Source organism: Rhizobium sp. BK591, assembly GCF_014195045.1.
Lineage (GTDB): Bacteria > Pseudomonadota > Alphaproteobacteria > Rhizobiales > Rhizobiaceae > Rhizobium > Rhizobium anhuiense.
The window spans coordinates 1-57671 of the sequence record NZ_JACIAZ010000012.1; the positions used below are offsets into that span (position 1 = coordinate 1).

Annotated in this window: 48 protein-coding genes and 2 pseudogenes (1 of these 50 running past the window's edge); 26 read left to right on the forward strand and 24 right to left on the reverse strand. The window is 61.5% G+C overall.

Annotated features, from left to right (window positions below):
• The 13 genes and pseudogenes from FHX10_RS33540 to FHX10_RS33600 all read left to right on the forward strand — a co-directional run.
• Window positions 1–131: pseudogene (locus tag FHX10_RS33540) on the forward strand (S-(hydroxymethyl)glutathione dehydrogenase); the annotation flags it as partial.
• Window positions 132–134: 3 nt separating this feature from the next.
• Window positions 135–971, forward strand: a complete 837-nt coding sequence (gene fghA / locus FHX10_RS33545; protein ID WP_048338724.1) for an S-formylglutathione hydrolase — start codon at window positions 135–137, stop codon at window positions 969–971.
• A 54-nt stretch (window positions 972–1025) separates the two neighbouring features.
• The gene (gene gfa / locus FHX10_RS33550) at window positions 1026–1598 is read left to right on the forward strand and encodes an S-(hydroxymethyl)glutathione synthase (protein WP_047619564.1); all 573 of its coding nucleotides are present in this window, start codon (window positions 1026–1028) and stop codon (window positions 1596–1598) included.
• A 385-nt stretch (window positions 1599–1983) separates the two neighbouring features.
• Window positions 1984–2700, forward strand: coding sequence for a GntR family transcriptional regulator (locus tag FHX10_RS33555; RefSeq protein WP_047619566.1), 717 nt, complete (start codon window positions 1984–1986; stop codon window positions 2698–2700).
• Window positions 2697–3608 (forward strand): dihydrodipicolinate synthase family protein, encoded by a 912-nt coding sequence (locus FHX10_RS33560; RefSeq protein ID WP_063473463.1) that lies wholly within the window; start codon window positions 2697–2699, stop codon window positions 3606–3608. Before FHX10_RS33555 ends, FHX10_RS33560 begins: the two co-directional genes overlap by 4 nt.
• Window positions 3601–5118, forward strand: coding sequence for an aldehyde dehydrogenase (locus FHX10_RS33565; RefSeq protein WP_063473464.1), 1518 nt, complete (start codon window positions 3601–3603; stop codon window positions 5116–5118). Before FHX10_RS33560 ends, FHX10_RS33565 begins: the two co-directional genes overlap by 8 nt.
• The gene (locus FHX10_RS33570; RefSeq protein WP_063473465.1) at window positions 5115–6461 is read left to right on the forward strand and encodes an NAD(P)/FAD-dependent oxidoreductase; all 1347 of its coding nucleotides are present in this window, start codon (window positions 5115–5117) and stop codon (window positions 6459–6461) included. Before FHX10_RS33565 ends, FHX10_RS33570 begins: the two co-directional genes overlap by 4 nt.
• 78 nt (window positions 6462–6539) lie before the next feature.
• Complete coding sequence (locus FHX10_RS33575) at window positions 6540–7391, forward strand: glycine betaine ABC transporter substrate-binding protein (RefSeq protein WP_063473466.1); 852 nt, start codon at window positions 6540–6542, stop codon at window positions 7389–7391.
• A gap of 125 nt (window positions 7392–7516) precedes the next feature.
• A complete protein-coding gene (locus tag FHX10_RS33580) occupies window positions 7517–8623 on the forward strand; it encodes a glycine betaine/L-proline ABC transporter ATP-binding protein (protein ID WP_063473467.1) in 1107 nt (368 codons plus the stop codon).
• Between the two features lie 5 nt (window positions 8624–8628).
• Window positions 8629–9477 (forward strand): ABC transporter permease, encoded by an 849-nt coding sequence (locus FHX10_RS33585; protein WP_048338730.1) that lies wholly within the window; start codon window positions 8629–8631, stop codon window positions 9475–9477.
• Window positions 9474–10325 carry an ABC transporter permease gene (locus tag FHX10_RS33590; protein WP_047619578.1) on the forward strand — a complete coding sequence of 284 codons (852 nt, stop codon included), beginning with the start codon at window positions 9474–9476 and terminating at the stop codon, window positions 10323–10325. Before FHX10_RS33585 ends, FHX10_RS33590 begins: the two co-directional genes overlap by 4 nt.
• 16 nt (window positions 10326–10341) lie before the next feature.
• The gene (locus FHX10_RS33595) at window positions 10342–11340 is read left to right on the forward strand and encodes a 4-hydroxyproline epimerase (protein ID WP_047619580.1); all 999 of its coding nucleotides are present in this window, start codon (window positions 10342–10344) and stop codon (window positions 11338–11340) included.
• A 25-nt stretch (window positions 11341–11365) separates the two neighbouring features.
• Window positions 11366–12379: a GlxA family transcriptional regulator gene (locus FHX10_RS33600; RefSeq protein ID WP_047619668.1), complete on the forward strand. Its 1014-nt coding sequence runs from the start codon at window positions 11366–11368 to the stop codon at window positions 12377–12379.
• A gap of 6 nt (window positions 12380–12385) precedes the next feature.
• On the opposite strand, the gene FHX10_RS33605 is transcribed toward FHX10_RS33600, so the two are convergent.
• The 3 genes from FHX10_RS33605 to FHX10_RS33615 are packed head-to-tail and all read right to left on the reverse strand — an operon-like array spanning window position 12386 to window position 16048.
• Window positions 12386–13666 carry a M24 family metallopeptidase gene (locus FHX10_RS33605; protein WP_063473468.1) on the reverse strand — a complete coding sequence of 427 codons (1281 nt, stop codon included), beginning with the start codon at window positions 13664–13666 and terminating at the stop codon, window positions 12386–12388.
• Between the two features lie 47 nt (window positions 13667–13713).
• Window positions 13714–14805 carry an FAD-binding oxidoreductase gene (locus FHX10_RS33610; RefSeq protein WP_048338732.1) on the reverse strand — a complete coding sequence of 364 codons (1092 nt, stop codon included), beginning with the start codon at window positions 14803–14805 and terminating at the stop codon, window positions 13714–13716.
• On the reverse strand, window positions 14795–16048 hold the full coding sequence (locus FHX10_RS33615; protein WP_184390750.1) for an aromatic ring-hydroxylating dioxygenase subunit alpha: 1254 nt from the start codon (window positions 16046–16048) through the stop codon (window positions 14795–14797). The genes FHX10_RS33610 and FHX10_RS33615 overlap by 11 nt, the downstream gene beginning before the upstream one ends.
• Before the next feature lie 110 nt (window positions 16049–16158).
• On the opposite strand from FHX10_RS33615, the gene FHX10_RS33620 reads away from it, so the two are divergent.
• Window positions 16159–17046, forward strand: a complete 888-nt coding sequence (locus FHX10_RS33620; RefSeq protein WP_097596129.1) for a LysR substrate-binding domain-containing protein — start codon at window positions 16159–16161, stop codon at window positions 17044–17046.
• Between the two features lie 13 nt (window positions 17047–17059).
• Here FHX10_RS33620 and FHX10_RS33625 read toward each other — a convergent pair whose 3' ends face one another.
• On the reverse strand, window positions 17060–18712 hold the full coding sequence (locus FHX10_RS33625; protein ID WP_063473472.1) for an acyltransferase: 1653 nt from the start codon (window positions 18710–18712) through the stop codon (window positions 17060–17062).
• Window positions 18713–18870: 158 nt separating this feature from the next.
• Window positions 18871–20868 carry a putative bifunctional diguanylate cyclase/phosphodiesterase gene (locus tag FHX10_RS33630; RefSeq protein ID WP_063473473.1) on the reverse strand — a complete coding sequence of 666 codons (1998 nt, stop codon included), beginning with the start codon at window positions 20866–20868 and terminating at the stop codon, window positions 18871–18873.
• 180 nt (window positions 20869–21048) lie between these two features.
• On the opposite strand from FHX10_RS33630, the gene FHX10_RS33635 reads away from it, so the two are divergent.
• Window positions 21049–22086 (forward strand): class I SAM-dependent methyltransferase, encoded by a 1038-nt coding sequence (locus FHX10_RS33635; protein ID WP_028756995.1) that lies wholly within the window; start codon window positions 21049–21051, stop codon window positions 22084–22086.
• Window positions 22087–22209: 123 nt separating this feature from the next.
• On the opposite strand, the gene FHX10_RS33640 is transcribed toward FHX10_RS33635, so the two are convergent.
• Both FHX10_RS33640 and FHX10_RS33645 read right to left on the reverse strand, forming a co-directional pair.
• Window positions 22210–22956: an SDR family NAD(P)-dependent oxidoreductase gene (locus FHX10_RS33640; protein WP_063473474.1), complete on the reverse strand. Its 747-nt coding sequence runs from the start codon at window positions 22954–22956 to the stop codon at window positions 22210–22212.
• Between the two features lie 36 nt (window positions 22957–22992).
• The gene (locus FHX10_RS33645) at window positions 22993–23385 is read right to left on the reverse strand and encodes a DoxX family protein (RefSeq protein WP_063473500.1); all 393 of its coding nucleotides are present in this window, start codon (window positions 23383–23385) and stop codon (window positions 22993–22995) included.
• Window positions 23386–23539: 154 nt separating this feature from the next.
• Between FHX10_RS33645 and FHX10_RS33650 the strand changes: the two genes are divergently transcribed.
• Window positions 23540–23917 carry a winged helix-turn-helix transcriptional regulator gene (locus FHX10_RS33650; protein WP_028756998.1) on the forward strand — a complete coding sequence of 126 codons (378 nt, stop codon included), beginning with the start codon at window positions 23540–23542 and terminating at the stop codon, window positions 23915–23917.
• Window positions 23918–23972: 55 nt separating this feature from the next.
• Here FHX10_RS33650 and FHX10_RS33655 read toward each other — a convergent pair whose 3' ends face one another.
• Entirely contained in the window at window positions 23973–24467 is a 495-nt protein-coding gene (locus FHX10_RS33655; RefSeq protein WP_063473475.1) for an Lrp/AsnC family transcriptional regulator, read from the reverse strand.
• A 173-nt stretch (window positions 24468–24640) separates the two neighbouring features.
• On the opposite strand from FHX10_RS33655, the gene FHX10_RS33660 reads away from it, so the two are divergent.
• Both FHX10_RS33660 and putA read left to right on the forward strand, forming a co-directional pair.
• Window positions 24641–24847 carry a hypothetical protein gene (locus FHX10_RS33660; RefSeq protein ID WP_047619595.1) on the forward strand — a complete coding sequence of 69 codons (207 nt, stop codon included), beginning with the start codon at window positions 24641–24643 and terminating at the stop codon, window positions 24845–24847.
• 28 nt (window positions 24848–24875) lie between these two features.
• A complete protein-coding gene (gene putA, locus FHX10_RS33665; RefSeq protein ID WP_063473476.1) occupies window positions 24876–28583 on the forward strand; it encodes a trifunctional transcriptional regulator/proline dehydrogenase/L-glutamate gamma-semialdehyde dehydrogenase in 3708 nt (1235 codons plus the stop codon).
• A 421-nt stretch (window positions 28584–29004) separates the two neighbouring features.
• Here putA and FHX10_RS33670 read toward each other — a convergent pair whose 3' ends face one another.
• From FHX10_RS33670 to FHX10_RS33685, 4 genes are read right to left on the reverse strand one after another with little or no spacing between them, the layout of a single operon-like run.
• Window positions 29005–30204, reverse strand: a complete 1200-nt coding sequence (locus FHX10_RS33670) for a mandelate racemase/muconate lactonizing enzyme family protein (protein WP_063473477.1) — start codon at window positions 30202–30204, stop codon at window positions 29005–29007.
• A 17-nt stretch (window positions 30205–30221) separates the two neighbouring features.
• Complete coding sequence (locus FHX10_RS33675) at window positions 30222–31583, reverse strand: mandelate racemase/muconate lactonizing enzyme family protein (RefSeq protein WP_048338738.1); 1362 nt, start codon at window positions 31581–31583, stop codon at window positions 30222–30224.
• Between the two features lie 59 nt (window positions 31584–31642).
• On the reverse strand, window positions 31643–32809 hold the full coding sequence (locus tag FHX10_RS33680) for a mandelate racemase/muconate lactonizing enzyme family protein (RefSeq protein WP_184390752.1): 1167 nt from the start codon (window positions 32807–32809) through the stop codon (window positions 31643–31645).
• Between the two features lie 55 nt (window positions 32810–32864).
• Complete coding sequence (locus FHX10_RS33685; protein WP_028757005.1) at window positions 32865–33575, reverse strand: GntR family transcriptional regulator; 711 nt, start codon at window positions 33573–33575, stop codon at window positions 32865–32867.
• Window positions 33576–33784: 209 nt separating this feature from the next.
• Between FHX10_RS33685 and FHX10_RS33690 the strand changes: the two genes are divergently transcribed.
• The 7 genes from FHX10_RS33690 (at window position 33785) to FHX10_RS33720 (ending at window position 43066) form a co-directional block, all read left to right on the forward strand.
• The gene (locus FHX10_RS33690) at window positions 33785–35263 is read left to right on the forward strand and encodes an ABC transporter substrate-binding protein (protein WP_028757006.1); all 1479 of its coding nucleotides are present in this window, start codon (window positions 33785–33787) and stop codon (window positions 35261–35263) included.
• Between the two features lie 75 nt (window positions 35264–35338).
• Window positions 35339–36298, forward strand: coding sequence for a carbohydrate ABC transporter permease (locus FHX10_RS33695; RefSeq protein WP_080759980.1), 960 nt, complete (start codon window positions 35339–35341; stop codon window positions 36296–36298).
• Window positions 36295–37185, forward strand: coding sequence for a carbohydrate ABC transporter permease (locus FHX10_RS33700; RefSeq protein WP_047619606.1), 891 nt, complete (start codon window positions 36295–36297; stop codon window positions 37183–37185). The genes FHX10_RS33695 and FHX10_RS33700 overlap by 4 nt, the downstream gene beginning before the upstream one ends.
• Window positions 37186–37195: 10 nt before the next feature.
• The gene (locus FHX10_RS33705; protein ID WP_047619671.1) at window positions 37196–38293 is read left to right on the forward strand and encodes an ABC transporter ATP-binding protein; all 1098 of its coding nucleotides are present in this window, start codon (window positions 37196–37198) and stop codon (window positions 38291–38293) included.
• A 33-nt stretch (window positions 38294–38326) separates the two neighbouring features.
• Window positions 38327–39490, forward strand: a complete 1164-nt coding sequence (locus FHX10_RS33710; protein ID WP_063473480.1) for a mandelate racemase/muconate lactonizing enzyme family protein — start codon at window positions 38327–38329, stop codon at window positions 39488–39490.
• Window positions 39491–39511: 21 nt separating this feature from the next.
• Window positions 39512–40261, forward strand: coding sequence for a ribonuclease activity regulator RraA (locus FHX10_RS33715; protein WP_047619610.1), 750 nt, complete (start codon window positions 39512–39514; stop codon window positions 40259–40261).
• Window positions 40262–40525: 264 nt separating this feature from the next.
• On the forward strand, window positions 40526–43066 hold the full coding sequence (locus FHX10_RS33720) for a methyl-accepting chemotaxis protein (RefSeq protein ID WP_063473481.1): 2541 nt from the start codon (window positions 40526–40528) through the stop codon (window positions 43064–43066).
• A 160-nt stretch (window positions 43067–43226) separates the two neighbouring features.
• Here FHX10_RS33720 and FHX10_RS33725 read toward each other — a convergent pair whose 3' ends face one another.
• Window positions 43227–44552 carry an NAD(P)/FAD-dependent oxidoreductase gene (locus FHX10_RS33725; RefSeq protein WP_063473482.1) on the reverse strand — a complete coding sequence of 442 codons (1326 nt, stop codon included), beginning with the start codon at window positions 44550–44552 and terminating at the stop codon, window positions 43227–43229.
• A gap of 332 nt (window positions 44553–44884) precedes the next feature.
• On the opposite strand from FHX10_RS33725, the gene FHX10_RS33730 reads away from it, so the two are divergent.
• Window positions 44885–45361 carry an Lrp/AsnC family transcriptional regulator gene (locus tag FHX10_RS33730; RefSeq protein ID WP_047619615.1) on the forward strand — a complete coding sequence of 159 codons (477 nt, stop codon included), beginning with the start codon at window positions 44885–44887 and terminating at the stop codon, window positions 45359–45361.
• A gap of 372 nt (window positions 45362–45733) precedes the next feature.
• Here FHX10_RS33730 and FHX10_RS33735 read toward each other — a convergent pair whose 3' ends face one another.
• The 11 genes and pseudogenes from FHX10_RS33735 to FHX10_RS33785 all read right to left on the reverse strand — a co-directional run.
• Window positions 45734–47389: an ABC transporter ATP-binding protein gene (locus FHX10_RS33735; protein WP_047619617.1), complete on the reverse strand. Its 1656-nt coding sequence runs from the start codon at window positions 47387–47389 to the stop codon at window positions 45734–45736.
• Window positions 47386–48252, reverse strand: a complete 867-nt coding sequence (locus tag FHX10_RS33740; RefSeq protein WP_048338745.1) for an ABC transporter permease — start codon at window positions 48250–48252, stop codon at window positions 47386–47388. The genes FHX10_RS33735 and FHX10_RS33740 overlap by 4 nt, the downstream gene beginning before the upstream one ends.
• Window positions 48249–49199 (reverse strand): ABC transporter permease, encoded by a 951-nt coding sequence (locus tag FHX10_RS33745; RefSeq protein ID WP_047619621.1) that lies wholly within the window; start codon window positions 49197–49199, stop codon window positions 48249–48251. The genes FHX10_RS33740 and FHX10_RS33745 overlap by 4 nt, the downstream gene beginning before the upstream one ends.
• Before the next feature lie 78 nt (window positions 49200–49277).
• Window positions 49278–50888 carry an ABC transporter substrate-binding protein gene (locus tag FHX10_RS33750; protein WP_047619623.1) on the reverse strand — a complete coding sequence of 537 codons (1611 nt, stop codon included), beginning with the start codon at window positions 50886–50888 and terminating at the stop codon, window positions 49278–49280.
• A 63-nt stretch (window positions 50889–50951) separates the two neighbouring features.
• Window positions 50952–51665, reverse strand: a complete 714-nt coding sequence (locus tag FHX10_RS33755) for an HAD-IA family hydrolase (RefSeq protein WP_063473483.1) — start codon at window positions 51663–51665, stop codon at window positions 50952–50954.
• Window positions 51666–51887: 222 nt separating this feature from the next.
• Entirely contained in the window at window positions 51888–53264 is a 1377-nt protein-coding gene (locus FHX10_RS33760) for an aspartate aminotransferase family protein (protein ID WP_063473484.1), read from the reverse strand.
• Window positions 53265–53277: 13 nt separating this feature from the next.
• A complete protein-coding gene (locus FHX10_RS33765) occupies window positions 53278–54114 on the reverse strand; it encodes a GNAT family N-acetyltransferase (protein WP_063473501.1) in 837 nt (278 codons plus the stop codon).
• A gap of 155 nt (window positions 54115–54269) precedes the next feature.
• A complete protein-coding gene (gene otnK, locus FHX10_RS33770; RefSeq protein WP_063473485.1) occupies window positions 54270–55550 on the reverse strand; it encodes a 3-oxo-tetronate kinase in 1281 nt (426 codons plus the stop codon).
• Between the two features lie 3 nt (window positions 55551–55553).
• A complete protein-coding gene (gene otnI / locus FHX10_RS33775; RefSeq protein ID WP_063473486.1) occupies window positions 55554–56330 on the reverse strand; it encodes a 2-oxo-tetronate isomerase in 777 nt (258 codons plus the stop codon).
• A 14-nt stretch (window positions 56331–56344) separates the two neighbouring features.
• The gene (gene ltnD, locus FHX10_RS33780) at window positions 56345–57289 is read right to left on the reverse strand and encodes an L-threonate dehydrogenase (protein ID WP_063473487.1); all 945 of its coding nucleotides are present in this window, start codon (window positions 57287–57289) and stop codon (window positions 56345–56347) included.
• A 168-nt stretch (window positions 57290–57457) separates the two neighbouring features.
• Window positions 57458–57671: pseudogene (locus FHX10_RS33785) on the reverse strand (MFS transporter) (it continues 1033 nt past the right edge of the window).

Here is a 57671-nt window from a genome sequence, read left to right on the forward strand (position 1 = left end):
TCGACTGGTACATGCAGGGCAAGATCCAGATCGATCCGATGATCACCCACACCATGCCGCTCGAAGACATCAACAAGGGCTTCGAGCTGATGCATACGGGCAAGTCCATCCGCGGCGTGGTCGTGTACTGAGCCATGAAAACCATCTCAACCGAAAATTCTCATGGCGGCACCCAGGGCGTTTACATCAATCGCTCGGATGTCTGCGACTGCGACATGACCTTTGCGGTATTCCTACCGCCGCAGGCCAAAGTACGGAAGTTGCCGGTTCTATGGTACCTATCCGGTCTGACCTGCACCCATGCGAACGTCATGGAAAAGGGAGAGTATCGGCGTCTTGCCGCAGAACTCGGTATTATCATCGTCTGCCCCGACACCAGTCCGCGGGGCGATACCGTCCCGGACGAGCCGGATAATTGGCAGTTCGGCAAGGGTGCCGGCTTCTACGTCGACGCCACCGAGCCGCCGTTCGCACAGAATTATCGGATGTACAGCTACATCGTCGATGAATTGCCGAAGCTTATCGCGGCCGAGTTTCCGGTCGACATGACGCGGCAGGGAATCTTCGGCCACTCGATGGGGGGACATGGCGCGATCACGATCGCGCTCAAGCACCCCGAACGCTTCGGCAGCTGCTCGGCCTTCGCGCCGATCAGCCATCCCTCGGTCTCCGGCTGGTCAAAGCCGGCATTCCAGAAATACCTCGGATCGGATGAAAGGAACTGGCGGGCCTATGATGCCTGCTCGCTGATCGAAGACGGGCACCGGTTCCCGGAATTCCTCGTCGACCAAGGCACGGCGGATAGCTTCCTGCAGGACGGATTGCGCCCCGAAGAGCTCCGGCAGGCCTGCGAGACGGCCGGCATCAGCCTGCGGCTTCGCATGCAGGACGGGTACGGCCACTCCTACTTCTTCATTTCGACATTCATGGAAGACCATCTGCGCTGGCACGCGCGGAGATTGGGAGACTGATTGCAGAGCTTGGCCGGGCATATCGCAAACGGCCCAGAAGGGGAGGAGAAACCCATGACCAGCATAGCCATACATCCGGCAGTGGATTCAGGCTTTCGGGCGACTGACGCTGCTTTCGCAGGCGGGACGCTCGTCTGCAAATGCGCAAGCAATCCGGTCAAGGTGAAGATCAAGGGCGATATCGCCCATAATCACGCCTGTGGCTGCACCAAGTGCTGGAAGCCCGAGGGCGCCGTCTTCTCGGTCGTGGCGGTCGCTCCGACCGAAAGCGTCGAAGTGCTGGAGAACGGCGATAAGCTCGCCGTCGTCGATTCCGCCGCCTTGATCCAGCGCCACGCCTGCAAGGAATGCGGCGTGCATATGTATGGGCCGGTTGTGCGCGAACATCCGTTCCAGGGATTGTCCTTCGTCCATCCGGAACGCTTCCAGGAAAGCGGCTGGGCGAAGCCGGGCTTTGCGGCCTTCGTGTCGTCGATCATCGAGAGCGGCTTCGACCCCGCGAAGATGGACGCCGTCAGGGCGCAGTTGAGGGCGTCCGGCCTCGAGCCTTACGATTGCCTAAACCCTGGCCTTATGGACTACATGGCCACGTGGACCGCCAAGAAGAGCGGCGTTCTGGCTTCTTAATCGACCCCGGGGAGCGCCGGGCCGGCGCTCCCCGACAAAACCGCCGCCACCGGAAACGAGATATTCCGCAATGGCCGCTCGCCGGGTCGCCGGCGTCCAGGCTTCGAGGCCTGATGACCGACGTCGTATCGACGTCAACTCCAGAGACATTCTCACCGACCTGCCACATGATCCGCTGGCAAGAACGCCGCGACGGTCGCCGCCGCGGAATGTCGATCATTGTCAGCACGTTAAGCGGTGCCTGACAGGCATCGCGACCATAGCGCTCGGCATCATTGTGTATTCTATAAATACTAATTGTGTACGCAAAGTACACAATTATTGACTCCTTCCGACAAGCGTGCCATTTTCACGGCGTAGAGCAACGACTGGCCGGAGAGCGACGATGGCGAAGACACCCAAGAGCAATCTCTACGAAGACCTGAAACGGCAGATCCTGACGATGGAACTGGACCCGGACGCCGATCTGGACGAAGCCAGTTTGAGTGAAAGATACGGGCTCTCGCGGACGCCGGTTCGCGACATATTTCGGCGCCTTGCCGGCGAGGGTTATATCGACATCCGCGAGAACAGGGGTGCGCGGGTCATCCCGATGAACCATTCCACCCTGCGGAATTTCTTTCTCGTCGCACCGATGATCTACGCGGCGATCGGCCGTCTCGCCGTGCAGAATTTCAAACCCGCCCAGCTTTCAGACCTGAAGCAGACCCAGGAGCGGTTCCGCGCCGCCAGCGAGAACATGGACCCTTTGGCGATGGTCCTCGAGAACAATCGTTTTCACGAAATTTTCGGCGAGATGTCGGGCAACGTCTATCTGCAGCCGAGCCTCGGCCGGCTGCTGATCGACCACGCGCGCATCGGCCACACCTTCTTCCGACCGAGGAACGAGGACATGAAGCGGCGGCTTCAAGTGGCCGTCGACCATCATGACAGCTTCATCGATGCGCTCGGCGCCCACGATGAGAATGCCGTCGTCGACCTCGTCTTCGAACACTGGGAATTGTCCCGCGAGAACATGGAGATGTTCATCGCCCCGCAAGGCCTCAAGGCGGACGCCTTCCTCGGCGGTCCCGCCACGCAAATATTGGAGAAGTCATCGTGAAGTTTGAGGGGATCTATACGCCGGCGGTGACGCCGCTCGATCAAAATGGCCAGATCGACAAAGCCGGATTTGCCGCCGTGCTCGAGTCGCTGATCGAGGCCGGCGTCCACGGCATCATCGTCGGCGGCTCGACGGGCGAGTATTACGCCCAGAGCAGCCAGGAGCGCTTCGACCTCGCAGCCTATGCGAGGGACGTCATCGGCACGCGGCTGCCCCTTATTATCGGGACCGGCGCCACGCGCACCGAAGATTCGGTCGAATACGCAAAGGCGGCGAAGGACATCGGCGCGGATGCAATCCTGGTGTCGTCACCGCCCTACGCGCTGCCGACCGAACGCGAGAATGCGGTCCACGCTCTGACCGTCGACCGCGCGGCCAACCTGCCGATCATGCTCTACAACTATCCCGCCCGCATGGGTGTCGTGATGGGCGAAGAATATTTCTCCCGCGTCGGCAAGTCGAAGAACGTGATCGCCATCAAGGAAAGCTCCGGCGACATGGGCAACCTTCACCTGCTCGCCCGTAAGTTTCCGCATATTGCACTGTCCTGCGGCTGGGACGATCAGGCGCTCGAATTCTTCGCCTGGGGCGCGAAGAGCTGGGTCTGCGCCGGCTCCAATTTCCTGCCGCGCGAACATGTGGCCCTCTATGAGGCCTGCGTCGTCGAAAAGAACTTCGACAAAGGCCGGGCGATCATGACCGCGATGCTGCCGCTGATGGATTTCCTCGAATGCGGCAAATTCGTCCAGTCGATCAAGCACGGATGCGAATTGATCGGGCTGAACGTCGGCTCGGTCCGCGCGCCGCTGCGCCCGCTCAACTCCGAGGAAAAACGAACACTTCAGACCGTCGTCGCCACGTTGAAGCGCACGGTCAGCCAGATCACGTCGGGAGCAAACCATGCATGAACCCTTGACCGCAGCCGAATACAAGGCGATCGCCGCCGGTCTTCAACTTCCGACGAATGCCTTCGTCGACGGGGCATTCCGTCCGGCGAACTCCGGCAAGACGTTCACCTCCACGAACCCTGCGACGGGTGAGGCTCTCGCCGAAATCGCAGCCTGCGACGCCACCGACGTCGACGCCGCCGTCGCCAAGGCGAAGCAAGCTTTCGACGACGGCCGCTGGCGGCTGCGTTCGCCGGCCGAACGCAAAGCAGTGCTCCTCAAGCTCGCCAAACTTTTGGAGGACCATCGTCACGAACTCGCCGTCATGGAGAGCCTCGACAGCGGCAAGCCGGTCGGCGAATGCCAGACGGTCGATGTTGCCGATACCATTCATACGCTGCGCTGGCACGCCGAGCTGATCGACAAGCTCTATGACAACACCGCTCCGGTCGGCGCCAACGCGCTGACGATGATCGTGCGCGAGCCTATCGGTGTTGTCGGATGCGTGCTGCCGTGGAATTTCCCGCTGCTGATGCTGGCCTGGAAGATCGGCCCGGCGCTTGCCGCCGGCTGCTCGGTGATCGTCAAGCCGGCACAGGAAACGACGCTCACCACGCTGCGCGTCGCCGAGCTTGCTCATGAAGCAGGTATCCCGGCTGGCGTCTTCAACGTCGTGACCGGCGGCGGCAAGGAGGTCGGCGAACCGATCGGCCTGCATATGGATGTCGATATGGTCGCTTTCACCGGATCGACGCCCACCGGCCGCCGCTTCCTGCGCTACGCCGCCGACTCGAACCTCAAGAAGGTGGTGCTCGAATGCGGCGGCAAGAACCCCGCGGTGGTTCTCGACGATGCCGAAGACCTGGACCTCGTTGCCGAGCAGGTCGTTAACGGCGCCTTCTGGAACATGGGCGAGAACTGCTCGGCCACCTCGCGTCTGATCGTTCATGCCAAGATCAAGGACGAACTGCTGAAACGCATCGGCGCCTACATGCGCGAATGGAAGACCGGCGATCCGCTCGACCCGGCAAACCGCATCGGCGCGCTCGTCAGCAAGGCGCATTTCGAAAAGGTGAAGTCTTTCCTCGACGACGCCAAGACGGAGAAGCTCTCGATCGCCCATGGCGGTGAAACCTATAACGGCATCTTCATCGAACCGACGGTGGTCGAGGGCGTGACGCCGGCCAGCCGCCTCTTCCAGGAAGAAATTTTCGGCCCGGTGCTTTCGGTGACGACCTTCAATTCGCTGGCCGAGGCGATCGCCCTTGCCAACGACACGAACTACGGCCTGACGGCGTCCGTCTATACCGGTAGCCTGCGGAACGCCATCAGGCTCTCGCGGGAGATCCGCGCCGGCGTCGTCACCGTCAACTGCTTCGGAGAAGGCGACGCCAGCACGCCGTTCGGCGGCTACAAGGAGTCCGGCTTCGGCGGCCGCGACAAGTCGGTCTTCGCTCACGACAATTACTGCGAACTCAAGACCATCTGGATCGACGTATCCGAACGGTCGGTCGACGAGACGATCCGATGACCCGCCATGTGATCAAGCGCCTGCCGATCGATACCGGCGTTTCGGGATGGGAGGCGATCAGCGAACGCGCCTTTCCCGCAATGGCGCTTGAACACGACATTACCGCGGACTGGCTGATTGTCGGCGCCGGATTTGCCGGCCTGTCGGCGGCCCGCCGCCTCTCGCAGTTGCGCCCTCAGGACAAGATCGTCGTCCTGGAGGCGCGTGAAGTCGCCAAGGGTCCGGCCGGGAGAAATTCCGGCTTCATGATCGACGTGCCGCACAATCTCTCTTCCGGCGAGTATTCGGTGGCCGACGAAGAGGCGACCAAGGACGAGATTCGACAGAACCGTCTGGCGATTTCCTTCGCAGCCGATGTCGCGGCCGAATACGGCCTGTCCAAGGAAACCTTCGATCCGGCGGGCAAGGTGAATGCCGCGGCCTCCGACCGGGGGCTCGGGCTCAACGACAACTACAGGAAGTCGCTCGAAAAGATCGGTGAGCAGCATCGCGTTCTCGATGCCGATCAGATGCGGGAGATGACGGGCTCGCGCTATTATCGCGGTGGGCTCTATACGCCGGGCGCGGTGATGATCCAGCCCGCCGACTATATCCGCGGCCTGGCGCGCGGACTTAGCGCAAAGATCGCCATTCACGAGCACTCGCCGGTGCTGGAGCTTTCCCGCGAGGGAAAGTCCTGGAAGGCGAAGACGGCTCGCGGATCGGTCTCCGCGCCGAAGGTCATTCTGGGCGTGAACGGCCATATTCAAAGCTTCGGCCATTTCCGCGGGCGGCTGATGCACATATTCACCTACGCGTCGATGACATCGGCCTTTTCCCAGAACGAATTCGGCGGCGATATCACCGGCGCGGACCGTTGGGCGCTGCTGCCGGCCGATCCGATGGGCGCGACGGTGCGCAAGATCACCACAGATGGCCGTTCGAGGATCGTCATCAGGACGCGGTTCACTTACGACCCGAGCCTCCAGGTGTCGGAGAAGCGGGTCGCCGGCGTGGCGGCCGAGCAGCGCCGCTCGTTCGACGCTCGCTTCCCCGGAATGCAAAGCCTGCCGATGGAGTTTAGCTGGGCGGGTGCGCTCTGCCTGAGCCGAAACCATGTGCCGGCATTCGGCGAGGTCGAGGAAGGGCTTTTTTCCGCCTGCTGCGAGAATGGTCTCGGCACCGTCAAGAGCACGCTTGCGGGAATGATGGCGGCCGATCTGGCGACAGGCGCCGCAAGCCCCGAACTCGACAAATACAAGAACCAGCCGGAACCGGTGAGATTGCCGCCCGAGCCCATCGCGTGGCTCGGCGTCAACTCGGTCATCCGCCTGCAGGAATTGCGTGCTGGCCGCGAGGGATGATCCCTCGGCCCGCGCAATCTGAAGCTGCCCGCTCGCAGACTTCAATGAGAATGGGAACGTAAAACAGGAGTAAGAACAATGAAAAATTTGTGGAAGGCGCTCTGCGCCGCTGCAATGATCGGGGTCAGCATCCTTCCTGCTCGCGCGGAAGAAAAGACGATCACCATGGGCACGATGTCGTGGGAAGATCTGACGCCCATCACCGGTATCACCAAGAAGGTTCTCGAAGACGCGGGCTACACCGTCAAGGTGACCGAGTTCTCCGAATGGGGCATCGCCTATGCCGCTCTTGCCAAGGGTGACATCCAGGTTCTCACCTCGCAGACGGACTATGTCGCGCAGGACTACTGGGACAAGAACAAGAACCGCCTCGAAAAGATCTCGCCGGTTTCGCACGGCCTCTATCAGGGTGTTGCGGTTCCCAAATATGTCCCGATCGACTCGCTGGAACAGCTCAATGAAAACGCCGACAAGTTCGGCGGCAAGATCATCGGTATCGAACCGGGCGCCGGCCTGATGCGCGATACCTCGAATGTGGTCAAGGACTACGGCCTCAAGCTCCAGCTCGTCGAGGGCAGCACCGCCGCGATGACGGCGGCGCTGAAGTCCGCCTATGATCGCAAGGAGTGGATCGCGGTGACGATCTGGGAGCCGTCCTGGATGGTCCAGAAGTACGAGGTCAAGTACCTCAAGGATCCGAAGGGCATCTTCCCGCCGCCGCAGAGCTACTACTGGATCGGCCATAAGGGCTTCTCCGCAGAGAACCCGCATGCGCGGGAAGTGATGGCCAGCGTCTATGTGCCGCTCGCCGACATCACCGCCATCAACGGCGCGGTCAATGAAGGCAAGACCATGGACCAGGCCGTGCAGGATTGGATCGGCGCCCATGCCGACCTGATCAAGCGCTGGGAAAACATCAAGAAGAACTAACCGCGTCGTGGCCGTCCGATCCGTCGGGCGGCCATCCTACAGCGCCGCGCGTTCTTTTGGACGCGCAAAGGACGCTGGGAGATTCAACGAGAGAAGCCAGCGCCGATTGGCTCAAGGGGATCGCTATGAAAACCGTAACTGCCGATATCAATGATGTCCTGATCGACTGCCAGTCCCTCTGGAAAGTCTTCGGTGACAAGTCCGCTGCGGCAATGAAGTCGATCAAGGAGCGCGGCCTCGGCAAAAAAGAGGTCTTGAAGGAATACAACTGCGTCGTCGGCGTGTCCGAGGCGAGCCTCCAGGTGCGGCGCGGCGAAATCTTCTGCATCATGGGCTTGTCGGGAAGCGGAAAATCCACGCTCATCCGCCTGCTCAACAAATTGATCACGCCGAGCGCCGGCAAGGTCCTCGTCAAGGGGCGCGACCTCGCCGCCCTGTCTCCGGTCGATCTCCGGCAGATGCGCGCCAGGAACATCGGCATGGTGTTTCAGAGCGTCGCTCTGTTGCCGCACCGCACAGTCTTGGAAAATGCGGCCTTCGGCCTCGAAGTGCAGGGAATAACCAAGCCGGAGCGAAACAAGACCGCCGTTGCCGCGCTCGAGAAGGTCGGCCTCGCCGACTGGGTGAACCGGTATCCGGGCGAGCTCTCGGGCGGCATGCAGCAACGCGTCGGTCTCGCCCGCGCTCTCGCTTCCGACCCCGAGATCATTCTGATGGACGAGCCGTTCAGCGCGCTCGATCCGCTCATCCGGCGCCAGCTTCAGGACGAATTCCGGCAGCTGACGAAAGCCTTGGGCAAGTCCGCGGTCTTCATCACCCATGATCTCGACGAGGCGATCCGGATCGGCGACCGCATTGCGATCATGAAGGACGGCGTCATCATCCAGACCGGCACGGCCGAGGAAATCATCCTCAACCCGGCGGATGCCTATGTCGCCGAATTCGTCGCCGGCATATCCCGTCTCCATCTGATCAAGGCGCATTCCGTCATGCGCAGTGTCGCCGAATTCCAGCAAAGCGCGCCGAATTCCGACATCGCGTCGCTGGCGCGCACGACGCCGGACGCCGACATCGACGAACTCATCACATTGACGATGCAGTCGGAGCGCGACGCCATCGCCGTCGTGGACAATGGTCAGATTGTCGGCGTGGTCACGCCGCGCAGCCTGCTGATGGGCGTCAAGGGACCATCCGCCCACGATCTGCCGGCGGCGTCCACCAACTGGAGCTGATTGACATGGATAGTTCAGGCTTCATCGATCTTTTTGACGAATGGACCGATTCCGCGCTCGAATGGGTGAGCGACAATGGCGAGTTCCTTTTCGATTCCATCAGGCAGGTTCTCGAAGGGCTCTATGCCGGGATCCTCTGGCTCCTGGAACTTCCGCCATTCTATCTGATCGCGCTGATCGTGGCGCTCGTCGGCTGGCGGCTGGTCAATGTCTGGTTCGCCCTGCTGAGCGGCGTCGCGCTGGCGCTTTGTTTTTCCATGGGACTCTGGCCGGAGACGATGAGTACGCTGGCGCTGGTCTTGACCGCAACCACGCTCGCCCTGGTGATCGGCATCCCGATCGGCATTATGGCCGGCTTCTTTCCCGCCCTCGATCGTTTCATGGAGCCCGGCCTGGACCTGATCCAGACGCTTCCGCCATACATCTACCTGCTGCCGGCGATCGCTCTGCTCGGCTATGGACCGGCGACGGCATTGATCGCGACCGTGATCGTCGCCGTGCCGCCGGCAATCCGCCTGACGTCTCTCGGTATCCGGATGACGCCCAAGGAGTTCATCGAACTCGGAGAGGCGCTTGGGATGACGCCGGCGAAGATGTTCTTCAAGATCCGCCTTCCCTTCGCGCTGCCGAGCATCATGGCGGGCATCAACCAGAGCCTGATGATGGCCTTCGGCATGGTCGTCATCGCAGGCATCGTCGGTTCCGGCGGGCTTGGCGAGACGATCTACGGCGCGATCAGAACGCTCGACATCGCGACTTCGATCAATGGAGCGATCGCCATCGTGGTTCTGACCATGGTGCTTGATCGCATAACCCAGAGTGCTGCTCGTCTGGGAACGGGGAGGAAGTCATGAATCCGTCCATCCTGCAGTTTTCGCCCGGCGCTTTCCTGGCGCCATCCGTCGATTGGCTCAACACCAACTTTCATCCGCTGTTTGCGGCGATCAGCTATCTGGTCGAAGCGGTGCTTTCCGGATTCGAAGCGGCACTGCTCTTCGTGCCGCCCTATGGGCTCATCGCGATCGTCGTCGTTCTGGCATTCGTCGCCGTCGGTCTGCGCGCCGCGATCCTGGCCGGTCTTTGCCTGGGCTTCTGTCTCCTCATGGGGCTGTGGACGGCATCGATGCAGACCCTGTCTCTGGTCACCGTCGCGGTCCTGATCTCCGTGCTCATCGCCTTCCCGATCGGCGTCCTGTGCTCGCGCTACAAGACATTGGAGGCGATGGTTCGCCCGGTTCTCGATGTGATGCAGACCGTGCCGCCGTGGGTCTATCTCATTCCTGCGGTGATGATCTTCAGCCTTGGACGCGTGCCGGCAATCATCGCCACCATCGTCTATGGCATTCCGCCGATGCTCCGACTGACCACGCTGGCATTCAACCAGGTGCCGAAGGAATTCATCGAACTCGGCAGCGCTATCGGCGCGCCGCCTCGCTCGGTGCTTTGGAAGATCGAGATCCCCTTGGCCAAGCAGACGCTCCTGGTCGGGCTCAACCAGTGCATCCTTCTGTCGCTGGCCATGGTCGTGCTGGCCGGGCTCGTCGGTGCCGGCGGTCTCGGTGCTGAGGTGACGCGCGGCTTGACGCGCATGGAGATGGGGCTTGGTCTCAGGGCAGGCCTGGCGATCGTCGCCGTCGCCCTTCTGCTCGACCGGCTGTCCCGCGGCCTGCTCGACCGCGACAGGCTGCCGAAGGCGAAATGAGCAAGGACATAGAGAGATGAGAAACAGCTTCTTCTGCATCGATGCGCATACTTGCGGCAATCCCGTCCGCTTGGTCGCCGGAGGCGGTCCACTGCTTGCCCATGCACCGATCAGCGAGCGCCGGGAGATTTTCGTCCGCGACCATGACTGGGTGCGCAAGGCGCTGATGTTCGAGCCGAGGGGGCACGACATCATGTCAGGGGCGATCATCTATCCTGCCTATCGGCAGGACTGCGATTTCGCCGTGCTGTTCATCGAAGTGAGCGGCTGCCTGCCGATGTGCGGCGCCGGCACCATCGGCACCGTGACCGCCGCGATCGAGGAGGGGCTGGTCAAGCCGCGCGAACCCGGCCGGGTCGCCATCGAGACGCCTGCGGGGAGGGTTGACGTGACCTATGAGGAGAAGGACGGATATGTCGATTCCGTTCGTCTCCACAATGTGGCGAGCTATCTCCATGAGGCTGATGTCGAGGTGGATGTGCCGGGAATGGGCCGTCTGCGCGTCGATATATCCTATGGCGGCAACTATTATGCGGTCGTCGAACCACAGGATAACTGGAGCGGCCTCGACGGCATGACCGCATCCGACATTGTCGGCTGCAGCCAGAGACTGAGGTCGGCGCTTGCCGGTATCTGCGATCCTGTCCATCCCGACGACCCGAGGATTCGCGGTGTGCATCACGCCATCTGGTGCGACCGCCCGGTGAATGACGTCTCGGATGGACGCTGCGCCGTCTTCTATGGCGAAAAGGCCATCGATCGATCGCCGGGCGGCACCGGCACCTCCGCCCGCATGGCCCAGCTCTATGGGAAGGGGCGGCTTACCATCGGGTCGAGATACCGGCATGAAAGCCTGATCGGAACCATCTTCGAGGGCCGGGTCGAAGCCGAGGCGAGCATTGGACCCTATAGCGGCATTCTTCCCAGCATCGGAGGCTGGGCGCGCGTCATCGGGCACAACACCATTTTCGTTGACGATCGTGATCCGCTGGCGCATGGCTTTCAGATCCGATGAGCGCGTTTTCGGCAGGGAGATGACTATGCGACCCGATCAGCAACGCCAAGCAGACGACGCCGCAAGATCGGCTGGCCGGCTCAAGGTCGGGTTCGTTCTGGCGCGCTCGTTCACGCTGTCGGCCTTCGCACTCTTCGTGGATACGCTGCGGCTGGCGAGCGACGAGCAGGATCGCTCCGGAAGGCTTCTTGCCGACTGGCAGGTGATCGGCAGCACGAGGCACCTGATCACCGCGAGCTGCGGCGTCCAGGTTGCGCCGACCTCCGATTTCGTCGATCCGGCGAAGTTCGACTACATCGTGGTCGTCGGCGGCCTTCTGACGGTGGAGAACCCCGTCGACCAGCAGACCATCGCCTTTCTCAAGCAGGCGGATGCCAAGAAGGTGCCGTTGATCGGCGTGTGCACGGGTTCATTCATCCTTGCTGAGGCCGGCCTGATGAAGCGGCACGAAACCTGCGTGAGCTGGCTGCATTACAAGGAATTTCGCGAGCGCTTTCCCGAGCTCAGCGTTCGTTCCGACCGGCTCTTCAATCTCGATCGCCAGCGCGGCTCTTGCGCAGGCGGCAGCAGTTCCGCCGACATGGCGGCATTGCTGGTCAGGAAACGCATCAGCCGCGACGCCGAGCGAAACGCGCTTGAAGTGCTTCAGATCGAAAAGGCCCGGACGTCGGCGGATATTCAGCCGCGGCGACCGCTCTACGACGAGTATGAAGACGCCCGCGTCAAGGCGGCGATGATTGCGATGGAACAGTTCGTCGACGGCAGCATGTCGATTCAGAAGCTTGCCGCCATGGTTGGCCTGTCAAGGCGGCAACTGGAGAGGATCTTCATCGACAAGACCGGAATGTCTCCCGCCAAGGCCTATAATCGTGTTCGCATGGAGCGGGCGAAATCGATCCTTGCCCAGTCGAAGGCGCCGCTGATCGAGATCGCGCTCGATGTCGGCTTTGAAAACGCCTCGCAGTTCACGAGAACCTTCAAGCGCACATTCGGGCAGACGCCGTCGCAGCATCGCGCAGCCGCTTTGAGAGCGCACTGAGTTTACTCAGATCTCTTCCCACGGAAACGTGTCCAGCCGCTCGGCGCCCCTGGCCGTAATCAGAGCCTGGGTTTCCAGTTTGATGCTCTCGGATCCGGCTTCGGCGATCAGGCTTTCGACGTTGAGCACCATGCCCTCCTCGATGGCGCCGCTGAAATCAGGGTCGAAATCCGGATGCAGAAGGATCCCCGGCCACTCGTCCGCCATTCCGGTTCCGTGCAGCGCAAGCGTGTATCGATAAGGCTGGTATTTCTCCGGAATCCGCCACGACTGCGCGTTGAATTCTGCGAACGTCATGCCGGGCTTCAGGATTGCGAGATTGTGCTCGATCTGATCCCTGGCCGCCGCGTAAAGTTCCTTCTGCTTGGTGGTCATGGCGACATGCCCTGCGGTCCACGACCGCGAGAGGTCGGCGCAATAGCCGTAGGGTCCGATCATATCGGTGTCGAAGGATATCATTTCGCCGCGCTTGATGACGTAGTCCGAACACTCCTGATACCAGGGGTTCGTTCTCGGGCCAGCGGTCAAGAGCTTGGTCTCCAGCCACTCGCCGCCGCTGCGGGCGTTTTCGAAGTGAAGCTCGGCCCAGATTTCTCTTTCGGTGCGGCCGGGCTCTGACATCTCGTACATCCGCGCCATGCCGGCTTCGCAGACACGGATCGTCCATCGCATCAGCTCGATTTCGTCGGCGCTCTTGATCGATCGCGCCCGCTCCGCCAGTTCCTGGCCGTCGACAAGCGTGAAGCCGCGTTCGCGCAGTTCGAAGGCGCCGGCGGGTTCGAGCCTGTCCACCGCAACGCGCCTGTTGCTGCCATGGCTGCTCACGAGGTCCGCGACCTCGTCCGCCCAGGCTTTCAGGCGGGATTCCATCAGGTTGCCCGCCGTGAAGAATATCCATGACTTCGCCGGCCGGATCTCGTCGATGCCGGCAAGCCCGTCATTGACGTGCTCGGCGCCTTCGAATTCGAACAGTATCGCCGGTCCATCGGCGAGGATCAGAGCGTAGCGCGCGGCGTTGTGCATCGTCCAAATGCTCATATTCGATGAATCGAAGGCATATCGGATGTTGACGGGGTCATAGAGCAGCAGGGCGCCGCAGTCCCATTCGCGCATCGTCGTGCGCAGGCGCTCCAGACGATAGTGGCGAGCCCGATCGAGCGTCGTGGCCGGCACAGGACTGATAAGAGGCCGATCCGCTCCCTCAGGATTGAGATATGCCTGCTTCCGCTCATCCTTGAAGACCGTCGAGCCGGTCGGCTCAGCGGAATCGCTTTCGTCTCGCAGCATCGAAGTCAGTCCTTGTCGTCGGTGAATGGCGCGACGTTGCCGGGCGCTCAGCGCTCGATGACGAGATCGCTGAGCGGCTTCGAGCAGCAGGGCAGGAAGAAGCCGGCGTCGATTTCCCTTTGGCGAATTCCGCCATTGTGGTTCATGTCGACCGTCCCGGAGGCGAGCTTCGATTTGCAGGTGCCGCAGACGCCGTTCGCACAGGATGACGGTATCCTGACGCCCGCCTTCTTCGCGCATGAGAGCACACTCTGCTCGCCTGTTACCGCGATGCTGCGGGCCTGTTTCGAGAAGGTGACCTGGAAAACCTTGGCAGCCGCCTCCTGAACCGCGGGAATTTCGGGTTCGTCGATGACAGCGGCGTCGAAGCTTTCCTCCAGGTAGTTCGAGCCGGCGACGCCGAGTTCGGCGGCAATGCCGCGCGCAGCCGCCATGAACGGGGCGGGACCGCAGCACATCACGGTTCGCTCAGTGATATCGGGAACGGCAAGCCAGATATATTCTTTCGAAATGCGACCGGTCAGGCCGGGCCAGGACGGCTCGCCGGCAACGGTCTCCGGGAGAAAGTGGAGGCGAAGACCTTTCAGCCTGCGGGCGATGCAGGCGAGCTCGTCGCGAAAGATCAGATCCTGGGGCGTCCGGCCGGCATGCATGAAGACGACGTCGGCCGGTTCGCAACTGTCGGCGATCTCACGCAGAATGGACATGACGGGCGTAATGCCGGAGCCGCCGGACAAAAGCAGAAGCTTACGTCCCGCCGTCTGGGGCCTGACGAAGTGACCGAGCGGACCGCTCGCCTTGACGGCTGCCCCGGGAGCCAGCGTGTCATGAAGCCAGTTGGAGATCTTGCCGCCGGGAACGCGCTTCACCGTCACGGAGAAGGCATTCGTCCGATGCGGCGAAGACGAGATGCTGTAGCACCTGTTTTCCGCCTCTCCATTGTGCTCGAGATCGAACAGAAAATACTGTCCCGCCTTGAAGGCGAACCGCTTGCCCTCGCGCGATGCGAAGGTGAATGTCTTGACGTCGTGGGTCTCCTGCTGAACGTCGAGGCAAACGAGCGTGTCGTCTTCTTCCGGGTTCCAGACGTCGTCAAGAGCGGCCCTGGCTGCGGGCGCCTGCGGGCTCCTAGTATCCATGGGCGCGCATCCGGTCGATGTACCAGGTGGCGAACTTGTCGAGGTTCGTCTCGGAGAAGCGGGAGTAGGGGCCTGGCTGATAGGCCGGGTCGAGAGCGCCTGCATGGGAGCGCGCCACCAGATCGGCGTCCTGGTCGGTCGTTGCCACCCAGACATCCGTCAGCTTGTCGAGATCGTAATCCACGCCTTCGACGGCGTCCTTGTGGACCAGCCACTTGGTTCTGACCAGCGTCTTGCCCGCGGAGAGCGGGATGACGGTTGCCACCACCGCATGGTCGCCCATGAAGTGGTTCCAGCTGTTGTGGCCCCAAAGATGCATGTCGCCGAGATCCTTGCGGGTCATGTGCCCGAGCAGCTTGGAGGATGCGGCGGTGGCATCGTGGGTCTGGGATTCACCAGCGCCTGCGATGATCAGCCGCTGGGTGCGGAAATTTGTGGCGCAGTCGGCGAGTTGCTCGACGGCAGCCGAGGGAAGGCCGTCAGCCTCCCACGCCTTCGTCCGCTCTTCATACAGCCTGAAATGCTCCTCGGCCTGTTCGCGATCCTCCGGGCTCAGCGTCTCGGGGTCGAAGCCGAAGTCGAGATCGACGAAGGAGACGCAAAGCTCTGGATGGTTCGCGGAGCAATGGTAGCACTCGCGATTGTTCTCCATCGTGAGCTTCCAGTTGCCGTCCTCGATGACGTCGGTCTGGTGAGCGATCTTGGCATTGCGGATGTCGTAGGGAGCGAGGCGCTCGACCATGGCCTGTTCGAGGAGAGCGATGTCCTCGGGCGGATTGTCGGAGAGGCAGACGTAGATCAGCCCGCCGATCGACTTGAAGGTGACGGGCTTGAGGCTCCGACACTCCTTGTCGAAGTCCTTGCCCATGTGCGGGGCGTAGCCGAGCTCGCCCGTCAATTCATATGTCCAGGTGTGATAGGGACAGACGAGTTTTGAGACGATCGTCTTGCCCGGATCGAGAAGGCGGGAGCCGCGATGGCGGCAGACATTGTGCAGGACGCGAATTTCTCCGTCGTCGTCGCGCAGGAGGATCAGGCTCGTCTTGCCGATGTCGATCACCGTGGCGTCGCCGGGTTCGGGAACGTCACAGTCGAGGCCGACACAGATCCAGTGATTGTGGAAGAAGACGTCGATGTCTGCTTCGAACACATCTTCTCTGACATAAAGCCCGGCCGGCAGCGAGTGACCGTTGGCACGAGCGTCGAGAAGGGCTGAAATGGAAGAAGGAAGTCTGTTTAGCATGAGAACCTCTTATGCGAGAGTTTCCCTAGATTGCCCTTGCACTACCGGCATTTCAACGGCATAAAAAATCACGTTCGCATAAGTTTTTATCATGCGATGAGAGGTTTGCGATGCATTTCCGAAGACGGCTCCCGTCGCTGACGGCGCTGGTGACCCTGGAGGCGGTGTTGAGACGGAAAAGCTTCACCACGGCTGCGACCGAACTCGGTGTCACCCAGGCAGCGGTCAGCCGGCAGATTGCCTTGCTGGAGGAGGAACTCGGCCAGCCCCTATTCGTGCGCAAGCATCGAGCGATCGAGCCGACAACGGCATGCATCAACCTTGGCGCCACGCTGGCCAAGAGCCTTGCCGATATCGCCGAGAGCGTGGAAGCGATCCAGTCGCGCAGCCAGGACGTCGTGACGATAGGCGCGACCGTGGCCTTCTCTTCTTTCTGGCTACTGCCGCGGCTGGCCGAATTCCGCCGGGCAAACCCTGGCATTCTGGTGCGGGTGATTTCCCAGGACAGCCCGATTGCCCTCGACGATGGAGAAGTCGACGTGGCAATTCGATACGGTGTGCCTCCCTTCAGCGATGGAACCGTCATCGCCTCGCGTGGCGACGTCATTTGCCCCGTCTGCTCTCCCGATTACCTCAGGCGCCGCGAAGGTGGTCCGCTGGGCTCCGGTGATGAATTCATCGAAACCGATGTTCTCGATCGTTCCTGGTATAGCTGGGCGCAGTGGTTTTCGCTGACCGGTGCCAATCTCGAGATAAAGCCGTCGCTGCGGTTCAATCACTATACCGAGACCATCGCAGCTGCGCGCGCGGGCCAGGGGATGGCATTGGGATGGCGGATGCTGGTTGGCACCTTTCTGGAGGATGGAACCTTGGTGCAGGCCGATGGCGGCGAACTTGCCGCCGAGGATCGTTACAACGTCATCGTGCCGGTCAAAGCCAAGCGCAGCAATGCGCGCGACCTTGCCGCCGCCTGGCTGACAGCATCACTGCACGGTTGATCGAAAACTATCGTCACAAACCCAGTCCCACAGTTGCCGTTCGGTGGACGCCTTTCGGGACGAAGGCGAAGCGATCCGCCAGGCCGAGGAAATCGGCGGCCAGGTGAATGACCGAAAGCCACATTTCCGTCCCCTGCAAGCCCGTTTCGCCGCCATCGGCAAACGGGAATCCCTCACCATCCCGCCATCGACCCAGAGCCTTCGATATGAGATTGCGGGCGATCGCTTCGCCATCGGCCCGCCTGTAGTCGGTCTGCCGGGCAATCAGCAGCAGGGGGTGAATCGTATCGAGCAGGTTGCAGGCATTGTATTTCGCGCCGACGAAGCCCTTATGGTTGCGATAATTGAGGTGAACCGTTTCGAGCGAGGCGTGCGGGTGCGGAAGCGCTGCGCCAAACTGGGCGTAGGTGCCGCGTGTCAGCCGATAAAAACCGTTCACCGGTTGGAGCCATCCTTCCGGCGCAGTCGGCTCGCCCCATAGGCCGGAGACGCTGTTGGCATTGCGGCTCAGCCACTCGAAAAGTTCCTGCCGTGAATGCCGGATGCCGAAATACTTCGCATTGAAGTACATGGCGGTTCCGATCGCATCGACCACGCTGCCGGCATGCCACGCCCGGGTCGACCAGGGCAGGGCGCGCAGCCATTCATCGAGTTCGTCAGCGCCAAGCTCGACCGCGTGGACCGGTTGTCGCGGGCTGGAGCCAAGCAGTTCAAGCGCATAGCCAACCGCAAGGACGTTATAGAGCGCCTTTGGATCATCCCTGAGCGCCTTGCCATGCATGCGCGAATGCTCTTCCGGGAAAAGCCCGGTCTCCCGTTCCTGCAGGCCTTGCAGAAGCTGGACGGTCTCGGATGGATCGAGGTCGGGTGGCAGGTGACCGAAGCCGGCGGCGATCTCGATTACATCGCATAAATGCCGGATCGCCGGTCTGCGGACGCCGTCCGCTTCCAGCGATTCATAGGTTCCCTGCGTTTTCCAGCGTGCAAGGATATCGGGCCATTGGTCTTTCGCTTTTTGGCCGAGCCTGACCAACTGATCTTCGATGTCTCCCGTGCCGGATTTCCTGGGCGCCGAGCCTCGGCTCCGCAGCACCCGGGCCGGCACGCCGCCGGCAACCGACATGGCGGGAATGTCGCCCGTGACGACCGCTCCGGCGGCGATCACCGCACCATTTCCAATCGTGGCGCCATCGAGGATCACGCAATTGGCGCCGATCCAGACGTCGTCACCGATCACTATGCCGATGCTGACGACACCCTGGCGGTGGATGGGAATGGCCGGATCGTCGAAGCCATGATTGAAGCCGACGATCGAGGCATGCGAGGCAATCCGCACGCCATTGCCGCAGGTCACCGTGCCGGACACACAGGCATAGGGATTGATGGTGCAATCGTCGCCGAGGATCACATGGCCGCGGACGAGTGCGTGCCCGGCGATCCAGGAGCGCTCGCCCATCATCAGGCTTTCGGTGAAGATCGCGGCATGCTCGGCGATATAGGACGTCTCAGCCAGCTTCGCATCGCATGATCGCCGGAGTTCCGCCTTGCGGGCCAGGTGGGCCGGATGACGGAGGTCCGACGCAATGTGTTCCCAGGTCAGGTATTGAAGCCTGCGCGCTTCCCGCTCTTCGCTCGCCGATATGTGATGGCTGTTGGCGTGATCCATCCTGCTCCTCATTCTCAGGTTCAGCCGCTGAATATTCGTCTGCCTTCAGCGATCCATTGCCTCGCTGCATCAGACTGCCTGATCCGTTTAAAAGCAAGACATCCGACACGCGCCGATCATCGGCAACGTGCGGAGCAACCGGAAACCGTGAGATCGAGTTATGCCGCGCTCAGAAGTTCAGCGCTAACCGGCATTCCCATATGAAAGCCCTGGACACGGTCGATGCGAAGATCCTTGAGAAGGGAAAATTGTGCTGCAGTTTCGACGCCTTCCACCAGGATCGTATTCCCACGATTGCGGATGAGAGCAATCATGTCCTGAAGCATCATCAAACCGCGTGGGTTCGAGCTGTCGTGCAGGAAGGTTCTATCGACCTTGACCGTCTGAAACTCGATTGCCCTCAACCAGGAGAGACCCGCGAAGCCGCAGCCGAAGTCATCAAGCCAGATTTCGACGCCGAGTGCCCGCAGATCGGCAATGCATTTCAGCACCTCCGACTGCATATCCATGTCCAGGCCCTCAGTGACTTCCAAGGCCAGTCGCGACCCACAGACCCCGCACCGAGCAAGGATATCAGCGACACTGGCAGCAAAGCCGGGGGAACGCAGTTGTATTGGCGATACGTTGACGCTGACGGTAGCCATCCGATCGGTCATCAGTATATCACGGCATGCCGTCTCGATCGCCCACCTGCCCAGTTCGAGGATAGCGCCACTTCGTTCTGCAACGGGAATGAACGTCTTCGGCGAAACCGCGGTGCCGTCCGGCATCCTGAGGCGCATCAAAGCCTCGACAGCTCTTGGTTTCTCGTTCGTCACGTCGAAGATCGGTTGGTACACCAGCGAGACCAGTTTGCGATCAATGGCGGCCGCCAGCAGCGGGACGAGTTTACCAGCATAGTCGTCGGGGCGAGGCAACAACGGATCAAAACTACGAATGCAGTTTCGGCCACTTGCTTTGGCATTGTAGAGAGCGAGGTCGGCTTCACGGACTATTCGTTCAACTTTCTCTCCAAGTTTCTCGCGGGTGAAGGCGACGCCGATGCTGACGGTTACGATCGACATATCATCTGGTCGCTCGTCGTGAGCAATCGCCAGAGACTCGACTTCCATTCTGATCTTCTCGGCGAGAACCATCGCGACCTTGGGGAGGGCAGCCGGCACGACCACGATAAATTCCTCGCCACCATACCTGCCGATCATGCCATCTGACGACTCTACAAGTGCCTTCAGCGCATTGGCGATGACAGTCAGGCATCGGTCTCCTTCCTGATGTCCGTAGCGGTCATTGAAGCGTTTGAAAAAGTCGACGTCGATGAGGAACACGGAGAAGTCGCGGCGTTCGTCTTTCCAAGCGGCCCAGCATTCGTCGAGTCGCCGATCCAGCGCGCGTCTGTTGCTTATGCCTGTCAGGTAGTCAGTATGTGAAAGCTCGAGCAGGGACCTTCCGCGCTCGGACGCTTCCCAGTGCTGGTGGCGCGCCTCCGCCGCGTTCAGCAACACGTTTCGACGCTCCACGTTCAAGCGCCAATTGACGAAAGACGTGAAGACAAAGCACGAAATGTAGAACAACCCGAAGGCAAGCTTGTAGGTTTGGCTTGAAGGAAAAAATTCCTCGATCGTAACGAAAAATGCGCATAGAACGAGGCTCGAGGTGATCACCGAAAGCCGAAACGGGAAACTGAAAAAAAGGTTGGCGCCCATCATGAAGATGGCGCCGAATATCATGTAGTATGACATGGCGGTGACGTCGCGGGTGGCAATCGCCGGGTACAGCCAGCCCACATAGCCCACAAGCAGCGCAGCGGCACATGTGATGTCAAGCCAGACGGTTTTCGCATTTGCCAGTCGCAAGATTTCGAAAGCCAGCAGAGCGACCGTTGCAACGACGAATCGCGCGGCGATCGTCACAGGGGCAACATCGGGGATCAGCCATCGGTCTGGAAGTGCGAAGGCCACATAAACGGCGACCGCCATCCAAAGACCATGCCGTGAGCTCTGCCTTCGGACAGCATCATTTTCAGATTTCAGAGACTTGAGGGCCTCGGCAAATGAAAAGCTGGCGGTTGGTTCGTCGCGCTGGACGTTAGCGCAAGCCGCGATCATGCAACAACACCGGTCTGACAACGATCTAAAGTAAGTTGAAAAGTAAGCCATACTTCGGCGCCCTCCAAAATCACGTTCGGCAACCTGCAACCGGTTTGTCTTATTGCTTAGCTTTGTTAGAGGGGTGGCATCTGACCCGCAATAGTAGAAATACCCTTATCCCGTGTAGATTCTAGTCGCATCCTATTTCGAGGTTGATTATGCTTAATGCTATGTCAAAGAGGTCTCGAAATGGTACAAAGCCTGGTCTTGGACGGTGAAAGTCTTGTCGCGCCAGGTGAAATTCGTCGGGCGGCAAGGAGGCTTGCTGCCCCAGATCCCGGCCACCTTATCGTTGCGAGTGCCGAGCTTGCCCTCAGCCTTGACGTGTCGATCCGTCAGTTCAAATCCGGCGTCGAGCCTCATGCGATCATCGAGCGTCTGACCGCCGCCTTGCATCAGATACGGCGGCGCTTTCATCCGGAGGTATGGGACGTCATCGTTCCGATCGCGCAATCTCATCCAGTTGCTCACTATCTTCATCAAGATCCATTGACCCGCTGGTCGTTCGAAAAGCCGCGCGGCTATTCTGGCGACGCACGCCTTCTCGACTTCATCTACGGCAGACCTGAGATTGAGGACGCTGTCTTATCGGCCAGCAACTTGGGCCGTTCGATCTACGCCTACACTCGAAATGCTTCGTCATCCCTAGCGGTAAGGGAGCGTCGAGACATTCTGGCTCGCCGCGTTGACGAAATCGCTTCGGCGCGGCCTGGTTCCACCGAAGTCCTCGCCATCGCGGCGGGGCATCTTCGTGAGGGGCCTTTGTCGCACGCTCTCGGTGCCGGCGCGATCAAACGCTGGGTGGCTTTGGATCAAGACCCGATGAGCGTTGGAACCGTAGCCCGCGATTTCGCCGGCACATCCGTCGAGGCGATGAGCGGTTCGGTCAAATCCCTGATCGGTGGAAGACATGCGCTGGGAATGTTCGATTTCGTCTATGCCGCAGGTCTCTACGACTATTTGCCGGACCCGGTCGCCGTAAAGTTGACCAAGAAGTGCATCAGCATGCTCAAGCCTGGCGGCACATTCCTGTTCGCCAATTTCTCTCCGGAGACGGAGGTCGATGGCTATATGGAGACATTTATGAACTGGGCGCTGCTGTTGCGGTCAGAACGAGAGATGGGCTTGATCGCCGGTGAAAGCGTGACGGGGACGGATATGAAGGTGTCTGTTTGGTCCGGCTCAAACCGCAGCATTGTCTACTGTGAAATTCAAAGACCGCATTAGGCCCCACGTTGGCTCGACGGCTTGCCGAACTTCAGCGCCTGCTCGGCCGCCAAGGTCGCGCTGCGCTGGACAACGGGGCGCAACATGCTGCGCCCCTTGCTCATCGACGGTTGCCGAGGACTGTTACCGAGCGCTGTCGATGATTGCGCCGCCGTCGGGGGTAAGGCTGTAGCCCGTGATGAACTGCGAATCCTTGCTGGCCAGGAACAGCACCACCGGCGCAATGTCGTCTTCCGGCGAGCCGAAACGCGCGAGCGCGCTCATCGGCGGAGGAACCTCCTTTTCCGCAGCCCCCCAGGTGTCGGCGATCGGCAGGACGTTGTTGACGGTGATCTTGTCCGCACCCCATTCGCGCGCCGCCGTGCGGGTCAGGGCGCGCACCGCCTCCTTGGCCATGTTGTACGGACCATAACCAGCCAACCCGCTGGTGCCGGCCATCGAGCCGAAATTGATGATCCGGCCTTCTCCGCTTTCCCTCAGATGAGGATAGCAAGCCTGCATGAAGCGCAGATAGGCGATCGGCCCAGTGTCGAAGTTGCGTTGCAGTTGTTCGACTGAGAGGTCGATGACCGACGACAAGACCGCGGAGCCATCGAAAGCATTGTTCACGAGAATGTCGATGCGGCCGTAGGCAGCGACAACCTTGTCCACCGCGGCCGTGATCTGATCGGCCTCTCCGACGTCGCAGACGGTGCCGAGTGCTGCGCCGCCCGCTTCGACGATTTCAGCGACAACGCGTTCGACGCTTTCGGATGTCCGCGAAAGAATTGCGACCTTCGCGCCTTCGGCCGCAAACAACTTTGCCGTGGCACGGCCAATGCCGCGGCTTGCGCCTGTGACGATGGCAATTTTTCCATTGAGTCGACCCATTTCTATCTCCTTGATTTGGGTTGGGATTATCGGACCTCAGTGCGCAGTGGCCTGGACGTAAGGGGAGGGGACGTCGCGGGCGTCGTTCTGCGTCATGAATGAGGTGACCAGCAGCGCCAGGCCGACCGCCGCTGGCAGAGCGCCGGCGGGTTTTCGAACGCCGACATGGGCGAGGCCCGACAGCAGCAGGTGAAAGAAGATGCCGGCATAGGCGAGATCGCTGAGCGGCACGCTGACGCGGGAAAGGATCGCGGCCGGGCCGAGAACCTTGATGATGATCATGAACGGAATGAGATAGGAAGCTTGGAATCCGAGTTCCGCCAGAACCTGGCGAACCCAGTCTCGCTTGGTGACATAGATGGCGGCTGAGGCGAGGTAGAGCACGGATAGAAGCGCCGTGCTGACCCAGTACACGTAAAATTCAGGCATGAGTTCATCCCTGTCGCTGCCCACGCAGCAACATTCCTCTCGTCGAGTCTGTCGGTTTGTTTTTGGGAGGCGCCTTTCTGCGCTCCCTTGTGCACGCAGAGAAATGTCGTCTAAGATTCATATTTGCAAGTAGGATGAATTACTTGCTGTTAGTATGGAAAAGCAGACCATGGTTGAAGAAGAAGGCAATATGCATGAGGAGATGCGTCGCGCATTCGCGTTGCTTTCGGGAAAATGGAAGCTGGAAATCATGTGGCTGCTCAATCAGCGGGTCTATCGGTTTGGCGAATTGAGGAAGGCTATTCCCGGCATCACCCAGCACATGCTGACGGCGCAACTTCGTGAGCTCGAAGCAGACGGCCTCGTGTCCCGCACCATCTTTGCGGAGGTTCCTCCGCGCGTCGAATATGAGATCACACAAAAGGCGCGGGGCCTCGGCCCCACCATGGAAGCTTTGACGGCATGGTGGAACGAGTACGGCAAGAGCGTGCCGGTGAAGCCGAGCGCACGCGGCCGGAAAGCCAGGGCATGATGCTAAAAAGTGCGCGCGGTCTTGAACTGCGCCGGGCCGGTCGCCGGCAATAGGTTCACGAAAGACTCGAACCGAACTTGTCCCAGCCTTCCTTGATCGTCTCCATCGCGACATTGGTCGATGTGTTGGCAACGTGGGGCAGCGTCGAGATGCGCTCGCCGAGGACGCGGCGGTAGCGGCCGATATCGCGTGTGCGGATCTTGAGCAGATAGTCGAACCTGCCGGCGATCATGTGGCACTCTTCGACTTCCCTGATCTTCTTGATGGCGTCGTTGAAGCTTTTCAGCGCATCTTCGCGGGTATCGGAAAGCTTCACCTCGACGAAAGCGATATGGTCGAGCTGCATTTTCGATGGATTGAGGACGGCCTTGAAGCCCTCGATATAGCCGTCGCTGATGAGCCGCTTGAAGCGGATCTGGCACGGCGTCTTCGAGAGGCCGACACGCGCCGCGAGATCGGTGATCGACAGTCTGCCGTCCTCGGCAAGAGCCGCGAGGATTTTTCTGTCGAACTGGTCCAATTCACTAAAGATGTCAGGTTCAGTAGCCATTTTAACTCTCAAGAATGCTTTAATAAGTTCATACAGGCTGAAAGCTGCGAAAATCAAGTGAGATCGCGATCGGCGATCTGTGATACCTTATGCATCGGCAATGGGATGGAAGGCGCAGGCGCTCGACGCATCGTCGGGATCGCATCGGCGCCGCAGGAAAAATGGGGTCACGCATGCGTAGGGAAGAACCGGATGACGATCAGAAGCTGGACCTGCTCGCTCACTACCGGCCGGTGGCGATAAGAGCGGTTGCAGCGGCGCTCACCCTCAAGCGCAACAGGCCGGATGCGCGTCCGCTTCGCGAGACGGAATATTCCGGCCCTGTTGTCTCGGACGACGCTGACTGGGACGATGAACCCGGCGTCTCATTCATCCGTTAAAACCAGATATCGACCGATAGGGACCTTCATGTTGAACGCAGCGATCGACACTCCTCCATCCAAAGACCCCGCCGACGGAGCGCCGTTCTCGGCCTTTGCGCCACCGATCCGGCCGCAATCCGACCTTCGCCAGGCGATCACGGCAGCCTATCGCCGGCCGGAAACCGAATGCCTGCCGCCGCTGGTCGCCGCCGCGCGCGTCTCCGAGGCGAAACGCTATGACATCCGCAGCACGGGCCGCAGCCTGATCGAGGCCTTGCGCGCCAAGCACAAGGGCACCGGTGTCGAAGGGCTGGTGCAGGAATATTCGCTCTCCAGCCAGGAAGGCGTGGCGCTCATGTGTCTTGCCGAAGCGCTGTTGCGCATTCCCGATACCGACACGCGGGACGCGCTGATCCGCGACAAGATTGCCGAAGGCAACTGGACCTCCCATATCGGCGGCGGAAAATCCCTGTTCGTCAACGCCGCCACCTGGGGTCTCGTCGTCACCGGCAAACTGACATCGACGGTCAACGACCGGAGCCTGTCGGCAGCCCTGACGCGGCTGATCGCGCGCGCCGGCGAGCCGGTTATCCGTCGCGGCGTCGATATGGCGATGCGCATGATGGGCGAGCAGTTCGTCACCGGCGAGACGATCGCAGAGGCGCTGAAACGCGCTCGGCCGCTCGAAGCGCGCGGCTTCCGCTATTCCTACGACATGCTGGGCGAAGCCGCGACGACTGCCGCGGACGCCGAGCGTTATTTCAAGGATTATGAAAAGGCGATCCACGCCATCGGCAAGGCGTCGGACGGGCGCGGCATCTATGACGGCCCAGGCATCTCGATCAAGCTTTCGGCCCTGCATCCGCGCTACGTGAGGTCGCAGGCCGACCGGGTGATGGGAGAGCTGCTGCCGAAAGTCAAGGCGCTGGCCGTTCTCGCCAAGACTTATGATATCGGCCTCAATATCGATGCGGAGGAGGCTGATCGGCTGGAGCTTTCGCTAGACCTCCTCGAAGAGCTTTGCTTTGCCCCGGAGCTTGCCGGATGGAACGGGCTGGGCTTCGTCGTGCAGGCCTATGGCAAGCGCTGCCCCTTCGTCCTCGACTACATCATCGATCTGGCACGCCGGTCCGGGCGCCGGATCATGGTCCGTCTCGTCAAGGGCGCCTATTGGGATGCGGAGATCAAGCGCGCCCAGCTGGACGGTCTCGACGACTATCCGGTCTATACCCGCAAGATTTACACCGACGTCGCCTATGTCGCCTGCGCGCGCAAGCTGCTGAACGCGCCCGATGCGGTGTTCCCGCAATTCGCCACGCATAATGCGCAGACGCTTGCCACGATCTATCACCTGGCCGGTCCCGACTTCGCGGTCGGCAAATATGAGTTCCAATGCCTGCATGGCATGGGCGAACCGCTCTATGACGAGGTCGTCGGCAAGGAAAAACTCGACCGGCCCTGCCGCATCTATGCGCCTGTCGGAACGCATGAGACGCTGCTCGCCTATCTGGTGCGGCGCCTTCTCGAAAACGGCGCCAATTCCTCCTTCGTGCACCGCATCTCCGATCCGAATGTCTCGGTCGAGGCCCTGGTCGCCGATCCTGCCGAGATCGTCGCAGCCATGCCCGTCGTTGGCCTTCCGCACATCCAGATCGCCTCGCCAAAGGCTCTTTACGGCAGTGCCCGCGCCAATTCCGACGGCCTGGATCTCTCGAATGAGGCCACCCTCCTGGACCTGTCGCAGGCGCTCGCCTCTACCGCGGCTGCCCCATGGCGTGCGCTTCCCCTCCTTGCCGACGGCTCGACGGATGGGGTGACGCGCGAGGTTCTCAATCCTGCCGATCACCGGGACGTCGTCGGCACGGTCACGGAAGTGAAGGTCGAGGAGGCAGCCCGTATCGTTGCGATGGCCGCGGAACATGCGCCGCAATGGGCGGCCGTGCCGCCGGCCGAGCGTGCGGCCTGCCTGGATCGGGCGGCCGACATCATGCAGGCCCGCATCAAGACGCTGATGGGCATCGTCATGCGCGAAGCCGGCAAATCCGCGGCCAATGCCGTCGGCGAGGTGCGCGAGGCGATCGACTTCCTGCGCTACTATGCCGATCAGGCACGCAAGACCCTCGGGCCGTCGCATGCGCCGCTCGGCCCGATCGTCTGTATCAGCCCGTGGAATTTTCCGCTGGCGATTTTCACCGGACAGGTCGCCGCAGCCTTGGTGGCCGGCAATCCCGTGCTTGCCAAACCTGCCGGCGTCACGCCGATCATCGCCTCGGAGAGTGTGAAGATCCTCCACGAGGCGGGTGTGCCGGTGGGTGTCCTGCAGTTCGTGCCCGGCAGCGGCCGCCTCGGCGCCGGCATGGTCGGGGCTCCGGAAACGGCAGGCGTCATGTTTACCGGGTCGACCGAAGTGGCTCGCATGATCCAGGCGCAGCTGGCAGAACGGCTGTCGGCGACCGGCAAGCCGATTCCGCTGATCGCCGAGACGGGCGGTCAGAACGGTATGATCGTCGACTCCTCGGCATTGGCCGAGCAAGTGGTGGCCGACGTCATTGCCTCGGCTTTCGACAGCGCCGGCCAGCGCTGCTCTGCGCTTCGCGTTCTCTGCCTTCAGGACGATGTGGCCGACAGGACCCTCAATATGCTGAAGGGCGCCTTCCGGGAACTGACGATCGGCCGCACCGATCGGCTGAGCATCGATGTCGGCCCTGTCATCAATGACGGCGCAAAGGCGGAGATCGACCAGCATATCGAGAAGATGCGCGGCGCCGGCCGCAAGGTGGATCAGCTGCCGCTGCCCGAAAGTGCCGCGGCGGGGACGTTCGTTCCGCCGACGATCATCGAAATCAAGTCCTTGTCGGACCTGACGAGAGAGATCTTCGGACCGGTTCTGCATGTCGTCCGCTTCAAGCGAAACGGGCTCGACCGCTTGATCGACGACATCAACGCATCGGGTTACGGCCTCACATTCGGACTTCACACTCGGCTTGATGAAACGATCGCGCATGTGACCAGTCGCATCAAGGCCGGAAACCTCTACGTCAACCGCAACATCATCGGCGCGGTCGTCGGCGTGCAGCCTTTCGGTGGTCGCGGCTTGTCAGGCACAGGGCCGAAGGCCGGTGGTCCGCTCTATATCGGCCGGCTGGTGCAGCGTGCGCCCGTGCCGCCGCAGCAGGACTCCGTTCACACGGATCTCGCCCTTCGCGACTATATTGTCTGGCTCGACAAGAAGGGCTTGCCGGGTGAGGGGGAAGCGGCGCGTGGATATGCGAGCCGTTCGGCACTCGGGCTCGAACGCGAGCTCACCGGTCCGGTCGGCGAGCGCAATCTCTACGCGCTCCATCCCCGCGGCCGTATTCTTATCGTGCCGCAGACGGAAGGCGGGCTTCATCGACAGATCGCCGCAGCCCTTTCAACCGGCAACCGCATCGTCGTGGATGCGGGTTCCCTATCCAAATCGGTCCTGGCGGACCTTCCGGCGGCTGTCGCCGGCCGGATTTCCTGGACATCGGATTGGGAAAAGGACGGGCCGTTCTCGGGCGCGCTCGTGGAAGGCGATCGCGAAAGGGTTCTGGCCGTCAATCAGAAGATCGCTCACCTGCCCGGTCCGCTTCTGCTGGTCCAGGCGGCGACAACCGAGGAACTGGCAAGCGACCCCGAGGCCTATTGCCTGAATTGGCTGCTGGAGGAGGTGTCGACGTCGATCAACACGGCGGCTGCCGGCGGCAATGCAAGTCTGATGGCCATTGGCTGAGCAGCAAAACGAGGGCGCAAAAAATGCGCCCTCGGCCGCGTCTTGCAGGTCTCGATTAACTCGAGACGGAAAAGAGGTCCTCTTCCCGGGATTCAATCTCGATGCCTCGGCTTATCAGAGCGACGGGCGGCGATCCCGTCGCGACACGGTATTGGTGGCGTGAGGACAGACGATTGGAAAGGTAGTTTCAGGCAGGATTCGCACTGGTGACCCAACGATGCGGTTTACTGCTAAGAGATTGGTGTTCATCTGCCTCGTCTGGAGCGACCGTCGCCGGGCTCGAGGTCGTACTTACAGGCCGTTATCGGTGACCGCTGCTCAAGCGCAGCGAGGAGTTGCTTGCAGGTCCGCGGGGAGCACGATCTCCTTTCCCATACCGGCGGGCCTTACTGCGATTCACGTCATGCCGGTGGAGGGAGATTCAGTCGAAGAAGCCCGCATCCTCTTCCCTGAGATATCTCCTGGCCGCTTCGGCGTCGATATCCAGCCCCAGCCCCGGCGCTTCCAGTAGGTCCACCATGCTGTCCTTCACGATCTGCGGCGGCAAGCCGACGACCAGATCCTCCCACCAGGGGTCGCTGGCGCTCGGATATTCGAACGCGATGTAATTTGCGGGCAGGGTGGCGCAGACATTGATCAACGCGCCGAGGCCTAGCAGGCCGTTGGCGACCCCGTGCGGTGCCATCAGGATCGAGTGCATGTAGGCGTGTTCGGCGACCCATTTGAGTTCGGCAATACCGCCAATATCGGCTGGATCTGGGCCGATGACGCGCACCGCCTGCGTCTCGATCAGTTCCTTGAAATTGTGCCGCAGGTAGATCTGCTCACCAGTGTGGATTGGCGTGGAGGTGGAGGTTGTCAGTTCCCGATAGGCCTGCGGATTGACCCACGGTACATAGTCGCCAGTCAGCATGTCCTCGAGCCACATCAAATTGTACTTCTCGACCGCGCGAGCGAATTTGATCGCATCGGGCAGCATCCAGCCCGGGCCGCAGTCGAGCGCCAGGCTGACCTTGTCGCCCAGCACTTCCTTCATCGCGATCACGCAGTCGAGCATGTGGTTGAAACCGCGCTCGCTGATCATGCCCTGATCCATGGCGCCGTGATAGCCGGCCTTCTGCTGCGTCACGCCGTAGTGGAAACCCTCAATGGTGTCCTTCATGTTGGAGTGAAACGAGATTCCTTGCTTGATCATGAAGAAGTTCTGCGGCTGCTCCATCATCCATTTGACGTCAGCGGCGTAATCTTCCGGCCGGTCGCCCGTGCGTTTCCGGCGGATCGAGCCGTTGTAGACGCGCACCTTGTCGCGCACCTTGCCGCCGAGCAGTTTATAGGCGGGCACGCCCGCGGCCTTGCCGGCAATGTCCCACAGCGCATGCTCGATAGCGCTCACCGCCGCACCGTACGGCTTGAATGAGCCGCGTTGGCGGATCTTCAGCATCACTCTCTCGACGTCGGTCGGGTCCTCGCCGATCAGCGCCTCACGGAAGTGCAGCACCCAGGGCTTGAGGTAGGACTTGGTGAACTCGACTTCGCCCAAGCCATAGAGACCCTCGTCCGTGACGATGCGAACGATCGGGTGTTTGCCGATAACGGCGCATCGCAGATCGGTGATCTTCATCTTGGTTCCTTTTCGCCTCAGCTCCAGGTGCGATCCCAGGAATATTCATCGTCCCAGTGATCCGTGGGCTGCCAGATGCCGGTGACACCCGGCTGTAGATGCTGCGAGATCACCTCGTCGACGACGTCGTCAATTCCCAGGCCCGGCTTGTCCGGAACAGTGATAAAGCCGTCCTTCACGAGCGGCTTGGGAAGGCCGGTGACGATATCGTCCCACCAGTCGACATCGACAGAGTGGTATTCGAGCGCCATGAAATTTTCGGTCGCGGTCGCCACATGTGCGGCAGCCATTGCGGCGATCGGACTTTCCGCCATGTGGATAGCCATGGCGACACCATGGTCCTGCGCCATATCGCCGATCTTCTTGGTCTCGAGGATGCCCCCGCTGGTGAGCAGGTCCGGATGGATAACGGAGAGGCCGCTGCTTTTGAGCAGGGGCTCGAAGCCCTCCTTGAGGTATATGTCCTCGCCGGTGCAGATCGGCACCGTGGTTGCGTCCTGCAACTGTCGGTACTGCTCGGTGTACTGCCACGGGATCACATCCTCGAGCCAGGCTGGCACGTATTTTTCGATACGCCTGGCGAGGCGAATGCCGTTCTGCACTGAGATGTGGCCGATGTGGTCGATGGCAAGCGGAATATCCATGCCGATGACCTCACGAACCTCGGCAATGTATTGCTCAAGGAAGTCGAGGCCCTTGTCGGAAAAGTGGAGGCCGGTAAACGGGTGCGGGACGTTATGCACATCGTATGCCGCGTTGCGGATGCGGCGCTCTTCAATGGTCTTCAGCGGGCCGCGGCCGGGGTGGTCACGGTATCCTTCAAGCGAGCCGGCAGGAGACACGACCGCACCGGGCACATCCGCAATCTGCATCAGCCCCAGATCCATCTTGAGGAAGGTGAACCCCAGCTCCATGCGTTGCTTGAGGCGCCTGCCGGTCTCTGTGCCGCTCGGCACGGTGGCGTCGGTGTCGCAATAGACGCGCACTTTCTCCCGAAACCGGCCGCCGAGCATCTGGTAGATGGGGACGCCATAGGCCTTGCCGGCAAGATCCCACAAGGCGATTTCAACCGCCGATACACCGCCGCCTTGCCGCCCGTGCCCGCCGAACTGCTTGATCCGGCGAAACAGGCGGTCGATGTTGCAAGGATTCTCGCCAAGCAACCGGCTCTTCAGCATCAGCGCGTAGGTGGCGCTGGCACCGTCGCGCACCTCGCCAAGCCCGACGATGCCCTGGTTGGTGTAGATCTTGAGCAGCACTGAGGTGAACGGCGCGCCGACAATTTCGGCTACCCGCATATCGGTAATGCGAAGGTCGGACGGCTTGGAATGCGTATTCACCCGATTGAGCGCTTCGTCGGCTTCATCTGCCTCTGGCATGATTTATCCTCGTTCTGTCGGCGGGTTCGCCGCGCACGGCTGCGCGGCATAGAGCGTTGTTAATCCAGCTCTATCTCGTGGCTTTGAAGGTAATCGCGGTTCATTTCGACGCCGAGACCAGGTCTCGGTGTAAGCTTGAGGCTGCCGTTCGAAACATCGAGTGGCCTGTCGATGAGGTGATCGTATTTGCCCAGGTTCCACTCCGAGGTTTCGAGTTTGTAGAAGTTGGGAACGGTCATCATCACCTGTGCTCCTGCAACCACGTTGATCGGTCCTGCGGCGTCGTGCGGCGAGACCGGGATGTAGTAGGCTTCGCACAGGGCAGAAATCTTCTTGAGTTCGGTAATGCCGCCGGTCCAGGTGACGTCAGGCATGATGTAGTCGGCGAGCTTGTTTTCGAGCACCGGCACGAAATCCCACTTCGTGTGGCCGCGCTCGCCCCACGAGATCGCGGCACTGACCTTCTCCCGGACCTGCTTGAGGGCGTTGAGGCTCTCGGGCGGGCAGGGCTCCTCGAACCAGTCGATCTGACCGGCTTCCTCGAGGCTCCGACAGAGGCGAATGGCGGTGGGAACGTCGAAGCGGCCATGCGCATCGATGAGAATGTCGACATCAGAGCCCGCCGTTTCGCGGATGAGTGACGTGAGTTCGGCGGCCTCGCGCTCGTCCTTGCGGGTCATGCTGCCATCAAGGTAGCCGTCCCGCTGTTCGCGGGACTGGCCATCGGCGGTGCGGCCCTGGTGGGGAAAAGGATCGAACTTGAGCGCCGTGTGGCCGGACTCGACGATGTCTCTAATTTCGCGGACCGCAGCCTCCTTGCTGGTAAATTTGGCCTGGTTGGGATGGGTGTAGAGCGCGATTTCATCGCGTACCGGTCCGCCCAACAGCTCGTAAATCGGCTTACCAAGAACTTTGCCTCGGATGTCCCAAAGGGCGATGTCGATGGCGCTTACGCATTCGACTGCGGCGCCGCGACTGCCCATATAGGTGAAGCTGCGGAATATCTTGTGCCAAAGATATTCGATACGCGCCGGGTCCTCGCCTGTTACCGCGGCACCGATCTGCCGCAGCATCGTGCAGAGGGCGCGGTTGGCGAGCCTTGTCGTGGTGGTGATCTCTCCCCAGCCGCTCACCCCCTCGTCGGTTGTCACTTCGACGAACAGAAACTCTCCCCAATAAGAAGCATCGGATCTGATTAACCACGGCCGAACGCTGGTGATTTTCATCTCAATTGCCTTTGTCTGAATTGGCCGGGAGAACGATATTCCCGGGCCTTGCAGTCTATCCTGCCCGAGCCGCGTTCCGCGCCCGCATGTGTTCGAGGATGTGCCGGCCGGAGCCTTCGACATGGCGTGCAATGAGTTCGCCTGCCTCGTTGGCGTTTCCCGCTTTTACATGCGCAATGAGTTCGCGATGCTCGCTCAGGATCGCGGCACGCCGGGCGAGCGTGAAGTTGAAACGCCGGCTCACGGCTCGAAGCACTTCGCGATGCTTCCACCAAAGCTCGGCGGCGTGGCGGTTGTAGTGCCTTTGGTACATTATGGTGTGAAAGGCGGTGTCCAGCTCGCTGTGCCTCAACGTGTCGGCGAAGTCGTTCTCTTCAATCAGGCCTTGGATGCGTTCGAGTTCGGCAATGTCCTCGACGGTGGCCATATTCACGAACCATCGCGTCAGGGCCGGCTCGATCAAGACTCCGATCTCGTAGATGTCCCGAACAAAATCCTGATCGATGGGCCGGACGCGCGCTCCGCGGTTGGGAACGAAGGTGACGAAGCCCTCTCCGCGCAACAGTTGCAGAGCCTCGCGCACGGGGTTGGTCGAAGTGCCGTGGCGCCGAGCGAGATCGGTGACCACAAGCCGTTCGTTGGCAGCGAGCCGCCCCTCGATGATGTCTTCCCTGATCAGTTGATAAAGCGAGGCACCCTCGCTGGAGGCCCCGATAGCGTCAATCCCTTCGGGCGGCTGCGCTTTAAAATCGCTTGTTTCGGCCAAGGCTGTCCCCAATAAATACACATATTGCTCGGATATCACGCGATCTTTCCATAAACAATGTACGATTTCGCTAGTTGACAGGCAATCTATGATCTGAAAACGTATGATAAGCTCGAAAGGATACATTTGGCCGTAAATGTCCCGCGGCCGCGAGCAAAGACCGCTCGCCTCGACGCAGAGCGGCATGGGAGAGAACCTGGAGGATACCTATGACGAGGATTTCACTCGGCGGTGCCGTCCTGCGCGGCACTGTCTCTACTGCTTTGATGGTATCGTTGATGTCCGCGTCTGCGCTGGGTGCGCCGGTCGACTTGAGCAAGTGGTCGCCGGAATATGTGCGCTCCATTGCCGGCACGCAGGATTTTGACACGGCGGGCGATTGCGCCAAGGTCACCCCGCTCGACTACAAGGGGCGACTGACTTTCTGGTATCAGGGCGTGTTCGAGGGCGACCCCGACCTCCTGCGCCAGTATTACAAGGAGTTCTTCGAGACCTTCCGCAAAACCTATCCAAATATCCAGCTTGAGGAACAAGCCCTCACCTATAACGACCTTCTGGACAAGTTCCGGACCGCGCTCCTTGGCAATGCAGCGCCCATGGCGGTCCGCCTGCAAATCCTGGGCGGCACCGAGTTCGCCTCAAAAGGCTATCTGCAGCCGCTCAAACCCGAGGATGTCGGGTATTCGACCGAGGACTTCTGGCCGGGCGCAATGAAGGCCGTGACCTGGGAGGACGTGACCTACGGCATTCCCACCAACAACGAGACGATGGCGTTCATCTGGAACGCCGATATCTTCAAGCGGGCAGGCCTCGATCCGGACAAGGCTCCGGCAACGTGGGACGATGTCGTCAAGTATTCCAAACAGATCCACGACAAGCTCGGCATTGCCGGTTACGGCCTCGTGGCTCGCAAGAATGCCGGCAATACGCCGTATCGCTTCATGCCGCAGCTGTGGGCCTATGGCGGCGGCGTCTTCGACGAAGCCACCGCGAGCCCGACCTATAAGCAGGTCGAGCTCAATAGCCCGCAGAGCAAGGCGGCGCTGCAAGCCTCCTACGATATGTATGTTCGCGACAAGTCGGTTCCGGTTTCGGCACTCACCAACCAGCAGGCAGATAACCAGCCCCTCTTCCTCGCTGGCCAGCTCGGCATGATGATCTCGCACCCGTCCGACTACAACGTCATGCTCGACCTGCAGAAAAAAGCGACGGCTACCGACAAGGACAAGGCGCAGACCGTCATCGACAACATGCGCTACGGCCTGATCCCGACCGGCCCCGATGGCAAGCGTGCCGTCGTGTTTGGCGGCTCGAACATTCACATCCTGAAGCCCGAATATGTCGAGGGCGGCAAGGTGGACGAGCCGGCTGCAAAGGCGATCATCTGCATGTGGACGAGCCCCGAATGGTCGCTGAAGATGGCCTATGCCGGCTCGAACCCGGGAAACCTCAACGGCTTCAAGACCAAATGGATGAAGGAACGTCTTGATAACATCAAGTTCCTCGATGTCACGACCTCGATGCTGCCATACGGCATCCCGTTCCCGGCGCTGCCACAGTCCCCCGAGATCATGAATATCATTGTCCCGGACATGCTGCAGAATGCCCTGACCGGAGCCATGACCGTCGACCAGGCAGCGGACGACGCGGCCAAGAAGGTAAAAGAGCTGATGGACGGCGGACTCTAGTCCAGGCCTGACCACGACCTGACCGGCTGCGCCGAGAGTGCAGCCGGTTGTTCCCAAGAATAAGGGCACGCCACAGTGACGATCTTGATCGGCAAGGCAGAGGCTCGCCGAAGACTTCAACCCGATAGGTCCGGCATCCTGCGAAAGATTTGGGAGCATCGCGCTGACTACGCGTACGTGCTTCCTGCAATCGCCGTGATGCTCATCGTCATAGCCTATCCGATCTACTACACGATCGAGCTGTCGTTCTTCAATACACCGCCCGGCCTGCAGCTCCGCGACAAGATTTTTATCGGCTTCGACAATTACACCGCCATCCTCACAAGTCCGGTGTTCTGGAAGGTCACCTCCAACACTCTAATCTGGACACTGGGATCCACCTTCATCGCATTTGTCCTGGGGTTTGCCTGCGCCCTGGCGCTCCATCGGGATTTTGTCGGCCGCGGCATCCTGCGCGCCATCCTGATCATTCCCTGGGTCATCAGCGCGGTCGCCGCGTCCTATATCTGGAAGTGGATCTACCATTCGGACTTTGGGATCATCGGCGCGGTGCTGGTCGGCCTCGGATGGGCCGATCGGCCGCCGAATTTCATCGACAGCGTCAGCACGGTGCTGCCCTCGCTGATCGTCGTCAATATCTGGCGGGAGTTCCCGTTTGCCATGATCATGATGATGGCTGGCCTGCAGACGGTTCCCGACCAGTTGCTGCGCGCCGCAAAGGTCGACGGAGCCAATGCATGGCAGCGATTCTGGCACGTCACTTTTCCGCACTTGAGAAACGTCTCGACGGTGACGATCCTTCTGCTGGCCGTGGCCAACTTCAATTCTTTCATCATCCCCTGGATCATGACCGGCGGCGGGCCGTCGAACGCATCGCATATCTGGATCACCCACATCTATGAGCTCGCCTTCGGACGTCAGCGCTGGGGGGTGGCATCAGCCTATTCGGTGCTGCTGTTCCTGATCCTGATGTCGCTCGGCTATTTCTATGTCCGGGCGCTGAGCGGCAATGAGCAGAAGGACGCGAGCCAATGAGCACAATTGCACAGACTGCTCGTCAAGGCCAGGCGCGTCGCCATAGGCGCTTCGATGGGTGGCGGTGGGGCGGACGCATCTTCCTGGTGTTCATGCTGCTTTACACCGCATTGCCAATGATCTGGATGCTAATCACCTCGATCAAGTCCGGCTTCGCGGCCATGCAATTCCCGCCACAGTGGTGGCCGGACCAGCCCACGCTGGCAAGCTACCAGAAGCTGCTCGATCCGCAAAACAGCGTCGGCCAGGACTTCCTGCGTTTCTTCTGGAACAGCCTTTTCGTCTCCATGGCTACGACCATCCTTTCGGTGATCGTGGCGGTTCCTGCGGCCTATGCGTTTTCGCGCTTCACCTTCCCGGGCCGGAACTTTCTGTTCTTCGCCGTCCTGCTTCGCAACATGTTCCCCGCGGTGATCTTTCTCGTACCGCTCTTCATCCTGATGCGGGCGATCGGGCTGGTGAACACGCATGGGTCGCTCGTTCTCACCTACCTCACATTCGGCTTGCCGCTGGCAATCTGGCTCCTCAAGGGCTTCTACGACAACATCCCGGTGCAGCTCGAGCAGGCGGCGCGCATCGATGGAGCGACGCGGTTCCAGGCCTTTCTCCTGATCGTGATGCCGCTCTCGGCGCCGGGAATCATCGCCACGGCGATCTACTCCTTCATCGGCGCTTGGAACGAGTACATCTACGCCTACACCTTCCTCTCCAAGAACGAGCAGTTGACCCTGCCGGTCGGCATCCAGCGCTTCTTCTCTGAAAATACGACGGACTTTCCGGGCCTGATGGCCGCCAGCTTCATGATGAGCGTGCCCGTCGTGGTGCTGTTCCTCGTCCTGCAACGATACTTCGTACGCGCCCTCACGGAAGGCGCAGTCAAGCACTAGGGAGTTGCCGGTGGCCCACGTGGTCCTCAAAGATCTTGTCAAGACCTATGGCAGCTTCAAAGCTGTCAACGACGTTTCGCTGACGGTCAACGACGGCGAATTCGTTGCGCTCGTCGGCCCTTCAGGCTGCGGCAAAACAACCACGCTCAATCTTGTAGCGGGGCTGATCCCCATCACATCGGGCGACATCGTCATCGGCGACCGGGTGGTCAATGACCTGGACCCCAAGGACCGGGACATCGCAATGGTGTTCCAGAACTACGCGCTTTATCCGCAAAAATCGGTCTATAAAAATCTGGCGTTCCCGCTGCAGATGCGCAAACTGCCAAGGGACGAGATCGACAGGAAGGTCAAGGAAGCAGCGCGAGTGCTCGACATGACGCAGCTGCTCGAGCGAAAGCCGCGCGAACTTTCGGGCGGACAACAACAGCGCGTGGCCCTGGGCCGCGCTCTCGTTCGCGATCCGGCGGTATTCCTGATGGATGAACCACTCTCCAACCTCGATGCAAAGCTGCGCGTGCAGATGCGGTCGGAGATCAAGCGCTTCCATCAGGACCTCAAGGCAACGATCATTTATGTGACGCACGACCAACTCGAAGCCGTGACCATGGCGGACAGGATGGCGGTGATGAACGGCGGCTACCTGCAGCAATACGATTCACCGGCGCAGGTCTTTGCCCATCCGGTGAACATGTTCGTCGCCAGCTTCGTCGGCAGCCCGGCGATGAGCCTTGTTCCGCTGGAGGCATCCACGGTGGGCGGCAATACTGTGTTGACCAGCGCGGAGGGCTGGAGCCTCGAGCTCTCGCCACACAATGCCCAGAAGGTCGCGAGGGCGACCACCAAGAAAGTCGTGCTCGGCGCACGTCACTCGACGATCAAACTGCACAAGAGTGCAGTGCCTGGAAGCATTCCCGCCAAGGCCTACACGGTGGAGCCAACGGGAGACGTCACCTTCGTACAGGCGTTCCTGTCCGGCGCAATCGTCAACGTCAGCGTGCCGCCGACCATTGCCGTCGCGCCGGACGAAATGATTTGGCTCGAGTTCGACCAGGAGCGAATGCATCTCTTCGACGGCGAAACAGAAATGGCCCTCAAGGCCCACTGAGACAGAGTCGATACGTCCGGAATGAGGGTGTGGATGACCACGAAGCTTAAAATCACCGCTATCAAGCCCTATCCAGTATGGGTGGGAACACGCAACCAGATGCTCGTCAAGGTCGAAACCGACGAGGGCGTCTTCGGATGGGGCGAGAGCGGCTTGAGCGGTCGCGAGAAGGCCGTGGTTGGCGCGATCGAGCACTATCGGGAGTTTCTCATCGGCCGCGACCCGATGCAGATTGGTCGGATCTGGCAAGAAGCCTATCGCAGCCAATATTTCGAAGGCGGGCGCGTTCTGCAGGCGGCGATTTCCGCCATCGACATTGCCCTTCACGACATCAAGGGCAAGGCGCTGGGGGTGCCGGCCTACGGACTGCTGGGCGGCAAGCAGCGCGACCGAATTCCTACCTTCGCCTCGACCGGTGACGAGGCTGAGGGCGATGTTGCGATCGAACGGGCCCGCGAACTACGCGCACAGGGGTGGCAGGCGATCCGCTTCTTTCCCATCGGGCAAAACAGCAAGGACATCTTCGAGCCGCGCGAATCGATCGGCGTTACCGCAACGATGCTGAACAAGGCGCGCGAGGCGCTGGGCGACGACGTCGTCCTCGGCATCGACTATCACCATCGGTTGTCGGTGGCAGAGGCGGCCAGCTTCTGCAACAAACTCGGCCGTGGCGTGCTTGATTTCCTCGAGGAGCCGATACGGGACGAGACACCGGAGGCCTACGAATCCCTGCGCACGATGACCGACATCCCGTTCGCCATCGGCGAGGAATTTGCCAGCAAGTGGCAGTTCCTGCCCTACATCGAGCGCGGCATCCATCAGTTCAACCGGCTCGATGTTTGCAATGTTGGCGGGCTCACCGAAGCGATGAAGGTGGCTGGCTGGAGCGAGGCGCATTATGTGGACCTGATGCCGCACAATCCTCTTGGCCCAGTCTGCACGGCCGCGACCATCCATTTCGCCGCCGCGGTGGCGAATTTCGCTTGGCTTGAGACCAGGGTGCCCGAAACAAAGCTGGGCTTCGACAATTCCGACTTCTTCCCCGTGCAGCCACGGCTCGACGGCCCTGACTATCCGGTCAGCGATCTGCCGGGGCTCGGCGTCGAGGTCAACGAAGAGGCGGTCAAGGCGGAGAGCTTTCGTTTCTGGGAAGCGCCTCACCTGAAGCGCCGCGACGGTTCGGTTACGAACTGGTAGTTTCATCCAGCGGAGACTGAAATGACGCATACTCCCGACATTACCCGACCGCCCAAAGAGCTGATCGACGCACTGAAGGAAATCGGCGCCGCGACCGTTGCCGGCACGCTCGGCCACATGGGTTTCCGCAATCCGCACATGGTGGGTCCCGTGGCGCAGAACCACGGGAAGTCGATCGTCGGGCCGGCGCTGACGCTCCAGTTCATGCCGCAGCGGCCGGACCTCTTCACCGAGGGAGAATATGCCGATCCGGAGACGCAGTTGCACCGGCACGTGCTCTATCACGCGCAGGAGGGCGATGTGGTCGTGGTCGACGCGCGCGGCGACATGAGTTCGGGGGTCTTTGGCGATATGATGTCGACGTATTTCAAAGGCAGGGGCGGCGCTGGCATCGTAATCGACGGGTGCATGCGCGATCGGCCCAATGTCGAGAAGCTAGATCTCCCCCTATGGCTGCGTGGCTGGACTCCCAACTACCATGTGCAGACCAGCATCTATCCCAATGCCGTCAACGTTCCGATTGCCTGCGGCGGTGTCACGGTAATCCCCGGCGACATCATCGTCGCCGACGATGACGGGGTGGTGGTGCTTCCCGTCGCAATGGCCTCGAAGGTAATCGAAGAGTCGCAAAAGCATCACGATTGGGAGGAGTTCTCACGCGTGAAGCTTATGGAGGGAGGGTCGTTGCAGCGCTACTATCCTCTGCATGACGATGCCCGCGGAGAATACGAAGAGTGGCGCAAAACAAATCGCTTGGAGAACCGGAGTTAGCCTAACCTCTTCAAGGGTGGCGTGAGCGACGGCGGCTTCCGGCGGCAATGCAAGCCCGATGGCCATCGGCTGAGCGGCAAGACGGGAGCGCGGAAAATGCGCCCTCGTCGGCATATCGCAGGCTTCGATCAAACTCGACACCATTGACCATTTTTTTAACAGTTGTGACTACTGTGATGGCCTGGCGCGATCAACGACTGCTGCAGGCCAAGGGGAGGGGTCGCGCCGGAGAATGAGCCAATTTCCTGGGGCGGGGGCTAGTTTATGGCGCTGATTGATCGACTGTTGCAGCGTATGCGGATCGTGACCAAAGTCCTCTTCTTCGTGGTGCCTCTGGTCATCCTCATCGCCGGCATCGGTCTTTTCGGTTATTTCACCGCCGGTACGCTCAATGGCCAGATGACCCTGACCCGGCAGACGATCGAAACCCTTTCCAGTTTTCAACAGCTGCGATCCTCTCTGGCGGCCTTTACCGATCTCCCGATATCGGCCACGCGCGAACGATTGATCGCCAGCATCTCCGAGCAGCAGAAGGGAGCGGCGACGCTTGATGCCATGTTGATCGATCCGGCGCAGAAGCAGCAGATTGCTGCCGTGCGCGAACTCGGGGCTAAGATGCAGGGCGGCGCCGATGCGCTTTGGGCTGTGTCACAGGAGCGTGTAAATACCGAACAGGCGATCGACGACGCGGTGGCCGGGCTGTTCAAGGAAAGCCAGACGGCGCGCAAACAGCTCGACGTTCTCCAGGATCAGGCGAATGGCAAGGAGACCTTCGTCCGGGCGCTTCTTCTCGATGCTTCAGTCTACAAGAATCTCGCGCAACGCATTGCAAAGTTGCGTAAGGCCACCGCGCAGGCCACCGCCCCCGCGGATATCACCGGCGCTCTCGGCAGCCTCCTGCCGCCGCTCGTCAAGGAGGCCGGCGGCAGCGCCGCGCTCGCCTCCGACAAGGCCAAAAGCCAGCTTGCCGCGCTGAAGCCGGTATTGGACAAGCTCGCCGCGATAGCCAAGGACAGAGCCAGCCTTACGCTCGACAGCTACGCTCCTGTCGACCAGGAGCTGCAGGGCTTCGAGGAGAAGTTTGGAAAGCTTGCCTCTGGGAATGCGGATACTGCGATCGAGCGTTTTGTCGGCATGGATGCGAGCATCGCCACCCTTCGCTCGATGGTGGCGATCGTCAATACCGCATTCAAATCGATTGACGATCTGCGCCTGCACTTAAGCGAACTGAACAGGCGAGTCGATGCCGAGGCGCGGGATGCCGTTCTCGCCGATCTCAAGGCGCTGCGTGAAAGCGCTGCTCAACTCGTACCCTTGAGCGGGAAAAACGCCGCCTTGCAGGATCTTGCCAAGAAGATCGAGCCGTCCCTTGCCTCGATCGAAATGGATAGTTCGCTTCTGATATCGATCGCCGACCGGTGGCGCGCGGACAAGGAGGCGGCGACCGCACTGGTGGCCGATGCGAGCCACACGCTCGAGCAGTTCGTCAGCACGGCACAGGAGAGCGGCAAGCAAATCAGCCAGCGTTCGGCGACAATGTCACTTGCGGCAATGATTGCGGGCACGGTGCTTGCGATCATCGGCGGCCTCATGCTGATCGAAACGCTGCGCGGGCCGCTGAAGCGGATCACCCAGACGATGATGAGACTTGCCGACGGCGATCTGAACATTTCCATCGGTGACGGCAAGCGCGGCGACGAGATCGGCGACATGATCCGGTCCGTGACTGTCTTCCGCGACCAGGCGCTGGAGAAGACCAGGCTGGAAGAGCTTGCCGAAGCAAACAGGGCGCGGGACGAATTGGAGCAGGCCCGTCGCGCCGCCGAACAGGCGCGCATCGAGGCGGAACAGAGCGAGGCTTTGAACGCTCTGTCCGATATGCTCGGCAAGCTCGCCAATGGCAATCTCGCCGCAGAGATGAGCGAGGATCTGGCCGCCGATTATGTCGCCATGGCCCGCACCTACAATCACGCCATCGACGCGTTGCGCCTGACGGTCGCCGAGGTTCGCAACTCGACCTACGAGATCGCCGAGGGCAGCACCAATCTTTCCGGCGCCGCCGACGATCTGGCCCGCCGCACGGAACAGCAGGCGGCCTCCCTCGAGGAGAGTTCGCGGGTGCTCGGCGAACTCACAGCCAGCGTGCGGACGACAGCCGAAAACGCGCGCCAGACGTCGCTTTCGGTCGCCGAGGCGCACCGCCAGGCGGAGCATTCCGCGGCCGTCGTCGCCAAGGCCGTCGATGCCATGGGCGCTATCAACCGGTCCTCCGAAAAAGTCAGCAGCATCATCGGCGTGATCGACGAGATCGCCTTCCAGACCAATCTCCTCGCCCTCAATGCCGGCGTCGAGGCGGCACGCGCAGGAGAGGCCGGCAGAGGCTTTGCCGTGGTTGCTCAGGAAGTGCGCGAGCTTGCTCAGCGTTGCGCCAAGGCTGCCCGCGAGATCAAGGATCTCATCTCCACCAGCGCATCGCAGGTCGGCGCGGGCGTCACGCTCGTCGAGGAGACCGGCCAGGCGCTGTCGGCCATCATGGAACACTTCACCTCGATCAACGGGCTGGTGCAGGTCATCTCGGCTTCCACGACCACGCAATACAAGGGCATCGACGAGGTCAACAATGCCGTTCGCGACGTCGAGCATATCACCCAGCACAATGCTGCGATGGTGGAGGAAAACACCGCGGAGATTCACCGGCTTCGGCAACAGGTCGAAGTCTTGAACGAAAGAATTTCCCACTTTCAGACCGCCGATGGCCGCAGGACATCGCCCGCCGCCCGCCGGCCGATGTCGCTGGTCTCGTGAGGGATGACTTCGGGAATCTCGCCGGAGGTGATTGCCCAAGCGTAACGCGTGCCTGCCATTGCCGCTTTCAGGCCAATGGTTATGGTTCCTGTATATGCTGCGATCCGGACAGGGATCATTTCTGCCACCGTCGAGGTCCGAGCCGGGGTGGCCGAGCCGTTTAGAAATCGGCCACTTTGCCCCAGGCGGATCCCCCGAAGCGCTCGGGATGGTAGGGCCTGGGATCGACGATCGGCTCGTCGCCTGTGACGATATCGGCAATCAGATGGCCGGCGCCCGGCCCGATGCCGAAGCCGTGGCCGCTGAAGCCCGCAGCAAGGATGAAGCCGGGCAAGCTGGCGATCTCGCCGATCCCCGGCACGCCGTCCGGCGTGCTGTCGATATAGCCCGCCCAGGCCGCTGCGATCTTGGTCTCCTTCAAAGCAGGCAGAAGCTCGAGCGCCCGTGCATGCGTCAGCGCAACGGTCGCCTCGTCGACCAGCGGATCGAGGATGCGCATGCGCTCCATCGGCGTCGGTCTGTCGAGCCGCCAGCGTGCCAGAGATTCGTGACCCGAGCGAAAACCCTCCAACCCGCCTGGTTTGAGACTGCGCCAGCGCCGGGCGAACATCGGCAGGAACTGCCGCGCGAAGCGGAACTGCTGTGGCGTCGGATCGACGCGGGCGCGGCCGCTGATCGCCAGCGTATGGCCGCCATCGCGGCGTCGCGTCACCGACACCGCTGATGTATGCAGGGCATCCGGCAGGCCGCTAGCGCCCGGGGATACGGAGAGGATCGAGGAGCGTATCGAGGCTTGCGGAAATCGAATGCCGAGTTGGCGGCAGAAGGAGGAGGCCCAAGCGCCGCCGGCCAGGATCGCGATTTTCGTCCGGATCGTGCCATGCTCCGTGACGACGCCGGAAAGCCTGCCGCCTTCGACGTCGAGGCCGCGGGCCGCACAGGACTGATGCACCGTGCCGCCGAGTTTCAGGATCGCACGCGCGACGGCCGGCGCAGCGCTCGCCGGATCGGCCGTGCCGTCGGTCGGCGAAAACACTCCGCCTTTCCATGAGACGCCGGTGGCACGCCCGCGTTCGCTCGCCTCGGCACTGCTCAGCATGTGCGTTGTGACGCCGACCGAGCGGGCGAAATCGCGCCAGCGTGCCCAGCCGGACAGTTCCTCGTCGTTATTGCTCAGATAGAAGAGGCCGCAGCGACGGAAGCCCGTCTCCTCCCCGGTCTCAGTGGCGAAGCGCTCCCACAGGTCGAGGCTCTTGGTCGACATCGGCAATTCTCGGGCGTCGCGGTTCTGCTGGCGGCACCAGCCCCAGTTGCGGCTCGATTGTTCGGCGCCGATAAGGCCCTTCTCGACGAGGGCGACCTTCAATCCCCGCCGGGCGAGATAATAGGCCGCGAAAACGCCGACGATGCCGCCGCCGATCACCACCGCATCGGCAGCAGCGGGCAGTTCCGGCGTGGTGTCGACGCGATTGAGCGGTGCGGGCATGGGATGGTCTCCACTTCAGGCATTAAAGCGCCGCGCTTCTTTTCAGACGCGCAAAGGACGCTCTATCACCTGGATCTGCGCATAATCCTTTCCGAAATTCGGAATCGATTTTCGGGGTTATGCGCTAGTCTAGCGGATCCGCCGCCACGCCTTTGCCGGAGATCAGCCGGCGACAGCAGAAGATTCCGTCTTGTGGGGAGACCCGCAGCCGTTTGTGCTTCGGCCTGTCCCGCAACATGGTCGACAGCTCTTCCCTATGTGTTAAGGTCGGTGTTGAAAGTCGCGGCATAATCTGCTGCGTCGTTGGCGATCTCAAGCAGCGAAGGCGTGCGATGAAACTCGACCGGATCGACGTAAAAATTCTCTACGAGCTGCAGAAAAATGGCCGCGTCACCAATGTGGAACTCGCCGAACTGGTCAATCTGTCGCCGAGCCCCTGCCTGATGCGGGTGAAGAAGCTGCAGTCGGAAGGCTATATCGAAGGCTATTCGGCCCAGATCAACGTCAGCAAACTGGGGCAGACGCTGACCGTGTTCACCGAGATCACCCTGAAGAACCACCGGCAGATCGACTTTGCCCGCTTCCTGGCGGCGATCGAGAAGGTCGATCAGGTGATCGAATGCCATCTGGTTTCAGGCGGCTACGACTATCTCTTGAAATTCGTCACCGCCGGGATCGACGAATACCAGACGATCATGGAGCGCCTCACCGACATGGACGTCGGCATCGACAAATATTTCAGCTTCGTCGTGCTGAAGTCACCGATTATCAAGGCCCACATGCCGCTCACCACCTTGTTTCCGCTTTAGCCGGCGAGAAGGACCGCGGCGGAGCTACGCTCCTGAATGACGACTGCATGTTCTGTGGTTCGCAAACTCCCCTTGGCCGAGTGTCCCAACGCAATCTTTCAGGGTTCCGGACCGACCTCACACAACTGCATCATCTATCCGATCCATCGGTCCTGCGCAGCTGCCGAGTCTCTCTGTCGCAGGTTGTTCTCCCCATAATGGAAAGCTTCATACTGGTTGGAAGGACTTGCGACAGAATTTCGGGCTTGGTTTCCAAAGCCATATTCGCTGCCACTTGCAGATCTCGTGCCTTGGAGCCCAGGCGGTTCAACACGACCTGACCGGGTGGGCGCTGGATCTGGCCGGCACGTCCTCTCGAAGCAGAATCGGCGCTCAGTGCCGGCAATAGGCACGCACCAGTTCCGGATCCTGCTGAAGCCCATCGAGCCAGGCCGGATCGAGCGTCGGCACCGATGAGAAGAGCAGTTGCGAATAGGGATGTTGCGGCGCGTTCACTGTCGAGGACGTGATTTGCTCGACCTTCCGGCCTCCATACATCACGACGATCTCGTCGCAGATCGCCTCCACCACCGAGAGATCGTGGCTGATGAAGATGTAGGAAAGGCCGAGTTCGCGCTGCAACTCCTTGAGCAGGTCGATGACCGCGGCGGCGACCACCGTGTCGAGCGCCGAGGTGATCTCGTCGCAGAGGATCAGCTTCGGATCGGCGGCGAGCGCCCGGGCGAAGTTGACGCGCTGCTTCTGCCCGCCCGAAAGTTCTCCCGGCCGGCGATGGCGCAGATTGCGGGGCAGGCGCACCATGTCGAGCAATTGATCGATGCGGGCATGTCGCGCTTGTCGATCCATGCGGTGGTAAAAGACCAGCGGCCGGGCAAGGATGTCCTCCACCGATTTTGCCGGGTTAAGGGCGGTGTCGGCATATTGGAAGACGATCTGCATCTCGCGCAACTGATCGCGCGAGCGCTCGCGGGCGTTGCGGCGCAACTCCGTGCCGTCGAAGACGATCTTGCCGACCGCGGCCGGCAGGATGCCGGCGATGGTGCGGGCGAGCGTCGACTTGCCGCAACCGGATTCTCCGATGATGCCGAGATTGCGGCCTTTCTCCACCTTCAAGCTCACATGCTCGACCGCACGAACGAGCGGGAGGCCATCGGCCTGGCGCTGCCCGTAGCCCGCGACGAGATCTTCGATCTTCAGAAGCGGCGCCGTCTCGCGCTCGATGGGGGCTGCTGCGGCGCGCAGTTTCGGTTCGAAGGCTGCGAGCAGCTCTCTGGTATAGGGGTGCTTCGCATGGTTGAGGATCTCTTCGGTGGTGCCTGTTTCCTGGGTCTCCCCGCCCTTCAAGACCACGATGCGGTCGGCGATCTGGGCGACGACGGCAAGGTCGTGCGAGACGTAGACGCCCGATATGCCGCCCTTTTTCATCACCGATTTGAACGCGCGCAGCACTTCGATCTGGGTGGTCACGTCGAGCGCCGTCGTCGGCTCGTCGAAGATGACGAGGGTCGGATCGCCGATCAGCGCCATGGCGGCGGCCAGACGCTGCAACTGGCCGCCGGAAACCTGGTGCGGATAACGGCTGCCGATCGTCTCGGGTTCCGGCAGCGACAGCGCCCGGAAGAGCTCGACGGCCCGGGCACGCGCCTCGTCCGGCGACATAAGCTGATGAATACGCGTGACTTCGATCACCTGATCCATGATCGTCGTGGCCGGGTTGAAGGCGGCGGCGGCCGATTGCGGGACGTAGGCGACTTCGGTGCCGCGCACCTTGGCGCGCTGCTTTTCGCTGAGCCTGACCATATCCTTGCCGCCGACCGAAACGCTGCCGCCGGAGATGCGACAGCCCGCGCGGGTATGGCCCATCAGGGTCAGCGCGATGGTTGTCTTGCCCGAGCCGCTCTCGCCGATCAGCGCGACGATCTCACCCTCGGCAACGTCGAGGCTGACACCCTTGATGATCTCGACGCGCCGGCCGGAATCGGTGGTGGCCTCGACTTTCAGGTCACGGATTTCGATGAAATTGCTCATGACGCACTCCGGTCGCGGATCTTCTGCGGCAGGTTGTCGATCAGCAGGTTGATGCTGATCGTCAGGCTGGCGATGGCAAGCGAGGGAAACATCACCGCCGGCGCACCGAAGGGCAGGCCGCCGATGTTTTCGCGCACGAGAGCGCCCCAATCGGCATAGGGCGGCTGGACGCCGAGGCCGAGGAAGGAAAGCCCGGAGAGCAGCAGAACGATGAAGACGAAGCGGATGCCGAGATCGGCAAGCACCGGCCCGACAATGTTGGGCAGGATTTCGGAGCGAATGAGATAGAGGGTGCTTTCGCCGCGGATGCGCGCGACGGTGATGAAATCCATCGCATTGATGTTGACGGCGAGCGCCCGCGCGAAGCGGTAGGCGCCGGGGATGTAGATCACCGACAGCGTCAGGATCAGAACCGGGACCGAAGAGCCGACGGCAGCAACGACCACCAGGCCGAACAGCTTGCTCGGAATGGAATTGAGGGCGTCGAGGAAGCGGCTGAGGATCGTGTCGAGCCAGCCGCCGGCGACCGCTGCGATCATGCCGAGCACCACGCCGCTGAAACAGGCGATCGTGACCGCCGCCAGCGAGATGCCGACCGTATAACGCGCGCCCATCAGGATCCGCGAGAGCATGTCGCGGCCGAGATAATCGGAGCCGAGCCAGAGTTCCCGGCTCATCGGGCCGAAATAGTCGAGATCGACGATCTCGCCGACGGGGTAGGGGATGATCCAAGGCGCGAAGATCGCGACGAGCGCCCAGGAAAGGATCACGGTCAGGCCGATCGCGCCGACGATGTTGAAGCGATAGCCAAGCCGGGTTCCGGACAGCCGGTCGGACGTGGTCTCGGAGCTGGTCATTGTCATCGGAGCCTCGGGTTGGAAAGGATGGCGATGATATCGGCGATGGTGATCAAGAGCAGATAGCCAAGGCAGAAGATCATCGCGCAGCTTTGGATCAGCGGCAGGTCGCGGGTGGCTACGCCATCCAGCATCAGCTTGGCGATGCCGGGATAATTGAAAATGGTCTCGACGATGATGACGCCTCCAAGCAGATAGGACAGCGAAAGGGCGACGGCATTGACGATCGGGCCGAGCGCATTCGGCAATGCATGGCGAAAGACGATGCGCGGCCGCGAAGCGCCCTTGAGCAGGGCCATCTCTACATAGGGCGTGGCGAGCGTCTCGATCACAGCCGCGCGGGTCATGCGGATCATCTGGGCTGAGACGACGAAGGTCAGCGTGATCACCGGCATGGCATAGACGCGCAAGATGTCGCTCAGGCTATGGACCTCATTGGCCAGGGAGAGCGCCGGCAGCCATTTCAGATAGACGGCGAAGATCAGCGCGGCGGAGGTCGCGACCATGAACTCCGGCACGGAGATGACGCCGATCGTGATCACCGTGACGACCCGGTCGTAAACCGTACCGCGCAGCATGGCGGAGGTAATCCCGAGCGTGAGCGCGATCGGCACGGAGAAGAGCGCGGTGACGCCGGCAAGTTTCAGCGTGTTGACGAAGCGGCCGGCAATGAGCGCAGTAACCGGCATTTCGTTGGCGTAGGACGTGCCGAGATCGCCTTGCAGCAACCCGACGACCCAGCGCAGGAAGCGGAAGAGGGCCGGCTCGTCGAGATGCATGGCCTTGCGCAGGCCTTCGACGGCTTCCGGCGTGGCGGCCTGACCGAGCAGGATGGTCGCAGTATCTCCGGGCAACAGCGTTGTCGCGAAGAAGACGGCGAAGGAGACGATCACCAGGGTGATCAGGGCGATGAGCAATCGGCTCAGCACCAGGGACAAGACCTGGTTGTTCACGGACGCCTCCTTGTTGCGTTTCGAGTTCAGTTCCGGAAGAACCGGGGCTTGGGCTGCAGCCCCGGTTCCTTCATTTTATCAGGCTTCGAGCCAGACGTATTCCGCGAAGGCGTATCCCATCTGGCCGCCGAGCGGGTTGGGCTCCAGACCCTTGAGCTTGGCGGCGGTGGCATCGACGTTCGAGAGATAGGCCGGGATGATCGTGCCGGCTTCGTTGGCAATCATCACCTGCATCTCGTCGTAGATCGCCCGGCGCTTCTCCTGGTCGAGCGAGCCTCGCGCTTCGATCAGCATCTTGTCGAACTTCTCCGACTTGTACTGGCTCTCGTTCCAGGGGGCCTGAGAGGAGTAGAGCAGCGAGAACAGGATGTCCGGCGTCGGACGAGGATTGATATTGCCGAAGTGGATCGGCGCCTTGAGCCAGTAATTGTCCCAGTAGCCGTCGGAGGGAACGCGCTGGACATCGAGCTTCAGTCCGATCTCGGCGCCTGAAGCCTGAATGATCATCGCCATGTCGATCGAGGAGTTGGCCGCCTCGGAAGCGATCACCGGAATGGACTGACCAAGGACGCCGGCCTTGTCGAAATGGAACTTCGCCTTGTCGGGATCGAAGGCCCGCGGCTTCAGGTCGGCATTGCGGTAGAAGTTGGCGGGGGAGACCGGCTGGTCGTTGCCGACTTCACCGAGGCCGCGCAGCACCGACTTGACGATCTGCTCGCGGTTGACGAGGTACTTCATGCCCTCGACGAAGTCGCGCTTGCTGCCGGGATCCATGTCCAGCCGCATATTGAGGTTGGTATAGTTGCCCGAGGTGGTTTTCGACAGGAAGAAGCCCTCTCCCTGGGCCTCGACGAGCCGCATAGAGCGCGGATTGATCGACGCTGCAAGGTGGATGTCGCCCGACAGCAGCGCGTTGACGCGGGCATTGTCGTCGCTGATCGCGAAATATTCGAAGGAATCGACGTTCGGGCCGGATTTCCAGTAGTTCTTGTTCTTGATCCCGACCGAGCGAACGCCCGGCTCGAACACTTCCTTGACAAAAGCGCCGGTGCCGTTGGCCTTGGTGAAATCGGTCGTGCCGTCGGAAACGATCATGAAGTGATGCATCGACAGGATGGTCGGCAGGTCGGCATTCGGATCTGCAAGAGTGATCTCGACGGTCTGTTTGTCCACGACCTTGAAGCCGGTCATCTGGGCGGCGATCTTGGCGACCTTCGAGCCGACGGATGGGTCGAGATGACGCTTCAGCGAGAAGACCACGTCGTCGGCGGTCAGCGGCTTGCCGTCGTGGAAGGTTACGCCCTTCTTCAGCTTGACCGTCCAGGTCTTCGCATCCTTGGATTCGATCGCTTCAGCAAGCTCCATCTGCGGCGTGCCTGATTTGTCGAGGAAAGTCAGGCGGTTATAGAAGGAGCAGCACCGGACATAATCGGTGGAGAGCGACGCCTTGGCGGGGTCGAGTGTATCGGCCGTGGAGGACGACCAGCCGGCCGCCTTGAGCGAGCCGCCGGAAACGGGCGTGGCGGCGAGCGCCTTGCCGGCGCGGCCAAGCACGAGCCCGCCGGCTGACATGGCCACGCCGCCCGCGAGCATCATATGCAGCAGCTCGCGGCGGGTCGCGCCACGACGGATGGCGGTCTCGATCATGGCGTCGTCGGATCTGGTCCAATTGGTGATCTTGTCGTTCATCTCATTCCCCTTTTCTTGTGTGGCGGGCTGCCCGTTGCGGGCAGGCCCGATCTGCTTTCAAAGTTAGGCGCGCGCGGCGGCCACGGCATCGGCAAGGCCTGCCATGGACGTGAAATGGTAATCGGGTTTGGTGAACTCGGCCGGCTCGATCGTGCCGCCATAACCCTTCTCGGCATGGCGCCGCTCGATCCAGCAATTGGTCAGCCCGAGTTTCCGGGAAATCCCGATATCGTGGTACTGGCTCTGGGCGACATGCAGGATGTCGTCCTTCGAATGTCCTTCCGAGGCGACGTAGGCGAATACCTTCTCGAAGAATTCGGGATCGGGTTTCTCGGTCCCCGTATCATCCGCGGTGAAGGCGGCATAAAAAGGATTGCCGAGTTCCTTCTCGAAGAAATCGAATGCCCAGCGCCGGGCGTTGGTCATCGCCACGAGGCGATAATCCTTCGAAAGTTTTGCCAGCGCAGCGGCGCTGTCTGCGAAACCTTTCCAGCCCTTGGCCGAGTCCCGCAGCCGTTCGCCGTATTTCTTGTCGGCGGGCAGGCCGAGCTTCGGCGCGATCGCGAGGTAGACGCGCACGAGGTCGTCGGGAAAGAGGTCGGCATTCTCGGAGTAGCGGGCCGCGCGGTAGAGGCTGAGCGCCTGCTCGCCGTCGACTGCGCCTCCCACCTCAGCCGCAATCTCGGCGAAGCAGGTCTTGAGACCGCCTTCGAAGTCGATGAGCGTGCCGACGACGTCGAAGGTCATATATTTGAATTCCGGAAGGCTCTTGCTCACGTGAATTCCCCAGTGTTCGGCTCCGGTGGGAGCGCGGCTTGTCGAAGAAGAATATTCTGTTCCCGTCGGCGGGATCGTTGTCCCGCTCTTGTGTCGAAGGCCCGTATTGCCGGGATCCGGGCCTTTCGTTGATTTCAGTGTGTCACCTGCACCGCGCCGGATTCTCCGAAAAGGCGTCATGAGGCGGCAGAAAATACCGAATCTGACCGTTTCGCGATATTCTCAGGCCTGCAGCGCCCGGCGCACATCCGGGTCCTCCAGCGTCTCGTCCAGCGTGATGCGGGTGCGCTCGACGATCGCGTCTATCTCCGTTTCGGTGCAGCAGAGCGGCGGCGCATAACCCAGCACGCCATTGCCGAAGGCGCGAATGACGAGGCCGTTCTCCCAGGCGCGGTCGAAGATGCGGCGGGCGGGTTCGGCGGATGCCGGCAACGGCGTCTTGTTCACCTTGTCGACCACCAGTTCGACGGCGGCCAGCATGCCGCGGCCGCGGACGTCGCCGACGAGCGGATGATCCCTCAGCGACTCCAGTCCCTGCATCAGCCGTGCGCCGGCCCTGACGCCGTTTTCGAGAAGGCCGTTTTCGTAAAGCTTCAGGACTTCGAGCCCGACTGCGGCGCTGACGGGATGGGCCGAATAAGTGTAGCCGTGGCCGACGGCGGCAGCGCCCGCACCCTCGGCAATCGTTTCATAGACGTGATCGGACATGAAGACGGCGCCCATGGGGACGTAGCCGGAGGTGAGGCCCTTGGCGGTCGTCATGAAATCGGGAACAATCCCATCCTCGCTGCAGGCAAAAAGCGGGCCGGTGCGGCCAAAGCCGGTGATCACCTCGTCCGCCACGAACAGGATGTCGTGCTGGCGGCAGAATTCGCGCATGGCCTTCATCCAGCCTTTCGGCGGCACCAGCACGCCGCCCGAGCCCTGGATCGGCTCGACATAGAAGGCGGCGACGCGGTCCGGCCCGATTGCCTCGACCTTGCTTCTCAGCGCGGCAAGCGAGGCGTCGATGATTGCCTGCGGACTGTCGCCCGCCGGGTTGCGATAGGCGTAGTGAGACGGAATTTTATGCTGCCAGTCGAAGGGAAGACCGAAGCCGGCATGGAAGGCGGGCAGCGCGGTCAAACCCGCGCCGACCGTCGAGGAGCCGTGATAGCCCTGTTCGACCGAGATGAACTGATCGCGCTGAGGCTGTCCTCGGGCATTCCAATAGTAGCGGATGAAGCGGACCGTGCTGTCCACCGCGTCGGAGCCGCCGAGCGTGAAATAGACATGGTTGAGATCGCCCGGCGCGCGGTCGGCGAGTTCACCGGCAAGCCGGATCGCGGGCTCGGAGCCGAGGCCGAAATAGGCCGTCGCATAGGGAAGCTCGCGCATCTGCCGGGCCGCCGCCTCGACGATGCTTTCGTGGCCGTAACCGGCATTGACGCACCAGAGGCCGGCGAAGCCGTCGATCAGCTGCTTGCCCGATGCGTCGGTGACCGTGGCGCCCTTGGCCGAAGCCAGCACGCGCACGCCAAGCTTTTCATGGCCGCGATAGGAAGCGACCGGATGAATGAGGTGGGCGCGATCGAGTTCGATGAGGGAATTGCTGTACATGAAGATCTCCGGATCAGCCGAGTGCCTGGCTGGCGAGGGCAAAGGTGGTGGCGGTTGGATCGGCGGCGTCTTTGGCCAACGGCTGTCTCATCGTGATGCCGCCGCCGACATGGACCAGCCCCTGTTCGGCAAGCCATGGGGAGAGCCCGGTCTCGTCAGTGGTGTCGACCCTGAGGAACCGTCCGGGCCGCCTGGCGATGAAATGTTCGATGAGTATCTTGGCTTTGCTAAGGTCGGCGGCCACCACGGGTCCGATCACTTCGCCGCGGCCGAAAGGACGCAGGCAGGCGAAGCCGGAAATGCGGCCGCCGCTGCGAATGACGGCGAATTCGCCGATCCCGGCGAAATAAGAGAGCAGTCGTTCTCGATCGGCGCCAAAGGCCAGGCGATCGAGTGTCGCGATGGCAGGGAGATCGGCGGCGGTGGCGGCTTCCGTTTCCGCCGGGGCAGCGATTTCTCCGGCAAGGCCTTGGTGCTGCAGCACGGTTCCCGTCTCGCGGAAGCCAAGCTTCTGGTAAAGCGGCAGGCCTGCCGTCGTCGCCACCAGCCTCAGCGGTCGGTCACCGGCGGTCAACAGTGCGGCGTCCATCAGTCTGCGGCCAAGGCCGCGGCCGCGCATCGTCTCGTCGACGATGACCATGTTAATAGTTGCACAATCGCCCTTGTATGGCGTGACGAGCACGGTGCCGACGACCTTGCCGTTCTCGATCGCGACCATCCCCTCGCTCAGGGCGAGCGCCAGCTGCCAGTCTTCCGTCCGGTGCGGCCAGCCCGCCTGTCTTGAGAGCGCGACGGCGGCTTCCAGATGGTCGGGGCCGAATGGGACGATTTCGATCTGACTTGCTTGCATGGGGGCGTCCTTCATGTCGTGCCCGCCAGTCTGCCGGAGCGCCGGCGGGCAGATCGTCTGAAGGCCATGGTTCAAGCAGTATCTTATGGCTTTGCTGCCATGGACCACCGCATCTTATGCTAGAGCCGATCGATATTCGTCGACCCCAGATCCCGTCAGTGCATCATCGCCAGCGCTGCCGTAAAGAAATCTTCGCCTCCGAAGTTTCCTGATTTCAACGCCAGAAGCATATCGCCCTGGGCATTGCCGACCGTGCGCAACACCGGCACGCCGGGCGCAATCTCCGGGCCGATCAGAAATGCCGGAATGGCGAGCCTATCGACCGCCGCCCCTGAGGTTTCACCGCCTGCGATCACAAGGCGCCGCACGCCTCTCTGCACCAGTTCGGCTGTGATGATCGAGGTCGCGGTCTCGATCGCGTGGCCGGAGGCTTCTCGTCCATAGAGCGATTGCAGCCGGGACACGGTCTCCGGCGCGGCACTTGCGGCGATCACCACAGGACCGGCGGAGATTCTGTCTCCGGCCCAGGAAATCGCCGTGGCGATCTCATCCGGGCCGGCAAGCAGCCGCTCCGGATCGAGCCGCAGCACGGGCATCGACCGTTCGGCGACGTCGAGTTGGCGCAGCGTCGCCTTGGAACAACTGCCGGCAACGATCGCCGACAGCCCGCCGACGGGGCGAATGGCGTCCGCCGTCGTTGCGCCGCCGGAGGAAATCCGACCGGAGCGGACGAGGGCGCGGGCAAGGCCGAGGCCGAGGCCGGACGCACCTGTCGATACCGGTGTTTCCAATGCGATCTCGCCGAGCGTTTCAAGATCCCGTACGAAAATCGCATCGGCGATGGCGATGGTGACGCCTGCCGTGCGCAGGGCATCGAGCCTCGCCTTGACGGCATCAGGCCCGGCCGCGATGGCGGTGAGATCGACCAGTCCGACGGCGTTGCGCGATTGCCGGGCGAGCACCCGCACGAGATTGGCGTCATGCATCGGATTGAGGGGATGGTCCTTGAGCGGGCTTTCGTTCAGCGGCTGGCTGCCGACGAAGAGATGGCCAAGATAGACGGTGCGTCCCGTTTCCGGAAAGGCAGGTGTCACCAGCACGGAGCCGCCGCCGGCCGCCTCGCTCAACGCCTCGGTGACCGGACCGATATTGCCGGCGTCGGTGGAATCGAAGGTCGAACAGATCTTGTAAAGCACATGGCCGGCGCCCCGCTGGCGCAGCCATCGCTCGGCGCTGGTCGCGGCCGTCACGGCATCCGGGGCCGGGACGGAGCGGATTTTCAGGGAAACGACCACGGCGTCGACATCCGGCAACGCGAGTGTCGGATCGGGGATGCCGACCGTTTGCACCGTGCGCAGGCCGTTCTTCGTCAGCGTGTTGGCGAGGTCGGAGGCGCCGGTATAGTCGTCGGCGATTGATCCGAGCAAAATAGCCATCGTCTAGCTCCGTGCAAAAGGTTTGAACCAGCCAAGACCGTCCAGCGTGTGGCCGCGTGGGATGTATTCGCAACCGATGAAACCGCCATATCCCAGGCGGTCGATTTCGCCGAACAGATAGGGATAATTCAGTTCCTCCCCGTCCGGTTCGTTGCGGGACGGCACGCTGGCGATCTGGATATGACCGGTGATCGACAGCAGGCGTCGCAACGCCATGACGACGTCGCCATGGATGATCTGCCGGTGATAGATGTCGAACTGGAGATTCAGGTTTGGCAGGCCGGATTCGGCAATCAGCCGCTCGGCCGCGCCGAAGTCGTTGAGGAAGTATCCCGGCATGTTTCGCCCGTTGATCGGCTCGAGCAGCAGATCGATGCCCTTTTCCGCAAGCCGCTCGGCAGCATAGGTGACGGAGCGCCGGTAAGAGGAAGAGGCGTCTTGGTCATGAGGGTCGGCGATGCCGGCCATCAAGTGCAATCGCTTGACACCCGTCGCCGCCGCATAGTCCAGTGCCCGCTCGACATCGGCTTTCAGCGCATCGAAGCGTCCGGGAAGAGCCGCGATGCCACGCTCGCCGGCTGCCCAGTCGCCCGGCGGCAGGTTGAACAGGGCCTGCTGCAGATTGTTGCGGGCAAGCCGCTCGGCGATTGCCTCCGGCGGGGCTTCGTAGGGGAAGAGATATTCGACGGCGGTAAAGCCGGCATCGGCTGCGGCGTCGAAACGGTCGAGGAATGCCCATTCGTTGAACATCATCGTCAGGTTGGCGGCGAAAACCGGCATGTCTCGTGTTCCCTCTACAGGCTCTGCGGCTCTTTGGCGGAGCCGGGCAATTCTGCGCCGGAAAGCTGGGCATAGAGCCGCGCCAGCGAGGAATCGTCGTCGCGGCCCATGCCCGCTCCAGCGGCGGCCAGATACATCTGCAAGGCCGCTGCCGCGAGCGGTACCGGGTAGCGCTCGGAGCGGGCCATGTCCTGGACGATACCGAGATCCTTGACGAAAATCTCGATGCTGCTCAGCGGAGTATAGTCTCCGGCCAGCACATGCGGCACGCGGTTTTCGAACATCCATGAATTGCCGGCCGAAGCCGTGATCACCTCATAGACTTTGTCGAGGTCGAGGCCCTGCTTGGCGGCGAAGGTAATGGCCTCGCAGGCGGCGGCGATGTGCACGCCGGCGAGAAGCTGGTTGATCATCTTGAAGGCAGCACCTTTTCCGGCCGCATCGCCTAGCTCGTAGACCTTGCCGGCCATGGCCTCGAGTCCGGGGCGCGCCGTGTCGAAGGCCTGTCTGGAGCCGGAAGCCATGATCGTCAGTGCGCCCTGCGCCGCCTTGGCGGCGCCGCCCGAAATCGGCGCGTCGAGATAATGCAGGCCGAGAGCCTCCACCCTTTGCGCCAGGTTGCGTGCAATGGCGGGATCCATGGTGGCCGACGAGATGAAGACCGCACCGGCCTTCATCGCATGCGCGACACCTTCTGGCCCGAACAGTACGGCCTCGGTCTGCGCGCCGTTGACGACCACGGAGACGACAATGTCGGCGCCCTTTGCCGAATCGGCAGGGGTCGCCGCGCCGCGCCCGCCCTCGGCGATGAAGCGGTCCACCGCCGCCGGCGTGATGTCATATCCGACGACGTCGAGACCTGCGCGCTTCATCGACCGGGCCATTCCGAGCCCCATGGAACCAAGACCGATGACGGCTGCGACAACGGCGGAGCCCGGGTTTTCAGCAAGCGGTGACATGAGGAGGTTCTCCATCTCCTGAGGAAGGTCTGTGCCCTCCGGGTAGCGTCCCGGAGGGGCTCTAGAGCGCCGTGCGTCTACAAGACGCGCTAAGGACGCTCTAACATTTTGAATTTGCGCATCATCCTTTCCGAAAATCGATTCCGATTTTCGGGGTTATGCGCGAGTTCAGCGATTGACGGTTTTCGCCGGAACCGTCAACACGGCCAGCGAGCCAATGACCAGCGCGGCCGCCAACAGATACATGCCGGCGCTGTTGGTGCCGGTGAAGTCTTTGAGATAGCCGACCAGAAACGGCCCGAGAAACCCGGCGAGGTTGCCGACCGAATTGATCCAGGCGATGCCGGCCGCAGCGCCGGTGCCGGCAAGAAAAGCTGTCGGA

Coding starts and splice junctions, on each gene's coding strand:
- FHX10_RS33715 (WP_047619610.1), top strand. CDS start 39,512: ATGACGCATACTCCCGACATTACCCGACCGCCCAAAGAGCTGATCGAC.
- gfa (WP_047619564.1), top strand. CDS start 1,026: ATGACCAGCATAGCCATACATCCGGCAGTGGATTCAGGCTTTCGGGCG.
- FHX10_RS33720 (WP_063473481.1), top strand. CDS start 40,526: ATGGCGCTGATTGATCGACTGTTGCAGCGTATGCGGATCGTGACCAAA.
- FHX10_RS33660 (WP_047619595.1), top strand. CDS start 24,641: ATGCGTAGGGAAGAACCGGATGACGATCAGAAGCTGGACCTGCTCGCT.
- FHX10_RS33740 (WP_048338745.1), bottom strand. CDS start 48,252: ATGACAATGACCAGCTCCGAGACCACGTCCGACCGGCTGTCCGGAACC.
- FHX10_RS33650 (WP_028756998.1), top strand. CDS start 23,540: ATGGAAAAGCAGACCATGGTTGAAGAAGAAGGCAATATGCATGAGGAG.
- FHX10_RS33570 (WP_063473465.1), top strand. CDS start 5,115: ATGACCCGCCATGTGATCAAGCGCCTGCCGATCGATACCGGCGTTTCG.
- FHX10_RS33670 (WP_063473477.1), bottom strand. CDS start 30,204: ATGAAGATCACCGATCTGCGATGCGCCGTTATCGGCAAACACCCGATC.
- FHX10_RS33600 (WP_047619668.1), top strand. CDS start 11,366: ATGCGACCCGATCAGCAACGCCAAGCAGACGACGCCGCAAGATCGGCT.
- FHX10_RS33760 (WP_063473484.1), bottom strand. CDS start 53,264: ATGTACAGCAATTCCCTCATCGAACTCGATCGCGCCCACCTCATTCAT.
- fghA (WP_048338724.1), top strand. CDS start 135: ATGAAAACCATCTCAACCGAAAATTCTCATGGCGGCACCCAGGGCGTT.
- FHX10_RS33635 (WP_028756995.1), top strand. CDS start 21,049: ATGGTACAAAGCCTGGTCTTGGACGGTGAAAGTCTTGTCGCGCCAGGT.
- FHX10_RS33620 (WP_097596129.1), top strand. CDS start 16,159: ATGCATTTCCGAAGACGGCTCCCGTCGCTGACGGCGCTGGTGACCCTG.
- FHX10_RS33710 (WP_063473480.1), top strand. CDS start 38,327: ATGACCACGAAGCTTAAAATCACCGCTATCAAGCCCTATCCAGTATGG.
- ltnD (WP_063473487.1), bottom strand. CDS start 57,289: ATGTCACCGCTTGCTGAAAACCCGGGCTCCGCCGTTGTCGCAGCCGTC.
- FHX10_RS33555 (WP_047619566.1), top strand. CDS start 1,984: ATGGCGAAGACACCCAAGAGCAATCTCTACGAAGACCTGAAACGGCAG.
- FHX10_RS33700 (WP_047619606.1), top strand. CDS start 36,295: ATGAGCACAATTGCACAGACTGCTCGTCAAGGCCAGGCGCGTCGCCAT.
- FHX10_RS33680 (WP_184390752.1), bottom strand. CDS start 32,809: ATGAAAATCACCAGCGTTCGGCCGTGGTTAATCAGATCCGATGCTTCT.
- FHX10_RS33640 (WP_063473474.1), bottom strand. CDS start 22,956: ATGGGTCGACTCAATGGAAAAATTGCCATCGTCACAGGCGCAAGCCGC.
- FHX10_RS33730 (WP_047619615.1), top strand. CDS start 44,885: ATGAAACTCGACCGGATCGACGTAAAAATTCTCTACGAGCTGCAGAAA.
- FHX10_RS33735 (WP_047619617.1), bottom strand. CDS start 47,389: ATGAGCAATTTCATCGAAATCCGTGACCTGAAAGTCGAGGCCACCACC.
- otnI (WP_063473486.1), bottom strand. CDS start 56,330: ATGCCGGTTTTCGCCGCCAACCTGACGATGATGTTCAACGAATGGGCA.
- FHX10_RS33605 (WP_063473468.1), bottom strand. CDS start 13,666: ATGCTGCGAGACGAAAGCGATTCCGCTGAGCCGACCGGCTCGACGGTC.
- putA (WP_063473476.1), top strand. CDS start 24,876: ATGTTGAACGCAGCGATCGACACTCCTCCATCCAAAGACCCCGCCGAC.
- FHX10_RS33655 (WP_063473475.1), bottom strand. CDS start 24,467: ATGGCTACTGAACCTGACATCTTTAGTGAATTGGACCAGTTCGACAGA.
- FHX10_RS33690 (WP_028757006.1), top strand. CDS start 33,785: ATGACGAGGATTTCACTCGGCGGTGCCGTCCTGCGCGGCACTGTCTCT.
- FHX10_RS33585 (WP_048338730.1), top strand. CDS start 8,629: ATGGATAGTTCAGGCTTCATCGATCTTTTTGACGAATGGACCGATTCC.
- FHX10_RS33725 (WP_063473482.1), bottom strand. CDS start 44,552: ATGCCCGCACCGCTCAATCGCGTCGACACCACGCCGGAACTGCCCGCT.
- FHX10_RS33575 (WP_063473466.1), top strand. CDS start 6,540: ATGAAAAATTTGTGGAAGGCGCTCTGCGCCGCTGCAATGATCGGGGTC.
- FHX10_RS33565 (WP_063473464.1), top strand. CDS start 3,601: ATGCATGAACCCTTGACCGCAGCCGAATACAAGGCGATCGCCGCCGGT.
- FHX10_RS33615 (WP_184390750.1), bottom strand. CDS start 16,048: ATGCTAAACAGACTTCCTTCTTCCATTTCAGCCCTTCTCGACGCTCGT.
- FHX10_RS33595 (WP_047619580.1), top strand. CDS start 10,342: ATGAGAAACAGCTTCTTCTGCATCGATGCGCATACTTGCGGCAATCCC.
- FHX10_RS33580 (WP_063473467.1), top strand. CDS start 7,517: ATGAAAACCGTAACTGCCGATATCAATGATGTCCTGATCGACTGCCAG.
- FHX10_RS33625 (WP_063473472.1), bottom strand. CDS start 18,712: ATGGATCACGCCAACAGCCATCACATATCGGCGAGCGAAGAGCGGGAA.
- FHX10_RS33675 (WP_048338738.1), bottom strand. CDS start 31,583: ATGCCAGAGGCAGATGAAGCCGACGAAGCGCTCAATCGGGTGAATACG.
- FHX10_RS33630 (WP_063473473.1), bottom strand. CDS start 20,868: ATGGCTTACTTTTCAACTTACTTTAGATCGTTGTCAGACCGGTGTTGT.
- FHX10_RS33750 (WP_047619623.1), bottom strand. CDS start 50,888: ATGAACGACAAGATCACCAATTGGACCAGATCCGACGACGCCATGATC.
- FHX10_RS33610 (WP_048338732.1), bottom strand. CDS start 14,805: ATGGATACTAGGAGCCCGCAGGCGCCCGCAGCCAGGGCCGCTCTTGAC.
- otnK (WP_063473485.1), bottom strand. CDS start 55,550: ATGGCTATTTTGCTCGGATCAATCGCCGACGACTATACCGGCGCCTCC.
- FHX10_RS33590 (WP_047619578.1), top strand. CDS start 9,474: ATGAATCCGTCCATCCTGCAGTTTTCGCCCGGCGCTTTCCTGGCGCCA.
- FHX10_RS33645 (WP_063473500.1), bottom strand. CDS start 23,385: ATGCCTGAATTTTACGTGTACTGGGTCAGCACGGCGCTTCTATCCGTG.
- FHX10_RS33765 (WP_063473501.1), bottom strand. CDS start 54,114: ATGCAAGCAAGTCAGATCGAAATCGTCCCATTCGGCCCCGACCATCTG.